Genomic DNA, 57,377 nt, shown 5'->3' on the forward strand with positions numbered 1-57,377 from the left:
TTAATAGTAAATAATCAGCGAAATACCGTCCGACAGCGATCCGGAAAAATCGGCGTGGGGCGCTCACAAAGGAGACTCAACAGATGTCAGATCAACTGAACCAGGTAACGACACAGATCGGCGCCGACCCGGACATGCAGGAAACCAAGGAGTGGCTGGACGCGCTCGAAGCCGTTCTGGAGAATGAAGGTCCGGAACGCGCGCATTACCTGATGGAACGCCTGGTCGACCTGGCCCGCCGCCGCGGCGCCCAGATTCCTTTCTCCAGCACCACCGCCTACGTCAACACCATCCCCACCAAACAAGAAGCACACTGCCCCGGCAACCTGGAATACGAAGAGCGCCTGCGTTCGTGGATGCGCTGGAACGCCATGGCCATGGTGGTCAAGGCCAACCGCGCCGACGGTGACCTGGGCGGCCACCTGTCGTCCTTCGCTTCGCTGGCGAACATGCTGGGTATTGGTTTTAATCACTTCTGGCACGCGCCGACCGCCGACCATGGCGGCGACCTGCTGTACATCCAGGGCCACTCCTCGCCGGGCGTCTACGCGCGCGCTTTCCTGGAAGGCCGTCTGAGCGAAGAACAGATGCTGAACTTCCGCAAGGAAGTCGACGGCAAGGGCCTGTCCTCGTACCCGCACCCGAAACTGATGCCGGACTTCTGGCAGTTCCCGACCGTGTCGATGGGCTTGGGCCCGCACATGGCGATCTACCAGGCGCGCTTCCTGAAATACCTGCACGCACGCGGCATCGCCAAGACCGACAATCGCAAGGTCTGGGCTTTCTGCGGCGACGGCGAGATGGACGAGCCGGAGTCCTTGGGCGCGATCGGCCTGGCCGCACGCGATATGCTGGACAACCTGGTCATCGTGGTCAACTGCAACCTGCAGCGCCTGGACGGCCCGGTACGCGGCAACACCAAGATCATCCAGGAACTGGAAGGCGAATTCCGTGGCGCCGGCTGGAACGTGGTCAAGGTCATCTGGGGTCCGGGCTGGGACGCCCTGCTGGCGCAGGACAAGGAAGGCATCCTGCAGCGCGTGATGATGGAAACCGTCGACGGCGAATACCAGAACTACAAGGCAAAAGACGGCGCCTACGTGCGCAAGCACTTCTTCGGCAAGCATCCGAAGCTGCTGGAAATGGTTGCCAACATGACCGACGACGACATCTGGCGCCTGACCCGCGGCGGCCACGATCCGCACAAGATCTATGCAGCCTTCAAGATCGCCCAGGAACACAAGGGCCAGCCTACCGTCCTGCTGGTGAAAACCATCAAGGGCTACGGCATGGGCAAGTCCGGCGAAGCGCGCAATACGGCGCACCAGACCAAGAAACTGGACGACGAAGCGATCAAGGAAATGCGCGACCGTTTCTCGCTGCCGATCCCCGACGACCAACTGGCCGACATTCCATTCTTCAAGCCGGCCGACGATGCGCCGGAAATGGTCTACCTGCACGAGCGCCGCAAGGCCCTGGGTGGCTATCTGCCGCAGCGCCGCCAGAAAGCGGAAGAAACCCTGCCGGTGCCGGCACTGGACGCGTTCAAGAACGTGCTCGACGCCACCCCTGAAGGCCGTGAAATCTCGACCACGCAAGCGTTCGTGCGCGTCATTTCCACCCTGCTGAAAGACCCGACCCTGGGCCAGCGCGTGGTGCCTATCCTGGTCGATGAATCGCGTACCTTCGGCATGGAAGGCCTGTTCCGCCAGATCGGCATCTACAATCCGAAAGGCCAGTTGTACGAGCCGGTCGACAAGGACCAGGTGATGTACTACCGCGAAGACAAGGCCGGCCAGATCCTGCAAGAGGGCATCAACGAAGCGGGCGGCATGAGCTCGTGGATCGCCGCGGCGACGTCGTACTCGACCAACGACCGCATCATGATCCCGTTCTACACCTTCTACTCGATGTTCGGCTTCCAGCGCATCGGCGACCAGGTGTGGGCATCGGCCGACATGCGCGCCCGCGGCTTCCTGATGGGCGGCACCGCCGGCCGCACGACGCTGAACGGCGAAGGCCTGCAGCACGAAGATGGTCACAGCCATATTTTTGCCGCCACCATCCCGACCTGCATGCCGTACGATCCGACCTTCAGCCATGAAGTCGCCGTCATCATCCAGGACGGCCTGCGCCGCATGATCGCCAACCAGGAAGATGTGTTCTACTACATCACGATCATGAACGAGAACTACGCCCAGCCAGGCCTGAAAGCCGGCCAGGAAGAAGGCATCCTGAAAGGCATGTACAAGCTGCAGGAAGGCTCGGCCGATTCCAAACTGCGCGTGCAGCTGATCGGTTGCGGCACCATCCTGCGCGAATCGATCTTCGCCGCCGAATTGCTCCAGAACGACTGGGGCGTGGCCGCGGACGTGTGGTCGGCGCCGTCGCTGACCCTGGTGGCCCGCGATGGCCAGGATGCAGAACGCTGGAACATGGTCAACCCGTCGAAAGAGCAGCGCGTGCCGTACGTGACGTCGCTGTTGAAAGATACCGACGGCCCGATCGTCGCCACCACCGACTACATGCGCGCGTTTGCAGAACAGATCCGCGCCTTCATGCCGAAAGACCGCACCTACAAAGTGCTGGGCACCGACGGCTTTGGCCGCTCGGACAGCCGCGCCAAGCTGCGCGAGTTCTTCGAAGTGAACCGTTATTATGTCACCGTGGCCGCGCTCAAATCGCTGGCTGACGAAGGCAAGATCGACGTGTCGCTAGTGGAGCAGGCGATCGCCAAGTACGGCATCGACGCCAACAAACCGAATCCGGTGACCCAGTAATCGTTAAAGGGATCCGATCACGCCAGGGCAGTGCGCAAGCGCCGCCCTGGCGTGTCTGCGGGTCCATCTGACACATAAAATAACGGAGCAAGCTATGAGCATTGTGGAAGTCAAAGTCCCGGATATCGGCGATTTCAAGGAAGTCGAGATTATCGAATTGATGGTCAAGCCAGGTGACACGGTCAAGGTCGACCAGTCCCTGATCACGGTCGAATCGGACAAGGCCAGCATGGAAATTCCATCGAGCCACGCCGGTGTCGTCAAGGAATTGAAGGTCAATGTCGGCGACAAGATCGCCGAAGGTTCGCTGGTACTGCTGCTGGAAGTGGCCGATGATGCATCCGCACCGGCACCGGCACCTGCCGCTGCTGCACCGGCTGCTGCGCCTGCCGCTGAAGCCGCACCTGCTGCCGCCCCGGCACCAGCTGCTGCCGCGCCAGCCGCCGCCGGTGGCCTGGTCGAAGTGACCGTGCCCGATATCGGCGACTTCAAGGAAGTCGAAGTCATCGAGCTGATGGTCAAGGTCGGCGACACCATCGCCGTCGAGCAATCCTTGCTGACGGTCGAATCGGACAAGGCCAGCATGGAAATCCCGTCGAGCCACGCCGGCGTCGTGAAAGAATTGAAAGTCAAGGTTGGCGACAAGGTGGCCAAGGGTTCGCTGGTATTGGTCGTTGAAACCACCGGTGGCGCTGCCGCGCCTGCACCTGCTGCTGCACCGGCACAAGCCGCTGCCGCACCGGCCGCTGCCACCGCTTCGGCGCCGGCCGCTGCCGCCGCTCCAGCCGCTGCAGTTCCTGCTGCTGCACCTGCAGTGAACGGCAAACTGGCCCACGCTTCGCCATCGATCCGCAAGTTCGCGCGCGAACTGGGTGTGGAACTGGCCCGCGTCGGCGGTTCCGGTCCGAAAGGCCGCATCACCCAGGAAGACGTGCAGAACTTCGTCAAGGGCGTGATGTCGGGCGCGGTTGCCGCACCAAACGCTCCTGTGGCAGCCGCCAAGGGCGGTTCCGGCGTCGGCCTGGACCTGCTGCCATGGCCGTCGCTGGACTTTGCCAAGTTCGGCGCCACAGAATTGCTGCCGCTGTCGCGCATCAAGAAAATCTCGGGTCCGAACCTGCACCGCAACTGGGTCATGATCCCGCACGTCACGCAGTTCGACGAAGCGGACGTCACCGACCTGGAAGCGTTCCGCGTCGACACCAACGCGGCCAACGCGAAGAACAAGGATGCGGCCAAGCTGACCATGCTGGCCTTCGTCATCAAGGCCTGCGTCGCGGCGCTGAAGAAATTCCCGGCGTTTAACTCGTCGCTGGACGCCAAGGGCGAAAACCTGATCCTCAAGCAGTACTACAACATCGGCTTCGCGGCCGACACGCCGAATGGCCTGGTGGTACCGGTGATCAAGAACGCCGACCAGAAATCGGTCTCGCAGATCGCCAAGGAGATGACGGACCTGTCGCTGCAGGCACGCGAAGGCAAGCTGAAACCGGCCGACATGCAGGGCGCCAGCTTCACCATTTCGTCGCTGGGCGGCATCGGCGGCACGCATTTCACGCCTATCGTCAATGCGCCTGAAGTGGCGATCCTGGGCCTGTCGAAAGCCTCGATCAAGCCGGTATGGGATGGCAAGGCCTTCCAGCCGCGCCTGATGATGGGCACCTCGCTGTCGTACGACCACCGCGTGGTCGACGGCGCGATGGGCGCGCGATTCTCGGTGTACCTCGGCGAAGTGCTGGCCGACATGCGCAAAATTCTGCTGTAAGGAGCGACTATGAGCACAGTAGAGGTAAAAGTACCGAATATCGGCGACTTCAAGGAAGTCGAAGTGATCGAGCTGATGGTCAAGGTCGGCGACACCATCAAGGTGGACCAGTCTTTGATCACCGTGGAATCGGACAAGGCCAGCATGGAAATTCCGTCGACCCACGCCGGCGTGGTCAAGGAAGTCAAGGTCAAGGTCGGCGACAAGATCGCCGAAGGCAGCGCGTTGCTGGTGGTGGAAGCGTCCGAAGGCGCGGCTGCTGCTGCACCGGCGGCTGCGGCTCCTGCCCCGGCGGCCGCACCTGCCGCCGCTCCGGCTCCGGCGGCCGCACCTGCGCCAGCCGCTGCCGCCATCCCGGCCGGCAGCTACTCGGGCCAGGTCGACATCACCGTCGACATGATGGTGCTGGGCGGCGGTCCTGGCGGCTATTCGGCGGCCTTCCGCGCGGCCGACCTGGGCCTCAGCACGGCCATCGTCGAGCGTTATGCGACCCTGGGCGGCGTGTGCCTGAACGTCGGCTGCATCCCGTCGAAAGCGCTGCTGCATGTCGCTTCCGTGATCGACGAGACGGCGCACATGGGCAATACCGGCGTGACGTTTGCCAAGCCGACCATCGACATCGACCAGGTGCGCGCATACAAGGAAGGCGTGATCAAGAACATGACGGGCGGCCTGGCCGGCATGGCCAAGGCACGCAAGACGCAGGTCGTCACCGGCGTGGGCCAGTTCCTGTCCGCGAATCACATTGAAGTCACGGCCGCTGACGGCTCGAAAAAAGTCGTGCAGTTCAAGCAGGCCATCATCGCCGCCGGTTCGTCGGTGGTCAAACTGCCGTTCGTGCCGGAAGATCCGCGCATCGTCGATTCGACCGGCGCGCTGGAACTGCGCCAGATCCCGAAACGCATGCTGGTCATCGGCGGCGGCATTATCGGCCTGGAAATGGCGACCGTGTATTCGACTTTCGGTGCGCGCATCGACGTGGTCGAAATGATGGACGGCCTGATGCAGGGCGCCGACCGCGACGCCGTCAAGGTGTGGCAGAAGTTCAACGAGAAGCGCTTCGATAACATCATGACCAAGACCAAGACGGTTGCCGTCGAGGCGCTGCCGGAAGGCATCAAGGTCACGTTCGAAGCGGCCGAAGCGGGTGCCACCGCGCCGGCGCCGCAAGTCTACGACCTGGTGCTGGTGGCCGTCGGCCGCAGCCCGAACGGCAAGAAGATCGCCGCCGACAAGGCCGGCGTGAACGTCACCGACCGCGGCTTCATCGAAGTCGACAGCCAGATGCGCACCAACGTGCCGAACATTTTCGCCATCGGCGACCTGGTGGGCCAGCCGATGCTGGCGCACAAGGCCGTGCACGAAGCCCATGTGGCGGCGGAAGCGGCGGCAGGCCAGAAGTCGCACTTCGATGTCAAGGTGATTCCATCGGTCGCCTACACGGATCCGGAAGTGGCATGGGCCGGCATCACCGAAGACGAAGCGAAAGCCAAGGGCATCAAGGTCGAGAAGGGCCACTTCCCGTGGGCCGCCTCGGGCCGCGCCGTGGCCAACGGCCGCGCCGAAGGTTTTACCAAGCTGCTGTTCGACGCTGAAACCCACCGCATTATCGGCGGCACCATCGTCGGCACACATGCGGGCGACATGATCGGCGAAATCGCGCTGGCGATCGAAATGGGTTGCGACGGCACCGACATCGGCAAGACCATCCATCCTCACCCGACCCTGGGCGAATCGATCGGCATGGCAGCCGAAGTGTACGAAGGCGTGTGCACGGATTTGCCGCCACCGCGCAAGCGTTGATTTCAAGGCTGTGAATGCAAAAAACCCGCAGCGATGCGGGTTTTTTTATTGCCGTTCAGATTTATTCGCGTGTCCTGGTCTCGCGCAGCGACGCCGACGCCGAGCCGACCAACAGAACGATATACGCGTTCATTTCCAGCAGTTCTTCCATGAAGCCGGAATCCTGTTCCGAGATCGATTCGAATTTCTTCTTGTCGAAGGGCCAGCCGGACGCCATCAGCACGGCCGCGCACAGGGCGGTGATGATGGCGGGGGTGGCCAGCAGTTGCCAGCGCAGGGCCCAGATGCGGCGGATGCGCGAGGCGAAGGCCACCAGGTAGATTACCCAGCAGCTCCAGCCGATGCCGCGCAAGATATGCTCGGTCCAGGCCCAGAAATGGCTGCCCGGGGCGTCGAATTCGCGGATTTCCAGTTCGCGCAGCAGGAAGGAATACATCAGCAGCGACAGGCCGGCGTGCAGGATGAAGCCCACGCTTTTCTTGTCGAGCTTGCTGGCGCGCCAGCCATGCACCAGGCAGGCCAGCAGCAGGGCCACCGACTGGATGTTTTCCATCAGGTGGTTTTCATCGGCCAGGTGAGGGTCGGCGCCATAGCCCACCCAGCAGGCGAGCGACAGGGTAGCCAGAAAGGCCAGCAGGGCGGCCACATGTCGTGCGGGGCGGCTGGCGGGAATGCCGATGGTATTGAGGAACATTATTTTGTGTTTGCAATATTGGGGAGTCGGCAACTATACACGCGATCTTGCCTGCGCATGGTTCATCGGTGAAAATTGGAGAGTATTGCTCCAAGGAAAAATGGCACAATAGAGGTCCAAAGCGATGTTTCGCTCTGCCTGGCCAGATAGTGTGATTTTCCTTGTGCGTCTCCGGTCAAGCCAGGCTGTGCCGAGAAAGAAGTGCAACGATGAAAAAATTTACTGCCCTCCATCTCGCCGACGTGCGCCTGCGCCGTGGCGATGAACAAGCCCACGCACCGGTGCTGCATGCCCTGTTCCAGGACATGGCTGCCCTGCGCGATGCCGGCACGCAGATCGATGCGATCTTCTTTACGGGCGAGCTGGTGGCGCCCGACGCCTGCGCCGGCACCACGCCCGCCTATGTCTATGAATACCTGCTGCGGCCCTTGCTGCAGGCGGCCAGCTTGCCGGGCGCGCGCTTTTACCTGGTGCCGGGCAGCCGCGCGCAGGGCGGCACGGCGGTCGCCGCCGGGCGCGCCGGTTTCAGCTTTTTTTCGGCCGGTGAACACGCCACGGCCGAGCAGCGCGGACTGTACAAGAATATCCATGCCGTCTTCCATGGCAACAGTCATACGGGCGACAGCAGTTCCTTGATGAAGTCGCTGGGCATCCTGTTCAAGAGCAGTCCCGCCAGCCTGTATGGTGGCCCGGAACAGCGCGCCGCTTATGCCTTGATGGAATATGATGCCGAGGCCGTCCCTGTGCAGTGGACGGTGGCCCTGCGCGAATTCGACGAGGCCGGCAAGGCTTTCGGCCTGTCCGTGCTGTACACGCCGAATGGCCAGGAATCGGCCGAACGCGATGCCGAATATGTGTTTTCCACTTTGCTGCCGCGGCTGGCCGTGGATGGCGCCTACCTCGACGGCTTGCTGGGCAAGCGTGCGCTGTCGCGGCTGGCCCTGCCGGACGAGCCGCTGGCGGTGCGCGAGTTCCTGATCGAGCTGGCCTTTGTGTTATTCGACGCCAAGACCCTGTTCCTGCAGCAGGATGAGCTGGAACGCTTTGCCGGCGACTATTGCGCCGTCAAGGGCTGGGACATGCCGGCGCGGCAATGGCTGGCGCCCTTGTATGCGAAGGGCCTGCTGCTGCAGGCCGACGGCCAGGTGGTGTTTGCCTACGATTATTTCCGCACCTATTTCCTGGCGCAGCGCTTTGAAACCTCGTTCGGCCTGATGCCCTATGGTCCCGAGCGGCGCGATGGCACGGCGCCAGCACTGCAGCTGGACGGCATATCGGCGGCCCGACCTTTTCTCAGTGCTTTGGGGGTGGCTGGCGAGCGCAGCGCGCCAGCGGAAGAAGCTTGCGGTCGCGCCTGATCAGGCTGTCGGGTGCTGCAGGGTGGCGCGCAGGAACAGGTCCAGCCTGACCTCCACCAGCTTGCGCAGCTGCGCCACGTCGGGCTGGGTCTGCGGCAGGAACAGCAGGCGCGACATCTGGTCGCCCAGCAGGCAGTTCAGCAGATGCATGGACAGCAGTTCCGGCGTCAGGTCGGCGCGGAACAGCGGCGCGATATCGGGCCGGCTGAAAAAACGGCTCAGCATCTCGCGCGTCTGGCCCGGTCCCACCTTGTAGAACGTTTCCGCCAGCTCCGGGTGGCTGGCCGCCTCGGCGATCACCATGCGGTTCAAACGGATTGCCGCCGGCATCGTGATCAGCTGCATGAACAGCAGGCCGAACTCGGCCAGTATGATCGGCAGCGGACGCATGTCGGTCTGCAGCGCCGGCATGGTGGAAAAATACGCGGCGCGCTTCTGTTCCACCACCGCATTGAACAAACCTGACTTGCCGCCAAACTTCACATAGATGGTGCGCACGGCCACGTGGGCCTCGCGCGCGATCATTTCCAGGCTGACCTTGCCATATCCCTTGTCCAGAAACAGGCGGCCCGCCGTGTGCAGCAGGTTTTCCGCGCGCGCCTCCATGTCGGCGGCGCGTGGCCGGCCGGCCGGCTTGCCGCAGCAGCCAAGTTCCATGGTGTCGGTGTCGGCGGGGTCGATGGGAGGGGTGTCGCTGAGGCCTGGCTCGGACATGGTCTGGGTCTCGTGGAGGGTAAGTAATGACTGACACTGTAGTGCAAATTAAAATGAAATGCAATCGTTTCATTTCTTGACAAGCGGATTTGTTTGTCCAATAATGAACCTATATCATTTCATTTTGGAGCGCAGCATGCCCACCCCGTCCAGTTCCGCCGAGCAAACCGGCGCCGTCCCGCCAGCAGGCCCCGTGGCCGCCCGTATTGCGCCCGCGCCAGCTGCCGCTCCCGCCGCGCCGAATCACCGCGTGAAAATCATTGCCGGCCTGATCGTGCTGGTCGCCCTGGGTGCCGGCGCCCGCATGTGGTACCGCAGCCACTATTTTGTCGAGACGGAAAACGCCTATGTGGCTGGCCACGTGCACCCGGTCTCGGCGCGCATTTCCGGCGTGGTCACCAAGGTCTTTATCGATGACAACCAGATCGTCAAGGAAGGCGACGTGATCGCCGAACTCGACCCGTTCGACCAGCGCGTGAAAACCGAACAGATCGCCGCCCAGATCGCCAGCGCCGAGCAGCAAGTGCTGCAGGCCGACGCGCAGATCGCGCAAGTGCAGGCACAGGCCAGCGCAGCCCAGGCCCAGGTGGCCCAGGCCGACGCCCAGCTGCTGCGCACCAAACAGGACGCCGAGCGTTTCGGCCAGCTGTACACCAGCCAGATGAAAGCCGTGTCGAAAGCGGAACTGGACGCGGCCAATGCGGCCCGTTCCGGCGCCGTGGCCGACCTGGCCGCCCGCAAGGACAGCGCCGTGGCCGCCAAGGCGCAGATCGGTGCGGCGCAAGCGGCGCGCGATGTCGCCAAGGCGCAGGTCGCCGTGCTGCGCGTGCAACTGAAGGACGCCGAGCAGCAGCTGCAATACAACCAGATCCTGGCCCCGGTCGCCGGCCGCATCGGCAAACGCAACGTGGAAACCGGCATGCGCGTGCAGCCCGGCCAGCAACTGACGGCCATCGTGCAGGATAATGTGTGGGTCACCGCCAACTTCAAGGAAACCCAGCTGGCCGACCTGCGCCCCGGCCAGAGCGTGCATGTGTCGGTCGACGCCATGCCGGGCAAGAAACTGGTGGGTACGGTGGACAGCTTTGCGCCAGCCTCGGGCGCGCAGTTCGCCCTGCTGCCGGCCGATAACGCCACCGGCAACTTCACCAAGATCGTGCAGCGCGTGCCGGTCAAGATCGTGTTCCAGCCGCAGGACATCAAGGCCATGAACGGCCGCCTGGTGCCGGGCATGTCGGTGATCGCCGAAGTGGAAATTAACCAGCCAGATGCCCAGCCGGCGCGCCACGCCGCCGCACCGGCCAACGCACCCGCCGCCAACGCCGCCCGCTAAGTTCCCATGAGCAGCCCCACAACCACGCTGGCGAAACCGCCGGCCTTTTCCGTGCCCGACGAGAAAGTCTCGGCGCGCACCTGGCTGGCGGTCGCCGCCGGCATGCTGGGCGCCTTCATGGCGGTGCTCGACATCCAGATCACCAACTCTTCGCTCAAGGATATCCTGGGCTCGCTGTCGGCCACCCAGGAAGAAGGTTCGTGGATTTCCACCGCCTACCTGGTGGCCGAGATCATCGTCATTCCGCTCACCGCGCTGCTGGCACGCGTGTTCAGCCTGCGCGGCTACATGATCGGCACGACCTCGTTCTTCCTGCTGTTCTCCACCCTGTGCGGCACGGCCTGGAACCTGGAAAGCATGATCGTCTTCCGCATGTTGCAGGGCTTTACGGGCGGCGCCCTGATCCCGATGGCGTTCACGCTGGTGATGCTCAAGCTGCCACCGTCGAAGCGCGCCACCGGCATGGCGATTTTCGGCCTGACGGCCACCCTGGCGCCGGCCATGGGCCCGACCCTCGGCGGTTACCTGTCCGAGCTGTATGGCTGGCCGTCGATCTTCTATATCAACTGGGTGCCGGGCGTGCTGCTGATCGTCGGCATGATCTACGGCCTGGACCGCGAACCGAGCAACCTGAAACTGTTCTGGAAGGCCGACTGGCTCGGCATCTTCTTCATGGCGCTGGGCCTCGGCTGCCTGACGATTTTCCTGGAAGAGGGTAACTCGAAGGACTGGTTCGATTCCGGCTTCATCATCACTTTTGCCGCGCTGGCGTTGACAGGCCTGCTGGGCTGGGTGGTCACCAGCGCCACGCGCGCCGAACCGTTCGTCAACCTGGGGCTGTACAGCCAGCGCAATTTCCTGGTCGCCACCCTGCTGTCGGCGGTCACGGGCATGGGCCTGTACGGCTCGGCCTTTCTGCTGCCGCTGTTCCTGGGCCAGATCGCCGGCTATTCGCCGATGCAGATCGGTGAAGTCATCATGTGGGTGGGCCTGCCGCAGCTGTTCATCATGCCCTTCGTCGCCAAGCTGTCGTCCGTGGTCGACAACCGCATCCTGTGCTCGTTCGGCCTCTTGCTGTTTGGCGGCTCCTGCCTGATGAACGCCTATATGGATGCCAGCACCGGCTACGACCAGCTGCTGTGGTCGCAGGTGGTGCGTGCGCTGGGCCAGCCCTTCGTGATGCTGACCCTGTCGAACTTCGCCATGAAGGGCATCGCCCCAAAAGACATGGCGTCGGCCTCCAGCCTGTTCAACATGACGCGCAACCTGGGCGGCTCGATCGGTATCGCGCTGCTGGCCACGGCATTGAGCACCCGCGAGCATTTTCACTCGCAGCGCCTGGGCGAAGCGATCAACGCCTATTCCAGCGCCACGCAATTGCGCATCGACCAGCTGACGTCGTCGTTCATGGCCAAGGGTTTTGATGCGGTCACGGCTGGCAAGCAGGCCCTGCAGGCGATCGACGGCATCGTGCGCCGCGAGGCCTATGTGATGGCCTATAACGACGGCTTCTTCCTGGTCGGCATGATTCTGATCGCCTGCATCGTGCCGCTATGGCTGGCCGACAAACTCAAAGCCCCCGGTGGCGGTGGCGGCGGTCACTGATCGCCTGTTGCGACGACCGCGCCCACTCAAGAACAAGAAGGTACACATCATGAATACAGTTATGACCAAAATCGCCGCCGCTGCCTCGCTGGCCGTGCTGCTTGCCGCCTGCGGCACCGTGGGCCAGGACTTCAAGGCGCCCGCCAACGTGGCCGGCATCGATACGGCCACTTTCCGCCATGGCGGTGGCAGCGCCGATGCAGCCCGGCTGCCGTCCGAGTGGTGGAGCGTGTTCGGCGACGACACCCTGAACCGCCTGGAACAAGCCGCGTTGCGCGACAACCCCAGCGTGAAAGCGGCCGGCGAGCGATTGCTGCAGGCGCTGGCGCAAAGCGGCACGGCGCGCGCCAACCAGGGCCCGAGCGTGAACCTCAGCACCGGCATCTCGAACTCGCGCACCTCGGCCAATACCTCGCAGGGCCTGGCGCTGGGCAACCGCTCCATCAGCGGCAACAATTTCTCGGTCGGCGGCTCGCTGTCGTATGAAATCGATTTGCTGGGGCGTGTGAAACGCATGGTCGAAGCGGCCGACGCCCAGGTGCTCGCTTCCCAGGCCGACCGCGACGGCGTGCTGCAGATGCTGTCGGCGCAAGTGGCCAGCAATTACTGGCAACTGCGCGGCCTGGACGCGGAAATGACCATCCTCAATGGCGCGCTCGACACCCGCCGCGAATCGCTGCAACTGGTCGACGCGCGCTTCAATGCGGGCCTGACCAATGAGCTGGACCTGGCGCGCGCGAAAGTCGAACTGCAGAATGCGCAGGCCGACCTGCACGAGGTCAAACGCCAGCGCAACCAGCTGGAAAACAGCCTGGCCACCCTGACCGGCAAGCCGCCATCGGCGATGCAGCTGCCACTGGCCAGCGACCCGGCCGCCTTGCCGCAGCCGCCGATGATCCCCGTCGGCCTGCCGGCCAGCCTGCTGGCGCACCGTCCGGACCTGGTCTCCAGCGTGGCCGGCCTGCGCGCTTTCAATGCGCAGGTGGGCGTGGCCGAAGGCGCGTTCTATCCGTCGCTGCAACTGACGGGCAACTTCGGCTTTGCCTCGGAAAAGCTGCGCGACCTGGCGCAGGGCGGTTCGCGCCAGTTCAGCGTGGGGCCGCTGGCCCTGTCGCTGCCGATCTTCGACGGTGGCCGCAACCAGGCCAACCTCGATCTGTCGAAGGCGCGCTACAACGAAGCGCTGGCCAACCATGAAACGAAGCTGCTGACAGCGCTGCGCGAAGTGGAAGACGCCTTGTCGGACGTCGAGCAGCGCCAGTTGCAGGGCGACGCCCAGGCCCTGTCGCAGCAGGCGGCGGCGCGCGCCTATCTGGTGGCGCGCACGCGCTACGAGCGCGGCGTGTCGAACTACCTCGACGTCACCGACGCCCAGCGCAGCTCGCTGGCCGCCGACCGCGCCGCCGTGCAGATCAAGACCCAGCGCCTGCTGGCGACCGTGGCCGTGGCCCGCTCGCTGGGCGCCGGCTGGCAAGCGCAGGGCGACCTGGCCAAGGTCGCCGCGGCGCAGTAAGTTCCTCGCGCAGTTATCCTCGATTACGTGAGCGTGGCCGGCGGCGGTGCCGCCGCCGGCCCGTAGCGTTGCAGGATGAATTCAATCAAGGTCGTCAGCTTCGGCGTCGGCTGGCGGTCGCGCGCATACAGCAAATGCATCGGGCGCGCCGGCGGCACGTGGTCTGTCAGGATCGGCAGCAGCCGTCCGGCCGCGATATCGCCGGCCATCAGAATCTCCGCCTGCATCACGATGCCGAAACCGTGCAGGGCCGCCACGCGCAGCGCCTGGCCGTTGTTCGAGCGAAAGCGGCTTTCCTCCCTGGCGCCTTCTTTTCCATTCAGGCGCCAGCGCAGATGGCGCGCCCACTGCATGAAGTCCAGGCATTCATGCCGCGCCAGTTCGTCGGGCGTGTGCGGCACGCCGTGTTTTTCCAGGTAGGCAGGCGCCGCGCAGATCACCATCGCATAGGGCTGCAAGGGGCGCGCCACCATGCCTGAATCATCGAGCTTGCCAATGCGAATCGCCGCATCGAAGCCTTCTTCCACCAGGTCCACCAGCCGGTCGTTCAGGTTCAGCTCCAGGCTGACCTCGGGATAGGCATCCAGGTAGTCCGCCATCAGCGGCGCCAGGCATTCGCTGCCAAAGGACACTGGCGCGGTGATCTTCAGCTTGCCGCGCGGCGTGGCGCGCATGGCTTCGGCCCCCGTTTCGGCGGCTTGCACCTGCGCCAAAATCTGCCGGCATTGCGCCAGGTATTGCGCGCCGATTTCCGTCAGGTGCTGGCGCCGCGTGGTGCGCGCCAGCAGCCGTGCGCCCAGCCGCTCTTCCAGGTACTTGATATGCTTGCCCACCATCACGGGCGAAATGCGGAAGGTGTCGGCCGCCGCGCTCAGGCTGCCCGCATCGACGACGGCGACAAATACTTCCATGCTGCGCAGTTTATCCATTTGTTTGATTGCAAACCCTGAGTTCATGATCTTGTCAATGCTAGCGTATTTATCGTCGGGCGAGGGCGGCGCATACTGGCTGCATTCCAACCAGACCAGGACTCCATCATGAACATCGTCATTATCGGCGCCAGCGGCACCATCGGCTCGGCCGTCACCAATGAACTGGCGCAGCGCCACGAGATCATCGAAGTGGGCAGCCGCAGCGGCGCACACCAGGCCGACATGGGCGATATCGCCCAGGTACGCGCGCTGTTTGCGCGCATCGGCAAGGTCGACGCAGTGGTGGTGACGGCCGGCAAGCTGCACTTCGGTCCGCTGGCCGAGTTTACGCCCGAACAGTTTCAAGTGGGTCTGGGCAGCAAGCTGATGGGGCAGGTCAATGTGGCGCTGGTGGCGCAGCAATATTTGAACGACGGCGGCTCGATCACGCTCACCAGCGGCATCGTGGCCGAGCAGCCCATCCGCAACGGCGCTGCCGCCAGCATGACCAATGCCGCTGTGGAAGGCTTCGTGCGCGGCGCGGCCATCGAACTGGCGCGCGGCATCCGCATCAACGTGGTCAGCCCGACCGTGCTGGAGGAATCGCTGGACGCTTACGGTCCGTTTTTCCCGGGCTTCGAGCCGGCTGCCGCCAGCCGCGTGGCGTTGGCTTACCGGCGCAGCGTGGAAGGCGCGCAGACGGGACAGGTCTACCGCGTCTGGTAGCGTTGTCGGGGTAAAGCGGCGGCTTTTGACCGGCCTCAGGCAGGCTGCTCCCATTCATGATAAATTAACTTTTATTTCCAAATGTCAACATCATGGTGATGATGAGTTTGGACACTTTCATGGATGAATGGATATGCAAAGCACCAAAATCAGCACACGGCTTTATACGGGATTCGGCCTGGTCCTGCTGCTGCTGATCATCGTTACCGCACTCGGCATCAACCGGGTGCAAAAGATCGACGCCATCCTCACCAATATCAGCGATGTCAACAACGTCAAGCAGCGCCATGCGATCAATTTCCGCGGCAGCGTGCATGACCGCGCAATCGCCTTGCGCGACGTGGTGCTGGCGGCCGATGCCGCCGCCGCCAAGCAGGAAGTGGCGCGCATCGAATCGCTGGCCGCCAATTACGCCCAGGCCGCCACGCCGCTGGAGCAGATCATCGGCAGCGGCAAGGGCGTCACCGAAGCGGAGCGCACGGCCCTGGCCGGCATCAAGGCCAGCGAAGCCAAGGCCCAGCCGATTATCGCCAAGGTGATTCAATTGCGCCTGGCCGACGACGTGCCTGGCGCCACCGCCTTGCTGCAGCAGCAGGGGGCGGCCGCTTTTACTGGCTGGCTCGCTTCCGTCAACCAGCTGATCGACCTGGAAGAAAAGATGAGCCGTGAACAGGCCGACAGCGCCACCAGCGTCGCGCGCAGCTTCTTCTTCTTCATGGTGCTGCTGTGCCTGGGCGCGATCGCCATCGGCACGGTCGCGGCCTGGCGCATCAGCCATGGCTTGCTGCGCCAGCTCGGTGGCGAGCCTGAATACGCGGCCGCCATCGCCGGTGAAATCGCCGCCGGCAACCTGGCGGTGAATATCGCCACCCAGCCGAATGACCGCGCCAGCCTGCTGTACGCCATGCGCGGCATGCGCGACAGCCTGGTGGCCATCGTCAGCCAGGTGCGCGCCGGCACGCAGACCATCGCCACCAATTCGCGCGAGATCGCGGCCGGCAACCTGGACCTGTCGAACCGCACCGAGCAGCAAGCCGGTTCGATCGAGGAAACCGCCACCTCGATGGAGCAACTGACGGGCACCGTCAAGCAGAACGCCGAGCACGCGATCGAAGCGAACCAGCTGGCCATGTCGGCATCAAGCGTGGCCGTCAAGGGCGGCGCCGTGGTGGCGCAGGTGGTGCAGACCATGGCCGCCATCAACGAGTCGTCGAAAAAGATCGTCGACATTATCGGCGTGATCGACGGCATCGCCTTCCAGACCAATATCCTGGCGCTGAACGCGGCGGTGGAAGCGGCGCGCGCGGGCGAGCAGGGCCGCGGCTTTGCCGTCGTCGCCACCGAAGTGCGCAGCCTGGCCCAGCGTTCCAGCCAGGCCGCCAAGGAAATCAAGTCGCTGATCGACGACTCCGTCGAGCGGGTCGACACGGGCGCGCGCCTGGTCGATGAAGCGGGCGCCACCATGCAGGACATCGTCGACAGCGTCAAGCGCGTGACCGACATCATGGGCGAGATCAGCGTGGCCACGCGCGAACAGTCGTCGGGCATCGAGCAGGTGAACCAGGCGATCGGCCTGATGGACCAGGTGGTGCAGCAGAATGCGGCGCTGGTGGAAGAATCGGCCTCGGCCGCCGCCTCGCTGGAAGAGCAGGCGGGCAGCCTGTCGCAAGTGGTCAGCATCTTCAAGCTCGATGACTCGCAAGTGCAGGTGCAGGCACAGGCGCCGGTGCGTGCGCGTCCGGCCGTCGTGGCTGCTGCCAGGCCCGTCGTCAAGGCAGCGTCCAGGCCCGCACCGAAAAAGCTGGCTCCCAAGGCGCCGGCCGATGAGGCCTGGGAAGAGTTTTAAGCGCCGCTCGCATACAATACGGACCTCACAATAGTCTTGCCGAGGTCCCCATGAAACATATCCTGTTCCCGCTGCTGATGGCCGTTGCCGTCGGCAGCGCCTGCGCCGCTCCCACCAATACCCCCGCCACCGTCACGCAACTGTCCGCCATGAGCGCGCGCTACGCGCCGGTCGAGCTGACGGCCGATATTACGCACCTGTCGGCCGGCGACCGCCAGGCCATCGCCAAGCTGGTCGACGCGGCCAGGCTGGTCGACGTGCTGCAACTGCGCCAGCGCTGGTCCGGCAATGAAGCGCTGTGGGCGGCGCTGAAGAAAGACAAATCCGCCCTGGGCCAGGCCCGCCTGAATTATTTCTGGATCAACAAGGGACCCTGGTCGGTGCTCGACGGCCATGCCTCGTTCATGCCGCCATCCTACGCGGGCATCGCGATTCCCGCGCACAAACCCGAAGCGGGCAATTTCTATCCGCAGGGCGCGACCAAGGCCTCGCTGGAAAGCTGGATGAACGGCTTGTCGCCTGAAGATAAACAGCAGGCGCAGTGGTTCTTCACGACGATTCGTGCAGGCAAGGATGGCAAGTACGCCACCGTCAAGTATGCGGACGAATACAAGGTCGAGCTGACTCAGCTGGCCAAGCTGCTGGACGAAGCGGCGGCCGCCACCGACAACGCCTCGTTGAAAAAATTCCTCACCTTGCGCGCCAGGGCCTTCCTCGACAACGACTACCTGCCGTCCGACTTCGCCTGGATGGACCTCGATTCGCCGGTCGACATCACCATCGGCCCGTATGAGACGTATAACGATGAATTGTTCGGCTACAAGGCCGCCTTCGAAGCGTATGTGAATATTCGCGACCAGGCCGAAACGCAGAAGCTGAATTTTTTTGCCCAGCACATGCAGGAGCTGGAAGACAACCTGCCGCTCGATGCGCAATACCGCAATCCGAAGGTGGGCGCGCTGGCGCCGATGGTGGTGGTGAACCAGGTGTATGGCGCCGGCGACGGCAATATGGCGGTGCAGACGGCCGCCTACAACCTGCCGAATGACGAGCGCATCATCAGCGCGCGCGGCTCCAAGCGCGTGATGCTGAAAAACGTGCAGGAAGCCAAGTTCAAGGCCACCTTGACGCCGATCTCGAAGCTGGTGCTGACGCCCGAGGCGCAGCAGGACGTCGACTTCAATTCCTTCTTCACGCATATCCTCGCGCATGAAATCATGCATGGCCTGGGACCGCATGCAACCCAAGTCGACGGCAAGGCCTCCACGCCGCGCCAGGACCTGAAGGAAACCTATTCCACCATCGAGGAAGCCAAGGCCGATATCACCGGCCTGTTTGCGCTGCGCTACATGATGGACAAGGGACAGTTGAACGATACGCTGGGGCAGGGCGAACTGGCCGAGCGCAAGCTGTACAACACTTTCCTGGCCTCGGGTTTCCGCACCCTGCATTTCGGCCTGACCGATTCGCATGCGCGCGGCATGGCGATCCAGATGAACTACATCCTCGACAAGGGCGGTTTTGTGTCCCTGGGCGACGGCAGGTTCGGCGTGGATTTCGGCAAGATCAAGCAGGCCGTGATCGACCTGGACCGTGAATTTTTGACCATCGAAGCCACCGGCGACTATGCGCGCGCAAAAGCCCTGATGACCAAATACGTGGTGATCCGCCCGGAAGTGCAGCTCGCGTTGGACAAGATGAAAACCGTGCCCAACGATATCCGCCCGGCATTCGTGACGGCGCGTGCGCTCGACCAGGCCGCCAAAGCCACAAAATAAACAGTTGAAGCGGTAACTGTAGTCATTATCCGAAGCCGGCCGAAACGCCGGCTTTTTTTGCGGTTTTTTTTCAGGAAAGTTGACACTTTTTCCTTGTGGAAATATTTTTCCGACTTACTCTGCAGATTCACCTCCCGCCCTTGATGACTGTGCCGTCCATGCTGAAACTGTTGCCGCTGTTGAGTCTGCTCTTCCTGTCTGCCCCCGCGTTTGCCGCATCCGCCTTGAGTCCGCTGGAAACGCGCTGGCTGAAAGCGGCCGCGCCCGTGGTCAGCTATGCGCGCGAGCAAGGCTTGCCGCTCGATATCGTGGTCCAGCCGCAGGACACGCCCGACAGCGTGCCGCTGGCGCTCGGTTTCGAAGGCGGGCGCTGCAAGCTGGTGCTGTCGATGCGCGGCAATGCCCAGGCCGAAGCGGTGCTGCGGGAGGTGGCAGCCGAGCGCCAGAGCCTCATGATCGAAACGATGGCGGCGCACGAGATCGGCCACTGCCAGCGCTATGCGCAAGGCGACTGGCACGCCTTGCCGCGCGGTTTTGTCGAGCGCGGCAGTGTACGCGGCGATGTGCGGGAGCAGCGCGAGACGCGCCGCGAGGAGGGGTATGCGGACCTGGTGGCGCTGGCCTGGGTGCATGCGCGCCACCGTGGCGATTACCAGGAAGTGCTGGCCTGGATGCGTTCGGTGCGCCAGGCGGGCGGTTCGCACGACACCCAGGCCTGGCTGGCGCTGGCGGCTGGCAGCGCCGTGTTTGACACTGCGCAGACACCGTTCGAACAGGCCGATCTGCTGTGGCGCCAAGGGCTGAACGGTCGTTAGTTGCTCATCGGGAAGACCGAACTGGGTGCGTTGTCGCACAGAGGTTTGCACGCGACAGGGGTTTAATCGGTGCATCAACCAAACCGAGAGGTCCCATCATGAACAAAATGCTCTCCTTCGTGCTGGCCGCCAGCGCCAGTGCCCTGCTGGCCGCCGCACCCGCGTATGCACAAGATACCTCCTATAAATCGCTGACCGACCAGGCGGCCGCCAACTACAAGCAGGCCAAGGCCGCCTGCGATGCCCAGTCCGGCAATGCAAAAAAAGTATGCGTGGAAGAAGCCAAGGTGGCTCGCGCCAAGGCGGAATCGGACGCCGTGGCCCAGCACCGCAACACCCCGCGCGAACTGGGCAAGGCCCGCAAGGACGTGGCCAATGCCGAATATGACCTGGCCAAGGCCCAGTGCGGCGACCGCTCGGGCGCCGATAAAACCAGCTGCATGACCGACGCCAAGGCCAAACAGAAGGCCGCCCTGGCCGACGCCAACACGGGCGCGGCGGCCGGCACCAACGTGGCGCAAAATTCCGCCCCGGCCAGCCGTGAAAACTGCGATAACCTGGACGCCGGCGACAAGACCGCCTGCATGGCCCGCAACGCGGCCGGCAGCACCAAGAACGTGGTGGCCGACACGGTGATCACCACCAAGATCAAGGCGGACCTGGTCAAGGATGACGACCTGAAAGCGATGGACGTGCATGTGGAAACCGTCAACGGCGTCGTCATGCTGAGCGGCTTCGTGCCGTCGCAGGCGCAAGTGCAAAAGGCCGCCGACCTGGCGCGCAGCGTGGAAGGCGTGACGGATGTGAAGAATAGCCTGAAAGTGAAATAAGCAGCGACATGCCGGGGGCGGACGGGACCAGCTCGTTCGACCCCATTTTTTTGATTGTATAAATTATGATCATCATATATCATGAAATCCACCCGCCATCCGGCGCCCTGAATTTCATGAGGTTCACATGCTTTCCCTTCCAGTATCGCAATGGCTGGCGCGGCGCGGCATCCACTTTGCGTGGGTCATCGTCGCCATCACTTTCCTCACCGCCTTGACCTCGTCCGCCGCGCTGGGCCTGCCCGGCGCGCTGCTGCAGCCTTTGAGCCGCGAGTTCGGCTGGGACGTGGAGCAGATATCGTCGGCGCTGGCCGTGCGCTTCGTGCTGTTCGGCCTGATGGGGCCGTTTGCCGCCATCCTGATGGAGCGCTTTGGCTTGCGCAATATCATCTGCGTGGCGCTGGGCCTGATCGCTGCCGGCATGCTGCTGGCCACGCGCATGACGCAGTTCTGGCACCTGGTGGCGCTGTGGGGCATCTTGCTGGGCCTGGGCTCCGGCATGACGGCGCTGGTGCTGAGCGCCGTGGTGGCCAACCGCTGGTTCGATACGCACCGCGGCCTGGTGGTGGGCGTGCTGACGGCCAGTTCGGCCACCGGGCAACTGCTGTTCCTGCCCGTCGGCGCCTGGCTGATCGAACACGTGGGCTGGCGCATGGCGGTGATCCCCGTGTTTGCCAGCTGCGCGGTGGTGGCCGTGCTGGCGTTTTTCTGCATGCGCAACCGGCCGCAGGATGTGGGCCTGCGCGCGTATGGCGCCGACCCGGCTGCTCCTTTGAACGTTGCGCCCGCCGCCAAAATGACCTTTGCCACGCCTTTCCTGATCCTGCGCAGCGTGGCCGGCCACCGCACCTTCTGGATACTGTTTGCCACCTTCTTTATCTGCGGCCTCAGCACCAACGGCCTGATCCAGACCCATTTCATTTCGCTGTGCGGCGACTCGGGCCTGTCGGCCGTGCCGGCCGCGTCCGTGCTGGCCATGATGGGCGCGTTCGACCTGTTCGGCACGATCTTGTCGGGCTGGCTGTCGGACCGCTATGACAACCGCAAACTGCTGTTCTGGTATTACGGCTTGCGCGGCCTGTCGCTGTTCTGGCTGCCGTATTCGGAATTCACCCTGTACGGCCTGTCGCTGTTCGCCATGTTCTATGGCCTGGACTGGATCGCCACCGTGCCGCCGACCGTCAAGCTGGTGGGCGCCACTTTCGGCAAGGAAAGGGCCGGCATGGTGTTCGGCTGGATCTTCGCCGGCCACCAGCTGGGCGCCGCCGTGGCCGCCTATGGCGCTGGCCGCATCCGCACCCTGATGCTGACCTACAATCCTGCCCTGTTCGCGGCCGGTGCCGCCTGCCTGGTGGCGGCGCTGATGGTGCTGGCGATCGCGCGCCAGCGCACTGCCGTGGACATGAAAAAAGCCAGTCCTGCATAAGCGACTGGCTTGCGATGAAACAGATGGATATCAGTTGAGGTACTTGGCCAGCCAGCCTTCCACTTCGCTATAGAAGAAGCGGCTGTTTTCGCCTTTCATGATCCAGTGATTTTCGTCCGGGAACACCAGCAGCTTGGCCGGCACGTTCAGGCGCTGTTGCACGGCAAAGTTCATCAGGGCATTATTGGCCGGCACGCGGTAGTCGAGTTCGCCCACGGTGATCAGGATAGGCGTCTTGAAGCCCGTGCCTTTGTCGTGATTGCCGGCTTGCATGATCGGACTTTGATCGCGCCACACGGGCAGGTCGGACCAGACCGGGCCGCCCGCGTTGACTTCACGCCCGAAGCCGCCGTCGCTGGTGCCCCACTGCATAATCAAGTCCATTTCGCCCGCGTGCGAGACGATGGCCTTGTAGCGCGTGGTGGTGGCCTGCAGCCAGTTGGCCAGGTGGCCGCCATAGCTGGCGCCGCCGGCCGCCAGCCTGGTGCTGTCGATAAACGGATATTTCTTGATCGCTTCATCGACGCCCTGGTTCAGCTCGTCGGCCGGTCCTTTCAATGGGTCGAACTGTATCGAACGGGCAAACTCCTCGCCGTAGCCGGTGGAACCCTTGTAGTCGGTCAGCAGCACGATATAGCCGGGCTTGGCCAGCAAGTGATAGTTCCAGCGCAGCACGAACTGGTCGCGCCACATGCTGGCCGCGCCGCCGTGGATCACCGTAAACAGCGGGTATTTCTTGGCCGGATCGAAATTGGCGGGCTTGACGATCATATTGTGGATCTGGCGGCCGTCGGCCGTCTTGAACCAGAAATGTTCGGGCGCCTGCCAGTCGATCTTGCCGGCTTTTTCGGTATTGAAGGCGGTCAGCCGTTTTGGCTGCTTGCCGTTGAAGGCATAGATTTCCGGCGGATTGATGCTGGACTCCCACACGCCGACCAGGGCCTTGCCGCCGCTGCTCAGCGAACTGATGCTGCCGGTCGCCAGGGACGGCTCTTCGCGCACTTCGCCGCCTTTGACATCCATCGAATACAGCTTTTCCAGGCCCGCGTGTTCATAGCTGAAGATGACGCGCTTGCCGCCGTCCGGCAGCACGAAACGCGAGATCGAACGGTCCAGCTTGTCCGTCAAAATGGTGGGGGTAGGCGTGACCAGCGGCCAGGCAAAGCTGGCCAGGCGTTTCACGTCATACACCTTGCCCGGCGTTTCCGCATCGCTCAGGGTAAACAGGGTCTTGCCGTCGCTGGAGAATTTCAGGGCACCATAGCTGCGCTGGTCCTGCGTCAGCTTCTGTGGCTCGCCGCCGGCCACCGGCACCAGGTACAGCTGGGAATAGGTGGCGGCGCGCTGGGCCGCATCGCGGTTGGTGGCGGCGTTGAACACGACACCCTTGCCGTCCGGCGTCCAGATGGCGTCCAGCGACTGGCCTTCGTCACCCTGGCCACCGCCAAAGCCGGGCAGGGCCACCAGTTGCGTACCGGACAGGATATCGCGCGGGGTGGTGGCCGCCTCGGTATCGATCACGAACAGGCGCACCTGCTTGTCGGTCAGCCATTTGTCGAAATAGCGCGGCGCCGTGGTTTCATACGAGCGGGCGCTGTACTTGCGTTCCTTGCGTTCCTTCGCGCTCTGTTTGACCTCGGCTTCGGTCTTGTTTCCCGGATAGATATCGCTGATAAACAGCAACTGCTTGCCGTCCGGACTCCATTTCGGCATGCGTGCGCCCATGGTCAAGCTCGTCAGGCGCTGCGCTTCGCCGCCGGCCACCACGTCGAGGCGGTAGATCTGGCCGGCCTCGTCGCCATCGCGGCGCGCCACAAACACGAGCTGGCGGCTGTCCGGCGACCAGGCCACGGCGCTTTCGCCGCCCCTGGAAAAGGTCAGGCGGCGCGGTTCGCTGTCGTCGGTCAGCGACTTGATCCACAGATCCGACCATTGTTCCTTGCTGTCGTAGGCGGCATCGACCACGGCAAACACGGCCCACTTGCCGTCAGGGCTGGCGACCGGCGCGCCGACCCGTTTCATCAGCCACACGTCTTCATGCGTGATGGCGTGCCTGGCAGGCTGTGTATCGGCGGCGGGCGTGGCTGCCGTGGGGGCGGCGGCATGGGCAAGTGAGGTGCACGCCGCCGCGATCAGCAGCGAGGCGAGGGAACGGCGAAGACGGGGTGATGTCATGAGCGGGATCCTGGATTGAATATAGACGACGAGCAACATTATTGCCCATCACTTTGCCGTATGCCAAGCCGATGGACCGTTACTTACCACGGCTGGGGTGCGCGACCATGGCAGGCGATGGGCTAAACTTGTCGCTTTACTGATGCTTGCATTGCCAGCCCATGAAAATTTATCTTTCCTTATTGAAAACGGTCCTGTTTGCTTCCGGCGCGCTGCTGGCCAGCCAGTCCGGCGCCGCGGATGCCGTACCGTATCCGAATACCAGCGCCATGGGCGTTGGCCAGGCGGAAACCACGGCCTGGCATGCCGCCTGCATGAAAGTGGCCAAGGCCGCGCCGCCGCCGGCGGACCTGCCCGCGCCCAGCGCCGTGTCATCCTTGCAGCAATGCAAGGCCAGCGACCTGTATTACGATACCAAGAGTATGGCCGCGCCCAAGCCGGATGACTGGCGCCAGGTGCGCCATTGCGCCGTGGCCACCAATAACAGCGAAGTGCTGATGATGTTGTACCAGAACGGGCAGGGCGTGACGAAGGCGCCTCCGCTGGCCATGAAATATGCGTGCAGCATTGCCGCCGCGCCGGCCGAAATGGCGGGGCGGGTCGAGCACCTGCAAAAACTGGCCGCCAGTGGCCAGGGCAATATCGACCTGTGCGACGACATTACCAGCGGCTACATGATGGGCGTGTGCAGCGCCATCGACGCGCGCCAGAAAAACCGCGTGCGCGGCCAGGCCAGTGGAAAAGCCTCCCAGGCATGGCCTGCCGCAGCGCAGGCGTCGTTCAAGAAACTGGAAGCGGCGACGGCCAACTTTGCCGACGCCCGCGCCGGCAAGGAAACCGACCTGAGCGGCACGGCGCGCGCCGCCATGAGCATCGCCGCGCGCACGGCCGAGCTGGAATTGCTGGCGCAGGACGTGAAACAATATGAGGCCGGCAAATTGCCGGCGGCCATGACCCAAGCTCAGGCCCAAGCGCTCGACAAGCAATTGAATGTGATCTACGGCAAGCTGATGAAGCAGCCCAAGCCAGACTATGCGGGCGCCGTCGAGAAAGATGGCATCCGCGACACCCAGCGCCTGTGGCTCAAGTATCGCGACGCCTGGATGGCGTTTGGCGCCGTACATTATCCGTCCGTCACCAGCCACACCTGGGCCGCCATGCTGACGGCGCGCCGCAATGCGCAGCTGGAAGCGTTGCTGGAGCCATGATGCGCGAGGCTTATTTTCACGAAGACGACGAAGGCCAGGTCCAGCTGCTGCCGCTCGACAACCTGCAACACTGCCAGGCGCAGATGGGCGAGCAGCAGGCCTTTGCCGACGCCCATCAGAGCGGCGCCGGCTGGAGCGAGATGTATGTGCGCGACGCTCCCCCGTCGAAGCTCGTCGCGCTGGGCATCACGGGCCAGCAGTTGCGGCAGGCAGTGATGGACGTGCTGCCGCCCTACGACGCCGTCTTTACCGGCTACGGCAGCTATCGCGTGGAATGCAGGAAGGTGCTGGCGTTTGGCGGTGACCATACCGAAACCCTGTTTGCCGGTCTCGACGAGCACGGCATCGTGGTGGACTTGTGGTGCAGCGACGGCATGCCGGAACTGCTGCGCTTGCCGCTGCAGGAACAATTGCTGCTGGCCGACTGGAATGCGGGCCTGGCGTGTCCGTTGTCGGACCGCGAACTGTTTGTGCGCTATTTGCAGGAATACGAGCTGGGCTGAAAGCGGTGCCGGAAATGCAAAAAGCCTATCTCGGAAGATAGGCTTTTTGGTACTGCGCATTCGTGGTAGGCCGTGCGGGATTCGAACCTGCGACCAACGGATTAAAAGTCCGCTGCTCTACCAGCTGAGCTAACGACCCGAAAGAGGCCGCATTATATATGGGTTTTGAAAGAATGCAAAACCTTTTTGCGGCACGGTCGAACTCAATGCAGGGCCGCCGTGATCTTCAGCACTTCCTCGATGGTGGTCAACCCGGCGATGATCTGCTGCGCGCCGGCCAGGCGCAGCGGGGTCATGCCGTCCAGTAAGCTCTGGCGCCGCAGGGCATGCAGGTCGGCGCCTTCGCGGATCAGCTGGCCAAAGCGCTCCGTGACGCTCAACAGTTCATAGATGCCGGTGCGGCCCCGGTAGCCGCCTTGGCGGCAACTTGAGCAGCCCACCGGGCGATAGCAGTTTTCGGGGCATGCCAGCTGGCCGCCGGCCAGGCTGTTCCATTGCGCAGTACCGGGTGCTGGCGCCTGCTGCTTGCACTCGGCACACAGGCAGCGCAGCAGGCGCTGGGCCAGCACGCCGATCAGGCTCGCCTCCAGCAGGTAGCTTGGCACGCCCAGCTCCAGCAAGCGCGTCACGGCCGAGGGCGCGTCGTTGGTGTGCAGGGTCGACAGCACCAGGTGCCCAGTCAGCGCCGCCTGGATCGCCATCTCGGCCGTGGCCAGGTCGCGGATTTCGCCGACCATGATGATGTCCGGGTCTTGCCGCAGCAGCGCGCGCACGCCGTCGGCAAACGACAGTTCGGGTTGCACCTGAACCTGGTTGAATGCGGGCTCGACCATTTCGATCGGGTCTTCCACCGTGCACACATTGACTTCGCTGCGTGCCAGCGCTTTCAGGGTGCTATATAACGTGCTGGTCTTGCCCGAACCGGTCGGACCCGTCACCAGCACGATGCCGTGGGTGCGCGCCGTCAGGTCGCGCCAGCGCTGTGCGTCGGCCGGTGGAAAACCCAGCTGGTCCAGGCTTTTCATCACCACCTCGGGGTCGAAAATGCGCATCACCAGTTTTTCGCCAAACGCGGTTGGCAAGGTCGACAGGCGCAGTTCGATTTCCTGGCCCTCGGCGTTGCGCGTCTTGATGCGGCCATCCTGGGGCCGGCGCTTTTCCACCACGTCCATGCGGCCCAGCAATTTGATGCGCGCCGTCATGGCCAGCATCACCACCGGCGGTACCTGGTAAGCCTGGTGCAGCAGGCCGTCGATGCGCAGGCGCACCAGGCCCACATCGCGTTTCGGTTCCAGATGAATGTCCGAGGCGCGCTGGGCAAACGCGTATTGCCACAGCCAGTCGACAATGCGCACCACGTGCTGGTCGTTGGCGTCCAGGCTGCTCTTGCCACGGCCCAGCTCCACCAGCTGTTCGAAGTTATGGCGCAGCGACAGATCCTGCGACGACGATTGCCGCGCCACCTTGACCGAGCCTGCCAGGCTGAAGAACTGCGCGATGTAATCGGCGATCAGGACAGGATTGGCGATCACCAGGCTCAGTTTGCGCGGCGCCAGCCGGCCCAGTTCCGCCTGCCAACCCAGCGCGTACGGTTGCGCGGTGGCGATAACGATGCGTTCAGCACTGCTTTCCACCGGCAGGATATTGAAGCGTGCCGCATAGCTGGCCGTCATCACGTCGGCTACCTGGCTGAAGTCGATGGTCAGGGGATCGATGCGCAGATAGGGCAGCCTGGCGCGGCCCGCCAGCCAGGCGCACAAGGTATCGAGGGTGAGCGGCGCATGCGGCGCCAGCGCCGAGCGCAGCTGGCAGTCGGCCAGCGCGCACAGCGGGTGGATGGCCTTGCTGTGCTGCAAGTGGCTTTGCGCGCGGCTACGAATCTCGGCGATATCGGGCGCAGCCAGATGGCCATCGGCCAGCAGCCAGGAAATGATTTCCTGCAGATCGAGCGGAGCGGAAACGATGGACATGGCCAGCGCCTTTCATGGCCGCCGGCAAAGTACGCGCAGGACGGCTTACAGCGTGCTCTGGATGCCCTTGAGCCAGGTCTTGGCGGGCAGCTTGGTGTCGGCAACGATCTGTTTGGCGCGTTCGAGCAGGGAGGCTTGCGCATCGGCATCGAGCGCTACCCTGGTCTTGAAGGCGATCGCCACCACGTTCCCATCATGGACTTCAGGCAGGCAGATCACCTGTTCGAACGCAAATTTCATCGCCTTGATGTTCTTGGCGTAGCTGGGATGGTCGCCGAACAGATTGACCGTCATGATGCCCTGCGGCGTCAGGCAGGCGCAGCAGGCGCTGTAGAATTCCGCGCTGTCGAGCACGGGGCCGCGCGCGGTGGCGTCGTACAGATCGACCTGCAAGGCGTCCAGGGTGCCATGGTGGGCCTCGTCGTTGACGTAGTCGAGCGCATCCATTTCGCGCACATGCAGGCGTTCGTCGTTCGGCGGCAGCTTGAACATGGACTCGCAGATGGTGATCACGGACGGATTGAGCTCAATCGCGTCGACTTGCGTTTGCGGAAACTGGCGGTAGCAGAACTTGGTCAACGCCGCCGTGCCCAGGCCCAGCTGGGCCACGCGTTGCGGCTGCGCGATCCACAGCATCCACGCCATCATCTGCTGCGCGTATTCCAGCTCCGGCCAGTCCGGCTTGCGGATGCGCATCGCGCCCTGCACCCATTCCGTACCAAAATGCAGATAGCGCACGCCATCCATTTCAGACAGGGTGACGGGCGCGTAGCGCGGCTTGCGCGCGGGACGCGAGGATTCGACTTGTTCGATGGATTTTCGTTTGATAAGCATAAGGCGGGCCTGGAAGTGTGCCGCATTATAACTTGCCATAAAAAATGCCGGCCCCTCGGGACCGGCACTATATGGATGGGCTACTGAGTTACTGTTGAGCTGGTTCGATCGATACTCGCAGGCGGATGCGTTCGCCCGGATCGTACGACATGATGCTGGTGTAGTTGCGGCCGCGGTAGTCATACGTGACCTGGTAGCCATTGTTGCGCGACTCCCAGTGGTCGACCTGGCGGCATTGCTTGATCGCCTGTTCCTGCGTGCCACCCTGGTAATTGTTCTGGTTGTCGACCCGGTCGCCGACCACGGCGCCGGCAATCGCGCCGGCGGCGGCGGCGGCCGTGCGGCCATTGCCGCTACCGACTTGGCTGCCCAGCAGGGCGCCGGCGATACCGCCGACGATGGAGCCGCCCGCGCTGCGCTGTTGCGGCGGCGCCTGAACCTGCACGTATTCCGTACGGCATTCCTGGCGTGGACGGTTGATCTGTTCCACTTGCGGCACAACGCGCACGACCTTGCCGAAATCTTCAAAGTCGGTAGCCTGGGCGAGTGGCAAAGCACCGATACAAAGGACTGACAAGAACAATTTGGCTTGCAGGTTCATTTCTTACCTCGTTATGTAGAGTATCTTCAGGGTCTGGCATCTGGATGTTGTTTTGATTGTGTTTTACAACATGAATCCAGTGTAATCCGCCTGCGCCCGCGAGTGTCATACCGCTGGCAACAAAATGTAACAGCAGAAGCACCTTGCCCCTCAGTCTGTAACATGCACTTTCAATCGATACAAAAGATTGAAACTCGGTTGAAACTCGTGGTTTGTAACAAATCTTGCGTTTGATATCATATTCGGGTTGATTCACAGAGGACAACACGTTACCCTAATACGCGTATGGCTTTAAAAACGCAGTCCGTCGCGGCTTCATCAAGGCGACCGATATGCCGCATGCGTATTGACCCGCAGGCGGCAAATGCAACAAGCACAACAGATCCATACATAACAGGTCGATTTGAGGGAAAAATGAGTTTGTTAATAACCGTGCCGCCCAACCTTGTCCAGTCCATCCGCGCCTTCCGCGTGACCGAGTTACAAGACGAGGCGGCTCGTCTCGGGCAGCACTTTTTATATGCCTATTGCAACACCGGCCTGACCAAGCAGCAAGTCATCGGCCTGATCGCGGAAGCGTTCCTGTTTCCCAAGAGCCTGGCCAAGAATTTCGACGCCTTGCGCCTGTGCCTGACCGATACCATGTTCAAGGCCGGCCCCCAGGCAGGTTTCCTGGTGGTGCTCGAGCAACTGCCCAATACCCAGAAATTCGACAAGGAAGCGCGCGAAACCCTGCTCGACGTGTTTCGCGATGCGGCCGAGTACTGGGCCGAGAAAAAAGTCCCGTTCCGCGTCTTTTACTCCTTCGAATAGCCGTCGTTCCTGGCCATCGCAGCCGGTGCCGGCGCATGTTGCGCCGCAACAATAATGCCGGCCTTTCTAGATTCACGTCGCCATAGCGGGTACAATGCGCGCTATGAAAAATATCGTTATCCTTATTTCCGGACGCGGCAGCAATATGGAAGCGGTCGTGCGCGCGGCAAAAGCCGAGCAATGGCCGGCCCGTATCGCCGCCGTCATCAGCAACCGGGCCGATGCCCAAGGCCTGGTATTTGCCGCGGAACATGGGATAGCGACCGCAGTCGTTGCCAACAAGGATTACGCCAGCCGCGCCGAATTTGACGCGGCCCTGCAGCTAGTCATCGACGGTTTTTCGCCCGACCTGGTGGTACTGGCCGGTTTCATGCGCATCCTGACCGAGCCGTTTGTCGAACATTATGCGGGGCGCATGCTCAATATCCACCCCTCGCTGCTGCCGCTGTTCCCGGGCATGGCGACGCACCGGCAGGCGCTCGACGCGGGCGTGACGGAGCATGGCGCGACCGTGCATTTCGTCACCGCCGAACTCGATCATGGCCCGGCCGTGGCCAGCGCCACCGTGCCCGTCTTGCCGGGCGACACAGAAGACAGCTTATCGGCGCGCGTGCTGGTACAGGAACATCTGCTTTACCCGCGCGCCATCCGCCTGTTCATTGACGATAAACTGTCGGTAGAGCATGGCCAGGTCCGCGTGGACCCTCAATAAAATATTACAGGAAGAATAACAATGAGATTGCCACCAGCGATACTTGCCAATGCTGAAGAAGTATTGCGCGAAATTTTACGTTTCACGGCGCCTGCCGACACCACCCTGTCGCGCTATTTCCGCGACCATCCGCGCCTCGGTTCGCGCGAACGCGGCGCCATCGCCGAAGGCATCTACGCCGTGCTGCGCAACAAATCGTTCTTTACCGACTTCGCCGAAGCGGGCAATGGCCCGACCATGCGCCGTTTGACCATTCTCGGCCTGGCCGAAGCGATGGGCGCCGATTCGCTGGGCGGCCTGACGGAAGAAGAAGTGGAATGGCTGGAACGCATCAAGCAGATCGACCGCAACCTGATGCCGGCCAATATGCGTTCGAACATGCCGAAATGGCTGTTTGACAAGCTGATCGCCCAGTTCGGCGAAGCCGAAACCATGCAGCTGGCCGATGCCCTGAACGCACCGGCGCCGCTGGACCTGCGCGTCAACTCGCTCAAGTCCACGCGCGAGGACGTGATGCTGGCGCTGGCCGAAGCACCGATCCTGAGCACGCCGACGCCGTTCGCGCCGCTGGGCCTGCGCGTGCTGAAAAAGCCATCGCTGCAAAACATGCCGCTGTTCCAGAGCGGCGCCATCGAAGTGCAGGACGAAGGCAGCCAGATCCTGTCGCAGATCGTCGGCGCCAAGCGCGGCGAAATGGTGGTGGACTTTTGCGCCGGCGCCGGCGGCAAAACGCTCGCGCTGGGCGCGCTGATGCGCAACACCGGCCGCTTGTACGCGTTCGACGTGTCGGAAAAGCGTCTGGCCAAGCTGAAACCGCGCATGGCCCGCAGCGGCCTGTCGAACGTGCATCCGGTGCAGATCGCGCATGAGCGCGACGCCAAGATCAAGCGCCTGGCCGGCAAGATCGACCGCGTTCTGGTCGACGCGCCATGTAGCGGCCTGGGCACCCTGCGCCGCAATCCGGACGTCAAATGGCGCCAGCAGCCGAACTCCATCGTCGAGTTGCAAGCGAAACAAGCGGCGATCCTGGCCGGCGCCGCACGCCTGGTCAAGGGCGGCGGCCGCCTGGTGTACGCCACCTGCAGTTTCCTGAGCGAAGAAAACGATGCGATCGCCGAGCAGTTCCTGGCCGCCCATCCCGACTTCACCTTGGTGCCGATGAACAAGGTGCTGGCCGAGCAGAAGATCGAGCTGGAAATGGGCGACTACCTGAAACTGCTGCCGCATTTGCACCAGACCGATGGCTTCTTTGCCGCCGTGTTCGAGCGCAAGATCATGCCGAAGAAAGTCTATGCGGACGAAAAACCGGCCGACGAGGCTGACGCCGACGCTGCCGAGTAATAGCATTGCTGGCGGCCGCTGCACTCGCAGCGGCCGCTGTTGTCACCAGCCAGCCCGCCTGGCGTGAGCACTCGCTCATCCCGTAACACCTTCCACTGCATCCGCCATGAACCAGACTCCGCTGCTTAATCTGATCACCGACTTTGTCGATGATTTTCGTCAACCCGCCATCTTGTGGCAGGCACTCGTCATCATCGCCTGCCTGGCCCTGAGCTGGGTCTTCGTGCGCCAGCTGCGCGCCGTGTTGGCCAGGCGCGCCGATGCTGCCGTGCCACCCGTCAGCGCCGAAGTGCGTGCTCGCACCGAAAGTTTCATCCGCATCCTGACGCCGGTGCTGACGGCGCTGCTGCTGGGCGTGTCCCAGCATTTCCTGGCCAAGTTCCAGAGCGTCAACCTGCTCAGCATTGCCGTGCCCCTGTGTACCTCGATGGCGCTGGTGCGTTTCGGCTTTTATGTGCTGCGCCGCATCTTTGCCCGCCATGGCGAGATCAGTCCCACCATGCTGCTGCTGGAAAAAGTCTTCACGGTGGTGGTCTGGCTGGGCATGGCCCTGTATATCACGGGCTTGTGGCCGGAATTGCATGAATTTTTGGAAAGCATCGTCGTGCCGCTGGGGCGCAACAAGGTGTCGGTGGCTGCCATCTTGCAAGCCGCTATTTCCGTCGCCGTGCTGATGGTGCTGGCGATGTGGGCCGGCACCGCGCTCGACGACCGCCTGATGAAAATGCAGGGCTTGCATTCCTCGCTGAAGGTGGTGGTGTCACGCATGGGGCGCGCCGTGCTGATCCTCGTTTCCGTCCTGGTCAGCCTGTCGCTGGTGGGCATCGACCTGACGGTCTTGTCGGTATTCGGTGGCGCCTTCGGTGTGGCGCTCGGTTTCGGCCTGCAAAAGATCGCCGCCAATTTTGTCTCCGGCTTTATCATCCTGCTCGACCGCAGCCTCACCATCGGCGACATGATCACGGTAGGCCAGTTCAGCGGCAAAGTCACCCAGATCAATACGCGCTATACTGTGTTATTGGGCGGCGATGGAGTTGAGTCCATCGTGCCGAACGAAATGCTGATCTCGGGCGGCGTGCAGAACATGTCGCTCACGAATCGCATGGTGTGGCTGTCGGCCACCGTATCGGTTGGCTATGAAACCGATATCGACGTCATCTTCCCGCTACTGGAAGAAGCGACCGCCAGCGTGCCGCGTGTATCGAAGAGCAAACCGCCGTCGGCCACCCTGGTGCGCTTCGGCGCCGATGGCCTGGACCTGCAGATCGGCTTCTGGATCTCGGACCCGGAAAACGGCACCGGCGGGGTCAAGTCGAACGTGAACCGCGCGATTTGGCGGACGTTGCAGCAACATAAGGTATCCGTACCATTCCCGCAACGCGAATTGCGGATTATTGGCACACCGCCCGCTACACTGGCCGGCGAAACAGAAGGGGCGCCCACGCCCCCAAGCACGCAGCCCTGACCTCGCTGCTGCTTTCAAAATTGCCTGATCGCACCCGTTAGGGCGTACAATCACGCCTAAAATCGACGATGCCGGACCGCCAGCGCCTTGCTGGCGCGACCGTGAACAAGCCCCATCCACCTGGAGTAGTAATGACATTGAGTTCCGTTTTACACGACGTTCTGCAGTTCATGGCAACCGGTATGACCGATCTGTCCGCATGGCAGGTCTTTGCCTATACCATGGTGGTGACCCATATCACCATTGCCAGCGTCACGATTTACCTGCATCGCCACCAGGCGCACCGCGCGCTGGAATTGCACGCCATCCCCAGTCATTTCTTCCGCTTCTGGCTGTGGCTGACCACCGGCCAGGTGACCAAGGAGTGGGCGGCGATCCACCGCAAGCATCACGCCAAGTGCGATACGGAAGAAGATCCGCACAGCCCGGTCACGCGCGGCATCAAGAAAGTGTTCTGGGAGGGCGCCGAGCTGTACCGCGCCGAATCGAAAAACCTGGAAACCATGGCCAAATACGGCCATGGCACGCCAACGGACTGGATCGAACGCCATCTGTACACCAAATACAGCTGGCTGGGCGTGGTCTCGCTGTTCTTCATCAACTTCGCGCTGTTCGGCGTGATCGGCATTTCCGTGTGGGCCGTGCAGATGATGTGGATCCCGGTGACGGCGGCCGGCATCATCAACGGCATCGGTCATTACTGGGGCTACCGCAACTACGACTGCGCCGACGCGGCCACCAACATCATTCCTTTCGGCATCCTGATCGGCGGTGAAGAACTCCATAACAACCACCATACGTATGCAACGTCGGCCAAGCTGTCGTCAAAATGGTATGAGTTCGATATCGGCTGGGCGTATATCCGCTGCCTGGAAATACTGGGCCTGGCGAAAGTGAAAAAGCTGGCGCCGGAACCGAAGTTTTCCCACGGTAAGCTGGAAGCCGATTTCGACACCTTGCAGTCGGTTATCGCCAACCGCTATGACGTGATGGCCAAGTATGCCAAATCGATCAAGTCGGCCTGGAAGGAAGAGCTGGAACACCTGAAGGACAAGGCCGAGCTGGAAAAGCGTTTCCTGAAATCGTCGCGCAAGCTGATGCAGCGCGAGCCGGGCAAGCTGGCCGATGCGCACCATGAGCAGTTGTCCGAGTTGTTCCAGCATAGCAAGTCGCTGGAAACCATGCATCATATGCGCGTGGAGCTGGGCGCCATCTGGGAGCGTTCGCATTTTACGCGCGAGCAATTGCTGCACAAGCTGCAAGACTGGTGCGTGCGCGCCGAAGCGTCGGGCATCAAGTCGCTGCAGGAATTTTCCTTGCGCCTGCGCAGCTACGCGTAAGCAGGACAGTCTGCCATCGAAGGCTCCGCGGTGCGGGGCCTTTTTTTCATCCAGCCGAACCATCAAGAAAAGAAGGACGAAAAAAAACCGCTCGGAAGCGGCTTTTTCAAGGAACTCGGATCGATTACTTGATCTTGGTTTCTTTGTACGTCACGTGCTTGCGTGCTTTAGGATCAAATTTCATGATCTCCATTTTCGCAGGCGTCGTACGCTTGTTTTTGGTGGTCGTGTAGAAGTGACCCGTACCGGCGGTCGATTCTAACTTGATTTTGTCGCGGCCTGATTTTGCCATGATAGCTCCCTTGTTCTGCTAATTAGACTTTTTCGCCACGAGCGCGCATGTCGACCAATACGGCGTCGATGCCGACTTTATCGATGACGCGCAGACCGGCGTTGGACAAACGCAGGGAGACCCAGCGGTTTTCAGATTCAACAAAAATACGACGATTTTGCAAGTTAGGCAAAAAACGACGTTTGGTTTTGTTGTTTGCATGGGAAACATTGTTGCCGACCATCGGCTTCTTCCCAGTGACTTGGCAAACACGTGCCATGGCGCACTCCTTAAAGACATTCCAAATTGGAAAAACGAGAGTATATCCAAAAAAATCAGATTTATCAATGACTTGCGAAAAACAATTGTGTCTCGTTGTATTAAATAATTTAACAATTTGAGGCGCTGGTGTTGCTTGTCATGAAAAACCTTGTAAACTGACTTGTTTACTGCTAGGCAAGCAGCCCGGCTGGCGCGCGTATGTCCTTGTTTACACAGGTTAACTGCCGCAAACGCGCATGGACGCTAGAGTTGCCCGTGTTCGGCGAAGGAATGGACTTGCCGGCCTGCCACCACAAAATGGTCGAGCACGCGCACATCGACCAGCGACAGGGCCTGCACCAGCGAACGCGTCAGCAACAGGTCCGATTCGCTGGGCTCCGGCGTGCCAGAAGGGTGGTTGTGCGCCAGGATCACGCTGGCCGCGTTGTGCTGCAGCGCCTGTTTCACCACTTCGCGCGGATACACGCTGGTATGAGTCTTCTGGTACTATCTTCGGAATATGAAAACTACTCAGATAAGTAAGCCTCGCGTCATTTCTTACAAGCGCTACTCAAGTCTGCGGCAGGGCCGCGGGCACAGTGTGGAACGGCAGGAGGATGCGGCTCAAAAGTGGTGTGTCAGAAAGGGATTGGCTCTCGATACAAGTCTCACACTCTTAGATAAAGGAAAGAGCGGTTTCACAGGCGCCAATCGGCATAAAGGGGCGCTCAAAACGCTTCTTGATAAAATTGACAATGGCGAGATCAAGCCAGGTACATACTTGCTTATTGAAGCACTTGATCGTCTAACCCGAGAAGAGCTCACAGAGTCTGTTCCGCTTTTTCTTATGCTGCTGTCGGCTGGTTTGGTAATTGTGACACTTGTTGATGACAAGGAGTGGACGAAAGAAGGAATGAACAAGGATCAGAGCGATTTCTTTTACTCAATAATGCTTCTCGGCCGTGGACACGAAGAATCCCTTCGGAAAGCATCAATGATTCGAGCTAAGTTTGAAGCGGCTAGAAGAGAGCATAAAAACATATTTGGATCCGCTCCAGGTTGGCTAAGGCGAGAGGACAAGAACTCGCAGTGGACAATTGTGGAGGATCGAGCCAATTCGGTACGGAAAGTATTTGAACTTGCAGCTCAGGGGTATGGAAGTAAAGCGATTTCAAAAATTGCTAATGCGGAAAAATGGCCGTTGCCAACGCGTGATACGAAGACAAAAACCACTACATGGCACGGCACAATGCCCGGGCGATTATTGCGTCTGAGATCGGTTTTAGGAGAGTATGAATATTTTCTTCAGGATTATAAAACAAAACAAAAAACCGGTTCCTGGCGAGGAGAGCGATCAAATATAATCGTTCAAGATTACTATCCTGCTATCTTAGATGAGGCGCAATGGTATAAGGCACGCGCCGCAATTGACCGTAAGGCAAAGACTCCTCGCAGACGAGACACGCATTATTTTAATATATGGTCAGGATTGCTGAGGTGTGGAGAATGCGGTGCAATGATTCAACGGAAGACTGAAGCGCGAGGTGGCAGTAAGGCCCAGCTTACGTGTTCTAATAAGATTTCTGGTGTTACAGATTGTCGAACTGGCGCGGCCTCTAAGACGGATGAGCCCTTACTTCTGGATATATGTTCATACGCAGGCGCGCAACTGGGACTTGGCTATGACAAGCAGGCTGTAGTCGAGGAGATAGATTTGGCGATTTCTAAGCTTAGTGATAATGAGGCAGCTTCTATTGCTATGGCAGAAGCAATAGTTTTGGCGAAGGGCAGGGTTCCAGCTTTCCAAGATAGAATTGGAAAGCTGGCTGACGAGAGGGATGATTTAATGGAAAGAATATCGAAGAATAAAGAAATGTTATCTCTTGAGCCAAATAATCTTTTTGATGATGCCTATGCCAGGGATGTTTTAAAAATACTTTATGAAAAAAGTGAAAGTGCTAGGAATTTAAGGGCTGAATGCAATACTAGACTGACTCGTGCAATCGATGCAATTTGGCATTTTGCTTATGATGTTGCAATTGTGAAATATAGAGATAGCAATATAGTTCAAACTATTGTTTTGCAGGGAAAATTATCCGGGGATTTGCATCCGAAGAATTTGGCTTGGATGCAAGGAGATATAACGTTACCTGGATTAAATGAAATTCTCTTAAGCGATAAAAGGAGTCATCAAAATATGAAGTCAGGAATCGCCTAGGGAAGCGCTGATTAATTCAATCTATAAAATTTCGCCACCTTAAAAATCAAAGACTTACATGCCAGGCATGGTAAAAAAGTCGAATTAATCAGTGGCTCCCTAGAGTTCTGCTATGGATTTTTAATAGGTTGGTTATATGGTGAGAGGGTAATATGATCGATCCTGATGGACCCAACCCCAACGCCTTTTAGACTCATCCAGCATCGAATTAGGGTTACGGGCGCTTTCACCCCCCCAAGCGCCTGAAGCTTTCTCTCAAAACGTCCCCAGTGATCGAGGTTGTAGCCTCGTTCGTCGCGAGCGCCTACTAGAATCGCGATTATGCCTACCTTCACTGGAGTATCTTGAACCTCATCAAAATAGGCCAGTGGCTTTCCCCGGCTTGCGCCGATTACAGCGCGAACAAGTTGATCTAAGTTTTTTCCGGTTTTACGAGAGGATTCAACTTCTAGCCAAGCGGAAAACCCCTTATCGCGGCAAACTAGCAGAGCATCTGGATACTTTACTTCAGACGGAGCGGTTTGCCGCAAATATGAATCGGGTAGTACCTCGTGGCCTAGCTGCTCTGCTAGAAGACTTGCCACTCCGATAGCCCAAAGATCGTGTTGCCAGCTGTTAGGCGGATACCACACCCCGTTCTGGTATGCCCCCCAATCTTTTCCTGACTTATACCCTTTGTGAACGTCTGCCCATGTGTCCAGCTTTGTGGCGCCTCGAGTGGAGACCACATAGGCTGTACCCGCGCTGCGGCCTGGTAGTTTTCGTTCAATGACAAGCCGCAAAGCTGTTAGCTTACGCAGGAGCTTCTCCGCGTATTTCCTGGCGTGCTTGTTGCGCGGATAAAGAAGGCGTCCCAGTTCAGTCGGACGAAGCCAGGAGAAACGATGGATAAGGCGCAGCGCGGTGGCAGCGTGTTCGTTTGCATCAATACGAAGTGGGTGTTTGCTCATACCCAGTATAGCGCCGTTGAATGTGCCTACGAGTATTCCTTTGTACTTTATGTAGGTATATTAAGTATCGGCGCCGGTGGCGCCGCTTCACCCCCTCCGGCACCAAGGTGCGGATTGTCGGGGGTTGCGCGCCCTGGGTCGTCTTGCTGCGCAAAACTCCTTGCCGGGCTTGCGCTTCGCGTGCGGCACGTTGTGCCTCACTCCAGCGATCCGTTACACGGACCTTGGGGCGCTTCCCGCAGCCTCCGGCTTCTCAGTACCTGAGACCGCTTCGCGGGCGGGCATCCACCTTCTGGGACTCGCGCTAACGCGCTCACCTCCTCGCTATGCGTGGCTCTCTCCTGGGTCGAGACAGAACGCGGATGCCCGCCCCCAATTCGGGCCGGGAAGCGGGGCTTTGCCCCCATTTGACCCGCGTCCGCCAGTCGCCTTTGGCTCCAGCTTGCGACCGCAATTCAGATGGCTCCCCCACCAGGCTGCGTCCTGGACCGGGGGCTGCGCCCCCCACATAAATGAAAGTCGGCCGCCTGTCACCTTTGGCTCCGGCTTGCGTCCGTCTTTCATTTTTGCGGCGCCCCTCTGCCGACTGTATTTGCTTCGCAAATACAGTCGGCAGAGGCCCTGAAGCGAGCGGCGAGGATTTCTGTAAGAAAGTTGGAGACTAAGCCGATGGGCTGCAACGTAGTCGGTACGTGTCAAGATAGTTGTCGCATAATTCCGGTTTTAGAATGCGTCGATTTTGTTCTTTCCTCAGCGCGTCACGCGGCGCGACGCTGGTCAAGTTTGGACGGCGGGTTAAGCCAAACCTCATCAGCTATCTGCCATGCGCGTGGTGGTCGTTTCCAGCGCAACGGATGGCGCTCCCGCGCCTGCGCGTAGACCTCCCGCCGCTGCCGCAGGACGTCGTCCGCGAGGCCGCTGTGGCGCTGTTCCGGTGTGACGAAGGATAGGCCGCTATGCAAATGCTCGCCGTTGTACCAGGTGACGAATTTCAGCACCCATTGCCGCGCCAGCTCGATGTCCTCGAATCCATTCGGCGGGTAGCCTGGCGCGTACTTGCAGGTGCGGAACCAGGATTCGATATGGGCGTTGTCGTCCGAGACGCCGGGGCGGCTGTGCGACGGTGTGATGCCCAGCGTCTCCAGCTTGGACTTGAGCGTATGCGCCTTTTGCGCCGCGCCATTGTCGGCGTGCAGCACCAGCGGCTTGTTGTGGGGACGGTGTTCGCGCCAGCAAGCCCGCTCCATCAACGCGGCCGCCTCGTCGCCACCCTCGCGCGCATGCACCTCCCATGCGACCAGCTTGCGGCTGAACAGGTCGATGACGGCGTACAGATAAAAGAACATGCCGCGCACCTGGCTGGGCAAATAGGTCACGTCCCAGCTCCACACCTCGTTGGGGCCGTGGGCCACATGGCGCTGCGGCTCGGTGGCCTGCGGCGCCTTGGCGCGGCCGCGATGCTGCTGCTCTTGCGCCGCGCGCAGTATGCGATAGAACGACGATTCGGATGCCAGATAGGTTCCCTCGTCGGCCAGACGCGGCACGATTTGCGCCGGTGGCAAGTCGGCGAAGCGCGCCTCGTGGCAGACGTCGAGCACGCGCTGGCGTTCTTGCTCGCTCAGCTTGTGCGCCGGCGCCGGACGGGCCGCCATCGGTCTCGCATCGGCTCGGACCTTGCCCGTGCGACGCCAGCGCTCGACGGTGCGCGCACTCAAGCCCAGTTCGGCACAAGCCAAACCAAGAGGGGCGCCATCCTGGCAGGCTTGCTCAATATCGGCGACCAACTCCTGGCGCTGCGGCAACGCAATCATGCGTCCTCGCCGTCGGTCCACAGCGCTTCGTACTTTCGGGACAACACCAGCAGTGCCGCCGTCTCGGCCAATGCCTTCTCCTTGCGGCGCAAATCCCTTTCCAGCTCCCGGATGCGCTTCTTGTCCGTCGCGCGTTCGGTGGCGCCAGCTCGGTTCTGTCCAGCCGTCAAGGCCGTGTGGACTTCAGTGCGCCAGCGTTCCAGCTGTTCCACCAGCAATCCCTTGCGACGGCAGTACGCCGCCAATTCAGCCGCGTTCAGCGGGGCCGCCTCCAGCACCACCGCAAACTTGTCGGCGGAGCTCCATTGCTCGGGATTTTGTCCATCGCCGGGCACCGCGCGGCCTTGTTCGCGTGCCTGCTTGCGCCACAGGTACAGCGTGGCTTCCGGCACGCCGGTGAGCTGCGCCACTGCGGCCACAGGCTTGTTATGCGGCGCGCTCATTTGGCTGAGCGCGTGCTCTTTCTTCTCGTTGGTGTATTTCGTCATCGTAAAATCCATCGCCCCAGGGCAGATTAGAACTCCAATTGTTGGAGGCGACAACTATTTTGACAGAGGGGGTAGTCGTGTAGCTAGGTCACTGGGGCCGGTGAGCGGGGAGTGGCGTCCCCCGACGCGGTGCAAAAATGCCGCTGCCGATTACGGGTCTTCTACATGTGAAGTAGTCAGTAGCACCTCTGCTTCCATGACTAACTCTGCGGCTGAACAATTTAATGCTGCCGAGAGTTTCAACATCGTTTGGAATGTCGGCTGCTTGCGGCCCGTTTCCATCCAGCTGACGAAAACTCGCGCCACCCCGGCTTCGAGCGCCAGCTTTTCCTGGCTCCAGCCAGCATTTACTCTTCTTCGTCGCAAGGCTCGACCAAATGCTAGTGCTGGGTCCACATCAATCCTTCACTCATCTGAGAATGAAGGCTAAAGAATTTCAACTATCAAGTCTTTATACTATGGTATACAATTAGATCATTTCCATAAGGAAATAAATTTCATTGCATAAAAAGCCATGAGTTGCTATCGTGTAGGGAATTATTAAACCAGATTGAGTGAGAAAATAATGAAAAGTAAAACGGTAGCTATCGCAGCAATTTTATTGATGTTAACATCTTTGTCTTATGCGCAAGATAAAATTGACTGTGGTAAAAATGCAGAATATATTGATAATAAAAATGGCACAATCAGCGATCCCAGAACAAATCTAATTTGGCAGATGTGTGTGGCAGGGCAAGAATGGAATGGGGAATCTTGTGGTGGAACACCAACATGGTTGGATATGAAGGAGGCCACCATATTTGCCGTTAGTAATAAATTTTTGAAATTTAATGACTGGCGAATTCCAGAGTATGAGGAATTTTTAAGTATTTTGGATGTGAGTGTTAATTCCGAATCTAAAGCAACTCTAAAGAATATACCTCCTCTACCTGGGTGTAATGCTTATCCGTATTCTAAAATTCTTCCTCCATTAATGAAGGTTTCAAATAGTAATTTAAAATTTTGGACTTCTACAATAATAGAAGGGTCGGAAAATTACTATGGATTCACATTCTCAACCCTGTACGATAAATTCTTAGGTGTGAGAGTTGAGAAGATACTCCCATCGAACGAATATCTCGGAAATGGTTTTGTTAAGCTTGTTAGAGGTGGCACGCCCAGGGGTGACTTTAAAAGCGGGAATTTTTCAAAAATAGCTGATTCATACATTCGTGAAAGTGAAGAAATTCTAAAACAACAGCAGCGAGAAGCCGCAAATATTAAAAAATGGCGAGAAGGAAAGTTTTCGATTGGGGATGATACATTTTGCGGTCCAATAATAGAAATACGGCGTCCACTGATAAAAATAGCTCTTAATGCGCAACTTCAAGGGTTTGGGAATGAAGCATGGGTAAAAATTTCTGATGCATTTCCGCCAGAGTACGGATGTAAAAATTTGAACGGTAGAATTTCCCCGTTGAAATAACGACCGTTATTTGGATGCCTTTCAAAACGATGAAAAAGACAATTTTTGCTATACATATTAGTATGGATTGCTGTCCATTAATCAATGTTTTAGAAAGGTGTCATTATGGCTCTTGTTGGATATGCCCGGGTTAGTACTCACGAGCAAAACTTGGATTTGCAAGTTGATGCACTTAAAGGTGCTGGGTGCAATTTGATTTACACCGAACAAGCGAGTGGGAAGTCCGCTAGGAAAAGCGACCGGCCGGAACTGGATCATTGTCTACGAGCTCTGCGTCCAGGCGATACCCTCGTGGTCTGGCGGTTGGACCGCCTTGGCCGTAACCTTCACGACTTGATCTCTATTATCAACGCAATGGAAGCTCAGGTAATTGGATTTCGCTCGCTGACAGAGGCAATTGACGCAACTGGCCCCACCGGGAAATTGATTTTGCACATGTTCGCGGCACTTGCCGAATTTGAGCGAGCCCTGATCCGAGAGCGTACTTTGGCTGGCCTTGCTGCCGCTAGGAGTCGTGGCCGATTGGGCGGACGCCGTCGAGCACTGTCCGAAGTAGATGCCCGGGCAGCAGTGGCCCTACTGACGCAACCAGGAATTCAAGTAAACGATATTTGCAAGCGTTTTAATGTGTCGCGTTCGACACTGTATAACTATGCGAGCGCGCTCAAGCCAAGCCCGAAGTAAAGTTAATTTTCGGCGGGCATGCTCCCTTGACCCCTACTACGGTTTTGGTTTCCCCGGTCAAGGTCAGCCAGCCAGGAGGGATCGAAGAATAGCCGGCATAAAGGGCCGCGAGCATAATCGCTGTGGTCAAGGCTTCCCGTTCCTTCACCTGAGCGACCGCCTCACGCTGATGGGATAGCACTACTGCTCTCCAGCCATCCGGGGAAATTGCTCCCAGTCGTTCTCCCGGAGCAGGCGGCGTTGTTGCGCCGTCTTCTATTGCTGTTTTGGCGGCCCTGGCTGTGCCATAGAACGAAAGAACGTGCTTCCCTTTGATGTCGGTGGCATACTCAGAAAAATGACGCTTCGCAGCTGCAATTACAGCAGGATCGGAGACTTGAGCAATGATGCGCAGGAGGTCAATCGGGGTCAAACTGTCTTGCTTTTCTGAAAAACCCATGTTTTTTACGCTGTATGCCACCGCCTTGGCAGCATCGACGGCCGAAACTAGAGCTACAGCCGACTGTGCAGCCATGCAGACTTTTATACCTGCTTTTTTACCAGCCTCCGACCAGCGACCAGCAACTAGCGCGTATGCATCGTCGAGAACTGAAAGCCGATTACGTCCTTTGATCTCCTTAGTTACTGCCCAGTCGCACAGAAACGATACGTGAAAATGAGGATGCCAGCCGTTAGCTGAAAAGGTCACCTCAAGACGTCGGATGCAACCCACGATTCCGAGGTCATTAGAAAGGTTTTTCCAGATTGACTTGCTGCGAAGTGCTCTCCATGTATTGTTCAGACGTTCAAGCACAACGACAAGGGGCTCACCAAAGTAGTGTGGAACAGTAAATACTGCATCTACCATAAAGCCGCCTTGAGCGTAATGTGCTGCGACTACTTCGGCGACCGTGCGCTTATCCCGGGCCATCTTGTTGTGATGACACACGGGACAAACATGGTGAGCATCGCAAATCATCAGACCCCCCAAGCGGGTTTTACCGTCTTTGGTTGCCGTAACAGTGACGGGCGAACTACCCAAGCGATGGCGTAAACAAGCACTGGCCCGGTGTGTAGGTAAGGCGATACGGACGGCATTTTGAAGAGCAAGGCGTTCGTTCTTGTTCCATTCCCGGTTGCGCAGCGGGGTAGTGAAAACAAGCGAAGTAAAAGAAGAAGACATGGACGCACTCCGTAGTGCGTCGCGTCCCAGCATACTAAATAGCTGGCCTCAATAACCCCTTTCGGAGCCTCTAAATTTTTCCTCTCGTGCCAGTTGCGACGAGGTTCATAAGGTAGCTTTTTTGCTAAACCAATTTTGATGATCAGTAGCAATTATGCCAACTCCAACGTTTGTTGGAGACGTAAGATAATGCCATAAAGCTGTATGGATGTACAGTCCCTGGGGTTTTCTCATATTGGCGGAACCCGTTTGCAAATTACACACAGAAAGTTGAAGTCTCGCACTATACTTAATGGAAGAGGAAACAATGCACCGCCGGAGTGTCAAGTTCATCAGCATTAAAGTGGACTGGGGAGGTCATTAACGTGCCAGGCCATAGGTCTGGCTATTCTCGCGGGGGGAGGGCAGGCGCCCTTGGTTCTTCCCCCGCACCCCAGTATCGTACTTAACGGTTTTTTTGTATAGATAGGCCGGGAGCGATTACGACTTAGGAGTGCCTAGAATTGTTGTAGCGACTCAGCTACTACACCGTGCGCGTCCAACACTATCATGGGATCGGTAGTTACGTAGGCGCTTAATTTAAATGGAATTTGTGCTTCAAACGTCGAGTCAATGCAACAAGAAGCAGCGCTAGACCGGTACGCCTTCCGGATTCACACTGCTAAATCGGACCTGCGCTTAAATTTACTTCATTGCTTTAAACCCAAATTCCTCAGCAGCTTCAAGAGAGCGGGCGCGCGCCTCAATTAGCAGTTTAAAAAGTTGATCTTCAATTAGAGTTGCGCCGTGTTGCTCAAAAATGGCGCTCAGCCTTTCGATTGCGGTGAGATAAATCAAGCGTTTGGACAATTCCAAACCATCGTTGTAGTTTGGTTGGTTCATTTCTTGAATGTTGCTATTTTTTACCATTATGTTTCCTTTCGGGTTAGTTTGTTTCCAAGGATCGTTCCTCAGGGTTGAGTGCAGAACGTCCTTGAAGAGCCAAGCTAACTGCCGGGGAAATGAGGCATATTAAGTGTAACTGATCACTTGGTAATGAATCAAGATATTTTTCCTTGAAGATTTAACTCGGCTCGGCCATTGCATACGTCCACGTCACTTTTTCGTTGAGTGTTTTTACATGAGCAATCCACTGTTTGGCTTGAAATGCCAGCAGGAGACCGGACTCAAACGCCACTGCATGTCCGGTTTGAAATGAGAACAAGTGTCGAAGTTTAGGAGGGTACTCCACACTATGCTTGCGTAGGCCGGTTGCTAATCCCGTGTACTTACCTTGATACGTATCATTATCACAACCCCTCTCTGGAGGTCGATGGGCAAGGGTGGAAGTTAAATATATTTTCGCTGTTAGTGCCCGGAGGGCTGGGTCAGGGTGCCCCGGAACATTTCGCGTGTCGTGATCAGGCGGTTCTTGACGTCCATGAACAGTACATGGAACGATTCATGCCCGAGGTTGCCCATGGTGATGCGCAGATAGTCCTTGACCGCATGCGGTGAGCTCAGCACCTGGCCCGATTGCAGGTCTTCGACAATCGCGCGCCGCGCCAGTTCCATCACCGCCTGCAGCTGGGCGAACTTGGCGCTGCCCATGCCGTGCACGGCCGAGAAATTGACCAGGCTGGCGCCGAACAGGCCGCGCAGCGAACCGAAGTGCTCGACCGTGTCGCGCGCCAGCTGCACCGCGCTCTTGCCACGCACGCCAGTACGCAGGAAGACAGCCAGCAATTCCGCATCCGACAGCGTGTGCGCGCCATCCTCGATCAGCCGTTCCCGGGGCCGCTCGCGGGCGGGCCAGTCCTTGATTGCCATATTGCTCTCCCGTGTAGTGCGGCAGGGACATCCTTTGACGACGCAATGGGGCGGGCGCGGCCAGTGTGGCTTACAATATCGTTTTGCATCAGTTATCTGAAAACATCACTATGTCCAACCAGCAACCAGCAGTCGTCACCAAAGCGGCCTACCTCACTCTGCATTATCGTCTTGCTACTGTGGACGGTACTGATATTGTCACTACCTTCAACGGAAATCCCGCGACCCTGATGCTGGGGCAGAACCAGCTGGCGCCGTTCCTGGAAGAGCGTTTGCTGGGCTTGCCGGAAGGCACGCACACCACTTTCGAGCTGGCCGCCAGCGAAGGCTTCGGCGAGCGCCACCCTGACCTGGTGCAATCGGTCACGCGCGCCACCCTGGACGAAAACTCGGTGCCGGGCGCCGACTACAAGATCGGCGACCTGGTCGACTTTGCCGCCCCCGGTGGCGGCCGTTTTGCCGGCGTCCTGCGCGAGCTGCGCGACGACTCCGCCCTGTTCGACTTCAATCACCCGCTGGCCGGACAGCCGCTGCGTTTTGAAGTCAAACTGATATCCGTGCTGTAAGGAGATGTCCATGGACAAGGAACTGTTACTGGCCCAGCCGCGCGGTTTTTGCGCCGGGGTCGACCGGGCGATCGAGATCGTCGAGCGCGCGCTGCAACAATTTGGTGCGCCTATCTATGTGCGCCATGAAATCGTCCACAACGCCTATGTGGTGGCCGATTTGCGCAACAAGGGCGCGATCTTCATCGACGACCTCGATGATGTGCCTTCTGGCAATACGCTGGTGTTTTCCGCCCATGGCGTCTCGAAAGCCGTGCGCGCCGAGGCCGAATCGCGCGGCTTGAGCATCTTTGACGCCACTTGCCCGCTGGTCACCAAGGTGCACATGGAAGTGGCCAAGATGCGCCGCGAGGGCCGCGAGATCATCATGATCGGCCACGACGGCCATCCGGAAGTGGAAGGCACGATGGGGCAGGCCGAGCAGGGCATGCATCTGGTGGAAACGCTCCAGGATGTGGCAGCCTTGCAGGTGGCCAATCCGGACAGCCTGGCCTATGTTTCGCAAACAACGTTGTCAGTTGACGACACCATCGACATTATTGCGGCCCTGAAACAAAAATATCCGAATATTTCCGAGCCTAAAAAAGGCGACATTTGCTACGCCACCACCAACCGCCAGGAAGCCGTGAAATTCATGGCGCCGCAGGTGGAACTGGTGATCGTGGTCGGCAGCCCGAACAGCTCGAATTCGAACCGCCTGCGCGAAGTGGCCGACAAGATGGGCACGCCTGCCTACATGGTCGATAACGCCTCGCAGATCGACCCGGCATGGCTGGACGGCAAGCTGCGCGTGGGTGTCACGGCCGGCGCCTCGGCGCCCGAGGTGCTGGTGCAAGCCGTGATCGACCGCCTGAAAGAGTGTGGCGTGAAGAGCGTGCGGCCGCTGGACGGCGTGCAGGAAGCCGTGACCTTCCCGATGCCGAAGGGTCTCGATGGGGTGAAAAGGGTGGTGGAGCAAGTGAGCTTTGGAGAGACGTCGACGTAAAAACTGAATTTAATTTGTTGGTTTCGACATTATTCCAAGCTAAGTTTTTGCAAAAGATCGTTATGATGGTCGCAAGCTTGAGTATGTTGTCGTTATGACTAAGCAGGGGCGCGCACGTTTTCAGTGCATGCACCAGGCTGGTGAGAACGGTCCAAGGATGGCACTGCAGGATTTTTTCCTTCGGTGCCGTTTTTTTATCGGCGGCGGCATGGCGAGCGGACGGTGTTCCCGAAAAATGCAACGATAGGGCAATCTGACATGGATACATTCATCCAGCAAATCATTAACGGCTTGGTGCTGGGCAGCATGTATGCCTTGGTCGCCCTCGGTTATACGATGGTGTACGGCGTCCTGAACCTGATTAACTTCGCCCATGGCGACGTGCTCATGATAGGCGCCATGGTGGGCCTCTCCATCCTGAAGCTGCTGGGCATCTACGTGCCGGACTGGCCCGGCTATTTGAAACTGGCCACCGCCATCCTCGGCGCGATTCCCGCCTGCATCCTTATCAATATCATCATCGAGCGGGTCGCCTACCGCCGCCTGCGCAACGCCCCCCGCCTCGCTCCCCTGATCACCGCCATTGGCGTGTCGATATTGCTGCAAACCTTTGCCATGATGATCTGGACCCGCAATCCCTTGCCCTTCCCGCAATTGCTGTCGACCGACCCCATCCATATCGGCGGCGCGGTGATTTCGCAAACGCAGGTACTGCTGCTGGCCCTGGCCGCCATTTCCATGGGCTCGCTGGTGATCCTGGTGGAAAAAACGAAAATGGGCCGCGCCATGCGGGCCACGGCTGAAAATCCGCGCGTGGCCGGCCTGATGGGGGTCGACTCCGACAAGGTCATCGTCGCCACCTTCGCCATCGGCGCCGCGCTCGCTGCCGTGGCCGGCGTGATGTGGGGCGCCAATTATGCTTCCATTCAATTTTCCATGGGCGCGATTCCGGGCCTGAAGGCGTTTTGCGCCGCCGTGCTGGGCGGCATCGGCAATATCTACGGCGCCATGATAGGCGGCATCCTGCTGGGCATAATCGAAAGCCTGGGCGCCGGCTATATCGGCGACCTCACCGGCGGTTTCCTCGGCAGCCACTACCAGGACATCTTCGCCTTTATCGTGCTGATCATCGTGCTGACCCTGCGTCCGTCCGGCATCATGGGCGAACGCGTGGCCGACCGCGCCTGACGTTACCGGGAGATTAAAACATGGCACTACTCGATTTCGACGTCAAGAAGAACCCCACCAAAGCCTATGCCGGCATGGTGGGCCTGGCCGCGCTGCTGATGATCTTCCCATTCTTTGCCGCCCAGTTCGGCAACTCGTGGGTGCGCATCATCGACATGGCGCTGCTGTACATCATGCTGGCCCTGGGCCTGAATATCGTGGTGGGTTTTGCCGGCCTGCTGGACCTCGGCTATATCGCCTTTTATGCGGTGGGCGCCTACCTGACGGCGCTGCTCGCTTCGCCCCAGTTCGCCATCCTGCTCGAATCGGTGATCAACCAGTATCCCGTGTTCGGCGAGTCGCTGGTGCAACTGATGGGGCCGGAGATCCGCGAGAACGGCATCCATCTGTCGGTGTGGGTGATCGTGCCGCTGGCGGCAGCTGTCGCCGGCTTGTTCGGCGCGCTGCTGGGGGCGCCGACCCTGAAACTGCGCGGCGACTACCTGGCCATCGTGACCCTGGGCTTTGGCGAGATCATCCGTATTTTCATGAACAACCTGAACGACCCGATCAATTTCACCAACGGGCCGCAGGGCATCAACCTGATCGATCCGATCCGCGTGTTCGGCGTCAACCTGGCCGGCGAGGCGGGCACCAACAGCACCGTGGTGGTGGGCGGCTTTTCGATGCCGTCCGTAAATGCCTATTACTTCCTGTTCCTGTTCCTGTGCATCGCCGTGGTGTTCATCACCAAGCGCTTGCAGCATTCGCGCCTGGGCCGCGCCTGGGTCGCCATCCGCGAAGACGAGATTGCCGCGAAAGCCATGGGCATCAACACGCGCAATGTCAAACTGCTGGCGTTCTCCATGGGGGCCTCGTTTGGCGGCGTGGCCGGCGCCATGTTTGCGTCGTTCCAGGGCTTTGTGTCGCCGGAATCGTTTTCGCTGACCGAATCGATCGCCGTGCTGGCGATGGTGGTGCTGGGCGGCATCGGCCATATTCCGGGCGTGATCCTGGGCGGCGTGATCCTGGCCTCGATTCCCGAACTGCTGCGCCATGTGGTCGAGCCGGCCCAGCAGGCGCTGTTCGGCAAGGTGGTGATCGAAGCCGAAGTACTGCGCCAGTTGCTGTACGGCCTGGCCATGGTGCTGATCATGCTCAATCGCCCGGCCGGCCTGTGGCCGTCGCCGAAGAGCGAAGACCGGCCCGACCACGACGTCGACCAGCCCAACAAATCGACCGATGTCGTGTCGGCTTAAGGAGAACGGCTTGAGCGAACAGATCATTCTCAATATCGCCGGCGTCAACAAACGCTTTGGCGGCCTGCAGGCGCTGACCGATGTCGGCATTACCATCAAGCAAGGCCAGATCTACGGCCTGATCGGCCCCAACGGCGCCGGCAAGACGACGTTTTTCAATGTCATCACCGGCCTGTACCAGCCCGATACGGGCACCTTCGAGCTGGCCGGCAAGCCGTACTCGCCGTCGGCGCCGCACAAGGTGGCCAAGGCCGGGATTGCCCGCACCTTCCAGAATATCCGCCTGTTCGGCGACATGACGGCGCTGGAAAACGTGATGGTGGGGCGCCACGTGCGTTCGCACCAGGGCGTGTTCGGCGCCATCTTCCGCCACAAGGCGGCGCGCGAGGAAGAGGCGTCTATACGCCGGCGTTCGCTGGAGCTGCTGGAGTTCGTCGGCATTGCCCAGTTCGCCAACCGCACGGCCCGCTTTTTGTCCTACGGCGACCAGCGGCGCCTGGAAATCGCCCGCGCGCTGGCCACCGACCCGCAGCTGCTGGCCTTGGACGAACCGGCGGCCGGCATGAATGCCACCGAAAAGCTGGCCCTGCGCGAGCTGCTGGTGAAAATCAAGGCCGAAGGCAAGACCGTGCTCCTGATCGAACACGACGTGAAACTGATGATGGGGCTGTGCGACCGCATCACGGTACTCGAATACGGCAAGCGCATCGCCGAAGGCTTGCCAGCCGACATACAAAAAAACCAGGCCGTCATCGAGGCTTACCTGGGAGGATCGCACGCATGAGTAATGTTTTAAAAGTGGCGGGCCTGAGCGTGGCCTATGGCGGCATCAAGGCCGTCAAGGGCATCGACCTGGAAGTCAACCAGGGCGAACTGATCGCGCTCATCGGCGCGAATGGCGCCGGCAAGACGACGACCCTGAAAGCCATCACGGGAACTTTGCCGGCGTGCAAGGTCGAAGGCACGATCAGCTATATGGGCGAGTCGCTCAAGGGCAGCAAGTCGTTTCACCTGGTGGAAAAGAAGCTGGCGATGGTGCCCGAAGGGCGCGGTGTGTTTACCCGCATGTCAATCCGCGAAAACCTGATGATGGGCGCTTACACGCGCACGGACGTGGCCGGCATCGAGGCCGATATCGGCCGGTGGTTCGACGTGTTTCCGCGCCTGAAAGAGCGTGCCGCGCAGATGGCCGGTACCTTGTCGGGCGGTGAACAGCAGATGCTGGCGATGGCGCGCGCGCTGATGAGCCACCCGAAACTGCTGCTGCTCGACGAGCCGTCGATGGGCCTGTCGCCGATCATGGTCGAGAAGATCTTCGAGGTCATCCGCAAGGTATCGGGCGAAGGCATCACGATTCTGCTGGTCGAACAGAATGCGCGCCTGGCGCTGCAGGCGGCGCACCGCGGCTATGTGATGGATTCGGGCCTGATGACGATGAGCGGCAATGCGGCCGACATGCTCGACGATCCGCGCGTCAAGGCCGCCTACTTGGGCGAATAGTCTTTGCCCATAAAAAATGCCCCGGGTTGACCGGGGCATAATGGCATCCGTGGGGAAGTACGGGGTGGATGCCTGGAGGAGCTGGTTCAGCTGGGCCGCCGTGGCGGCCCCGAGTCAAACGTCGCTGATTAGTTGCTGGCAGCGTGCGGTGCGGCTTTTGCAGCGGCTTGCGTGAACTGGCTGACGGCCGATGCCAGGTTCGCTTCGATGGTTTCCACGGCTTGCTTGCTGCTTTTCGTGAACTGCTCGTAACCTGCATTGGCGTTGCCGATGGCACTTTTGAAGATGGCGACCGCGTTTTCCGAGCCGGCTGGCGCGTTCTTGGTGACTTCTTCGACCAGCGAGATGACCTTGCGGTTGGTTTCGGCGATTTGCGATTCAGCAGCTTTGCTGAATTCGGCTTGGGCGCCGGACGTGATCGCAGCCAGATGACGGCCGTAGGCGATGGCTTTTTCAGCGGTCGGCTGGGCTTGGGCAGCGGTCAGCGAGAAGAATTCTTGTGGATCCTTGGCAGCCAGCAATTGCTTGGTGGTCGCGGTCGACTCTTCCAGGGTGGCTTTGGCGGCGGTCAGGTTCAGTTCGACGATTTTTTCGATGCTCTCAAATGCCTTGCCCGTCAGCGACGAGAACAGGGCGAATTGGGCTTCCAGGTTGGATTTGGTGGCGGACGAGAATTGCTCAGGGATTGAAAACATTGTGAATCTCCAAAATATTAAAATCTGGTTAATTTGATGCTGCGTTTGCCATAAAGGGGGAAGCAGTTGACTCTGTTTTATCTAGCTGAACAAGCAATTGTGCAACGCAACAAACCCTATTCTACGGTGAAAAAAAGTTAAGTCAAGCGAATTTTGTGCGTTGCAACAATTGAATAGATTTGGGTCAAAAGTCATTGTTTCTAAAGATTAATTTTTGATTCTTCCAGTTAATTATTTCCTGGAAACTGGCCTCTTCGGCCGCCTGCGGCACGCCGGGCGGCGCAGCATGCTAGACTTGATCTTCCGCACTGGCGCCAGCCCACGGTGCCGCCACGTTTCCGAGCCTGTCCATGTCCAATCTTCCCGCCGCGCCAGGCGCCAGCAATAAGCCCGTTTTTCCCGCCAGCCTGGCGCCGATGGCCTTGCCCGCTTTCTTCGTCCTGTTATGGAGCACCGGTTTTATCGTCGCCAAGTTCGGCCTGCCGTATGCGCCGCCGCTGACGTTTTTGCTGCTGCGCTTCCTGGGCGTGCTGGTGATCCTGCTGCCGCTGGTGCTGGTCTTGCGCGCGCCGTGGCCGGTGGGGCAGTTCCGCCAGATCGCCGTGGCCGGCATCCTGATGCAGGCCGGCTACCTGGCCGGCGTGTGGTGCGCGATCAAGCTGGGCATGCCGGCTGGCCTGTCCGCCCTGATCGTCGGCATGCAGCCCGTGCTGACAGCCTGCGCCGCGCCGCTGATCGGCGAATCGGTGCGCCCGCGCCAGTGGCTGGGCCTGTTTTTCGGCCTGCTGGGCGTGGCGCTGGTGGTCTACGCCAAGATCAACCTGGTGGGGCTGACCGTGGAAAGCGTGCTGCTGTGCGTGTTCGCGCTGCTGTCGATGACGGCCGGCACCATGTACCAGAAACGCCATTGTCCGCAGTTCGACCTGCGCACCGGCACCGTCGTGCAATTTGCCGCCTCGATCGTGGTGGTGCTGCCGTTTGCCTTGTATTACGAAGGCCTGGATTTTGCTTTCAGTAGCGTGCAATGGACTGGCAACTTTATCGGCGCCTTGCTGTGGTCGGTATTGGTGCTGTCGATCGGCGCCATCTTCCTGTTGTTCGCACTGATACGGCGCAGCGACGCCACCAAGGTGACGGGCTTGCTGTATCTGACGCCGCCGACCACGGCCGTGATGGCCTGGCTGATGTTTGGCGAAGCATTTAACATGTTGGGCATCGCCGGCATGCTGGTGGCCGTGATCGGCGTGGTGTTTGTCGTCAAGAAATGACACCCATCACGGTTCAGGCAAGGAAACGCATAATGAAAAGGAAATTCATTTGCTCATCAATAATGCTTTGTGTTTCATTGCCGCAATAAATACTGTCTCAACTGTTAAATAGGCTTGCGATTACTCTGCATTTCGCTACACTGCAATAATGCAACAGCTTCACGGGGAAATATTGAATGGCTAAGTTTAAACTCGCGCTGGGCTTGCTGGCTTCCCTGCTGTTTGCGCTGGCACCGGCTGCTGCCGTGCACGCCAAGGAAGCAGCCAGCAAATCGTCAGCTGCCAAGAAACAGAATAACAAGAAAGTCAAAGTCGTCGTGCGCAAGGGCGCCCGCGCCACGGGTACGCGCGCGATTGCTGCGCCGCGCGAGAAAGCCGTGCGCCGCGTGGTGACCGTGCGCGGCAAGCGCAAGGTCATCTATCAAAGAGTGACCAGCGCCGCCGTGCCGATGGCCGCGCCGATGCCGACCATGGGCGACCTGGCCGGCCTGAACCTGACACGCGATCCGCTCGACCTGAAGTCCAGCGTGGCGCTGGTGCTCGACCAGAGCAATGCGGAAGTCCTGTTCGAGAAAAATTCCAATGTGGCCCTGCCGATCGCCTCGATTACCAAGATGATGACGGGCCTGGTGGTGGTCGAAGCGGGGCAGGACATGGAAGAAGTGCTGACGATCACGGACGACGATGTCGACCGCGCCAAGTTCAGCAGCTCGCGCCTGAAAGTCGGTTCACAATTGACGCGCGGCAATATGTTGCATATCGCGCTGATGAGTTCGGAAAACCGCGCCGCGTCCGCCCTGGGCCGCAACTATCCGGGTGGCCTGCCGGCCTTCGTGAACGCCATGAACGCCAAGGCGCGCAAGCTGGGCATGAACGACACCCGCTATGTCGATTCGAGCGGCTTGTCGAAAATGAACGTGGCCAGCGCGCATGACCTGGCCAAGCTGGCCATGGCCGCCTTCCAGCAACCGCTGCTGCGCCAGTTCTCGACCGATCCGAAAGCCATTGTCGAAGCGAGCGGCCACCCCATGCAATTCGGTAACACGAATCACCTGGTGGCCAATCCGGGCTGGGACATCGGCTTGCAAAAGACCGGATTCATCAACGAAGCGGGGCGCTGCCTGCTGATGCAGGCCGTGATCGAAGGGCGTTCCGTGATCATGGTGTTCCTCGACTCCAAGGGCAAGCAGTCGCGTACGGCCGATGCCGGACGGATGAGGAAGTGGCTCGAAGCGCTGAAACCAGGCAACTTGGTTCTTCCAGGCGGTTGATTACAAAGGCAGTTTTCATTGTAATGCCGTAAGTTAATCTGTCCGATGTATTAAAAGCAAGGCGTAAAAATGGCGGGCCGGAGACGCAGGCCCGAGAAAATGCCGATGGCGGCGTTGCAGCTCCTCGCCGACCATGCGTACTGTCTTCGTCGCTGCGCCTTGCCCTCGACATTTTTCAGGCCCGCTTGGCCCAAGATGCCTATGCGGACGACTGGGGTTTTAATCAGTTTGGTGGTGTGCTTGTGGGGCGGGGACGTTAATTTTAATTCTGCGGCATAAAGCCCAGCGTCACCGAAATCTGGTTCGCCGTTTCCACCAGATCCTCCAACCACTCGTCCTGCAGCCGGTCGGCCGGCGCCGAGATCGACAGGCCGGCGATCAGCTTGCCCGAATCATCGCGGATGCCGGCCGCCATGCAGCGCACGCCCAGTTCCAGCTCTTCATTGTCGCGCGCATAGCCGTTCTCGCGCACCTGGCTCAGCTCGCGTTCCAGTTTCAGCAAATCCGTGATGGAATTCTTGTTGTGCCCGGCCAGGCCGGTGCGCGTGGCATAGGCGCGGATCGCTTTCGGTTCATCGACCGATAAGAACAGCTTGCCGGTCGAGGTCAGGTGCAGCGGGCCGCGCCCGCCGATGGCGCGCACCACTTGCATGCCGGAACGCTCCGAGAACGCCCGGTCGATATACACGATCTCGTCGCCCTGGCGTACCGACAGATTGATGGTTTGCTGGGTTTTCTTGTGCAGCTGGCGCATGAAGTCGAGCGCCGCTTCGCGCACGCTGAGGCGGCTTTTCACCACATTGCCCAGCTCCAGCAGGCGCATGCCCAGCCGGTAGGTGCCCGGCTCGATGCGGTCGACAAAGCGCGTCAGTACCATGTCGTTCAGGATGCGGTGGGCGGTGGACGGGTGCAGGCCCGAGACCTTCGACAATTCCTTCAGGCTGACCGGGTCGCTATATTTGGCCAGGGCGTCGAGCAGGGCGACCATGCGCTCGATCACCTGTATCGTCGTCTTCGGCGCTGCGACGGGTTCAATTTTCATGATGGATTTGGTGCGATGCAGTATTCATGCCGTACTTTATACCATGATGTGAAAGAGGGGAATGCCCGCTGTGGCTTTGCAGGAAAAATTGTCACAATTCCTATTGTGCCAAGGCATAATCAAACTCCCTTATCGGCCGGAACACGAAAATCCATGCAACCAGTAAATGAATTCAAAAGCAAGAGCGGCTTGAAACGCATCTTTTCCGCCTTTTTCTATTCCATCGACGGCTTGAAAGCGGCCTGGCGCGGCGAGCATGCGTTCCGCCAGGAACTGGGCCTGTTCGTGGCCGGCACCATTATCGCCTTGCTGCTGAGGGTGTCCGCGTTTGAAAAACTGGTGCTGATCGGCGTGCTGCTGCTGGTGCTGATCGTCGAACTGATCAATTCCGCGCTGGAAGCGGTGGTCGACCGGATTTCGCTGGAGCGCCATGAACTGTCGAAGAACGCCAAGGATTTCGGCAGCGCCGCCGTGCTGCTGACCTGCCTGCTGGCATTCGCCACCTGGGCGGTGGTGCTGTTCAACCGCTTTTATTGATGGCGCATCTCCGTTGAGTGCCATCCATATACGAAAATCGCATATCAAATGGTGAAACGCTTCGTTCTCTTTATGATCGCAGGGCCGTAATCTGGTGGCTCTGAAAGCTTAACCACACGGGGATCATCGATGTTGTCGAAAAAATTAATCATTGCCGCCGCCATCAGCGCCTTTGCCATCCTGCAAACCGCGCAAGCTGCCGATATCACTTTGCTCAACGTGTCGTATGACCCGACCCGCGAGCTGTACCAGGACGTGAATACGGCGTTTGCCAAGGAATGGAAAGGCAAGACGGGCGACAACGTCAAGATCAAGCAATCGCATGGCGGTTCCGGCAAGCAGGCGCGTGCCGTGCTCGACGGCCTGGAAGCGGACGTGGTGACCCTGGCGCTGGCCTACGACATCGACGCCCTGGCCGAACGCAAGCTGCTGGCGGCCGACTGGCAGAAGCGCCTGGAGCACAACAGCTCGCCTTATACCTCGACCATCGTGTTCCTGGTACGCAAGGGCAACCCGAAAGGCATCAAGGACTGGAACGACCTGATCAAGCCGGGCGTGTCCGTGATTACCCCGAATCCGAAAACCTCGGGCGGCGCCCGCTGGAATCACCTGGCAGCCTGGGGCTATGCGCTGCGCCAGCCGGGCGGCAACGAAGCCAAGGCCAAGGAATTCCTCGGCAAGCTGTATAAAAACGTGCCGGTGCTCGACTCCGGCGCCCGCGGCGCCACCACCACCTTCGTCGAGCGCGGCATCGGCGACGTGCTGATCGCCTGGGAAAACGAAGCCTACCTGGCCGTCAAGGAACTGGGTCCGACCAAGTTCGACATCATCACGCCGTCGATCAGCATCCTGGCCGAGCCGCCGGTGGCCGTGGTCGACAAGGTGGTCGACAAGCGCGGCACCCGCAAGGTGGCGGAAGCCTATCTGCAATACCTGTACACGGATGAGGCGCAAGACATCATCGCGAAAAACTACTACCGTCCTGCTTCGCCGAAAGCGGCGCAGAAATACGCCAGCCAGTTTGCCAAGGTCAATCTGTTCACCATCGAGCAGGTCGGTGGCTGGACCGCGGCGCAAAAGGCGCACTTTGCCGACGGCGGCATCTTCGA

49 protein-coding genes, 1 tRNA gene and 2 pseudogenes (1 of these 52 cut by a window edge) are annotated in these 57,377 nt (G+C 60.0%); 33 read left to right on the forward strand and 19 right to left on the reverse strand.

All coding sequences use genetic code 11. The annotated features are described in order from the left end of the window. Positions 1-83: 83 nt before the first annotated feature. From aceE to lpdA, 3 genes are all read left to right on the forward strand, one after another. On the forward strand, positions 84-2,780 hold the full coding sequence (gene aceE / locus Q8L25_RS10615) for a pyruvate dehydrogenase (acetyl-transferring), homodimeric type (RefSeq protein ID WP_308924787.1): 2,697 nt from the start codon (positions 84-86) through the stop codon (positions 2,778-2,780). 94 nt (positions 2,781-2,874) lie between these two features. Then, entirely contained in the window at positions 2,875-4,545 is a 1,671-nt protein-coding gene (aceF, locus tag Q8L25_RS10620) for a dihydrolipoyllysine-residue acetyltransferase (RefSeq protein WP_308924788.1), read from the forward strand. A 9-nt stretch (positions 4,546-4,554) separates the two neighbouring features. Beyond that, positions 4,555-6,348 carry a dihydrolipoyl dehydrogenase gene (gene lpdA, locus Q8L25_RS10625; protein ID WP_308924789.1) on the forward strand — a complete coding sequence of 598 codons (1,794 nt, stop codon included), beginning with the start codon at positions 4,555-4,557 and terminating at the stop codon, positions 6,346-6,348. A 61-nt stretch (positions 6,349-6,409) separates the two neighbouring features. Here the strand turns inward: lpdA and Q8L25_RS10630 are convergent, their stop codons facing one another. After that, positions 6,410-7,042, reverse strand: a complete 633-nt coding sequence (locus Q8L25_RS10630; RefSeq protein WP_308924790.1) for a hypothetical protein — start codon at positions 7,040-7,042, stop codon at positions 6,410-6,412. Positions 7,043-7,251: 209 nt separating this feature from the next. On the opposite strand from Q8L25_RS10630, the gene Q8L25_RS10635 reads away from it, so the two are divergent. Further along, entirely contained in the window at positions 7,252-8,400 is a 1,149-nt protein-coding gene (locus tag Q8L25_RS10635) for a hypothetical protein (RefSeq protein WP_308924791.1), read from the forward strand. On the opposite strand, the gene Q8L25_RS10640 is transcribed toward Q8L25_RS10635, so the two are convergent. Continuing rightward, complete coding sequence (locus Q8L25_RS10640) at positions 8,401-9,114, reverse strand: TetR/AcrR family transcriptional regulator (RefSeq protein WP_308924792.1); 714 nt, start codon at positions 9,112-9,114, stop codon at positions 8,401-8,403. Between the two features lie 136 nt (positions 9,115-9,250). Here Q8L25_RS10640 and Q8L25_RS10645 point away from each other — a divergent pair, with 136 nt between their 5' ends. From Q8L25_RS10645 to Q8L25_RS10655, 3 genes are read left to right on the forward strand one after another with little or no spacing between them, the layout of a single operon-like run. After that, positions 9,251-10,447 carry an HlyD family secretion protein gene (locus tag Q8L25_RS10645; protein ID WP_308924793.1) on the forward strand — a complete coding sequence of 399 codons (1,197 nt, stop codon included), beginning with the start codon at positions 9,251-9,253 and terminating at the stop codon, positions 10,445-10,447. Between the two features lie 6 nt (positions 10,448-10,453). Then, positions 10,454-12,052 carry a DHA2 family efflux MFS transporter permease subunit gene (locus Q8L25_RS10650; RefSeq protein WP_308924794.1) on the forward strand — a complete coding sequence of 533 codons (1,599 nt, stop codon included), beginning with the start codon at positions 10,454-10,456 and terminating at the stop codon, positions 12,050-12,052. A gap of 49 nt (positions 12,053-12,101) precedes the next feature. After that, positions 12,102-13,565, forward strand: a complete 1,464-nt coding sequence (locus Q8L25_RS10655) for an efflux transporter outer membrane subunit (protein WP_308924795.1) — start codon at positions 12,102-12,104, stop codon at positions 13,563-13,565. Between the two features lie 23 nt (positions 13,566-13,588). Here the strand turns inward: Q8L25_RS10655 and Q8L25_RS10660 are convergent, their stop codons facing one another. Next, complete coding sequence (locus tag Q8L25_RS10660) at positions 13,589-14,494, reverse strand: LysR family transcriptional regulator (RefSeq protein ID WP_308924796.1); 906 nt, start codon at positions 14,492-14,494, stop codon at positions 13,589-13,591. A gap of 108 nt (positions 14,495-14,602) precedes the next feature. Here Q8L25_RS10660 and Q8L25_RS10665 point away from each other — a divergent pair, with 108 nt between their 5' ends. The 6 genes from Q8L25_RS10665 (at position 14,603) to Q8L25_RS10690 (ending at position 21,897) form a co-directional block, all read left to right on the forward strand. Beyond that, positions 14,603-15,202: a short chain dehydrogenase gene (locus Q8L25_RS10665; RefSeq protein ID WP_308924797.1), complete on the forward strand. Its 600-nt coding sequence runs from the start codon at positions 14,603-14,605 to the stop codon at positions 15,200-15,202. 133 nt (positions 15,203-15,335) lie between these two features. Then, positions 15,336-17,048, forward strand: coding sequence for a methyl-accepting chemotaxis protein (locus tag Q8L25_RS10670; RefSeq protein WP_308924798.1), 1,713 nt, complete (start codon positions 15,336-15,338; stop codon positions 17,046-17,048). Between the two features lie 50 nt (positions 17,049-17,098). After that, positions 17,099-18,826: a hypothetical protein gene (locus Q8L25_RS10675; protein ID WP_308924799.1), complete on the forward strand. Its 1,728-nt coding sequence runs from the start codon at positions 17,099-17,101 to the stop codon at positions 18,824-18,826. Positions 18,827-18,984: 158 nt separating this feature from the next. Next, the gene (locus tag Q8L25_RS10680; RefSeq protein ID WP_308924800.1) at positions 18,985-19,641 is read left to right on the forward strand and encodes a hypothetical protein; all 657 of its coding nucleotides are present in this window, start codon (positions 18,985-18,987) and stop codon (positions 19,639-19,641) included. Positions 19,642-19,739: 98 nt separating this feature from the next. Next, on the forward strand, positions 19,740-20,471 hold the full coding sequence (locus Q8L25_RS10685) for a BON domain-containing protein (protein ID WP_308924801.1): 732 nt from the start codon (positions 19,740-19,742) through the stop codon (positions 20,469-20,471). A gap of 127 nt (positions 20,472-20,598) precedes the next feature. After that, positions 20,599-21,897, forward strand: a complete 1,299-nt coding sequence (locus tag Q8L25_RS10690; protein ID WP_308924802.1) for an MFS transporter — start codon at positions 20,599-20,601, stop codon at positions 21,895-21,897. A gap of 30 nt (positions 21,898-21,927) precedes the next feature. On the opposite strand, the gene Q8L25_RS10695 is transcribed toward Q8L25_RS10690, so the two are convergent. Then, complete coding sequence (locus Q8L25_RS10695) at positions 21,928-24,072, reverse strand: S9 family peptidase (protein WP_308924803.1); 2,145 nt, start codon at positions 24,070-24,072, stop codon at positions 21,928-21,930. Positions 24,073-24,233: 161 nt separating this feature from the next. Here Q8L25_RS10695 and Q8L25_RS10700 point away from each other — a divergent pair, with 161 nt between their 5' ends. After that, positions 24,234-25,280, forward strand: coding sequence for a lysozyme inhibitor LprI family protein (locus Q8L25_RS10700; protein ID WP_308924804.1), 1,047 nt, complete (start codon positions 24,234-24,236; stop codon positions 25,278-25,280). Continuing rightward, complete coding sequence (locus Q8L25_RS10705) at positions 25,277-25,783, forward strand: hypothetical protein (RefSeq protein WP_308924805.1); 507 nt, start codon at positions 25,277-25,279, stop codon at positions 25,781-25,783. Before Q8L25_RS10700 ends, Q8L25_RS10705 begins: the two co-directional genes overlap by 4 nt. Positions 25,784-25,846: 63 nt before the next feature. Here Q8L25_RS10705 and Q8L25_RS10710 read toward each other — a convergent pair. From Q8L25_RS10710 to Q8L25_RS10725, 4 genes are all read right to left on the reverse strand, one after another. Beyond that, positions 25,847-25,922: transfer RNA gene (locus Q8L25_RS10710), tRNA-Lys, on the reverse strand. A 64-nt stretch (positions 25,923-25,986) separates the two neighbouring features. Next, complete coding sequence (locus tag Q8L25_RS10715) at positions 25,987-27,753, reverse strand: GspE/PulE family protein (RefSeq protein WP_308924806.1); 1,767 nt, start codon at positions 27,751-27,753, stop codon at positions 25,987-25,989. A gap of 45 nt (positions 27,754-27,798) precedes the next feature. Further along, positions 27,799-28,587 carry a spermidine synthase gene (locus Q8L25_RS10720; protein WP_308924807.1) on the reverse strand — a complete coding sequence of 263 codons (789 nt, stop codon included), beginning with the start codon at positions 28,585-28,587 and terminating at the stop codon, positions 27,799-27,801. An 88-nt stretch (positions 28,588-28,675) separates the two neighbouring features. Beyond that, positions 28,676-29,188, reverse strand: coding sequence for a glycine zipper 2TM domain-containing protein (locus tag Q8L25_RS10725; protein WP_308924808.1), 513 nt, complete (start codon positions 29,186-29,188; stop codon positions 28,676-28,678). 285 nt (positions 29,189-29,473) lie between these two features. On the opposite strand from Q8L25_RS10725, the gene Q8L25_RS10730 reads away from it, so the two are divergent. From Q8L25_RS10730 to Q8L25_RS10750, 5 genes are all read left to right on the forward strand, one after another. Then, positions 29,474-30,001 (forward strand): barstar family protein, encoded by a 528-nt coding sequence (locus Q8L25_RS10730; protein WP_308924809.1) that lies wholly within the window; start codon positions 29,474-29,476, stop codon positions 29,999-30,001. Positions 30,002-30,104: 103 nt separating this feature from the next. After that, the gene (gene purN / locus Q8L25_RS10735; RefSeq protein ID WP_308924810.1) at positions 30,105-30,713 is read left to right on the forward strand and encodes a phosphoribosylglycinamide formyltransferase; all 609 of its coding nucleotides are present in this window, start codon (positions 30,105-30,107) and stop codon (positions 30,711-30,713) included. Between the two features lie 21 nt (positions 30,714-30,734). Then, on the forward strand, positions 30,735-32,054 hold the full coding sequence (locus Q8L25_RS10740) for an RsmB/NOP family class I SAM-dependent RNA methyltransferase (RefSeq protein WP_308924811.1): 1,320 nt from the start codon (positions 30,735-30,737) through the stop codon (positions 32,052-32,054). Between the two features lie 106 nt (positions 32,055-32,160). Next, positions 32,161-33,519 carry a mechanosensitive ion channel domain-containing protein gene (locus Q8L25_RS10745; RefSeq protein ID WP_308924812.1) on the forward strand — a complete coding sequence of 453 codons (1,359 nt, stop codon included), beginning with the start codon at positions 32,161-32,163 and terminating at the stop codon, positions 33,517-33,519. A 182-nt stretch (positions 33,520-33,701) separates the two neighbouring features. After that, a complete protein-coding gene (locus Q8L25_RS10750; protein ID WP_374694258.1) occupies positions 33,702-34,859 on the forward strand; it encodes a fatty acid desaturase in 1,158 nt (385 codons plus the stop codon). Between the two features lie 124 nt (positions 34,860-34,983). Here the strand turns inward: Q8L25_RS10750 and rpmG are convergent, their stop codons facing one another. The 3 genes and pseudogenes from rpmG to Q8L25_RS10765 form a co-directional block, all read right to left on the reverse strand. Then, positions 34,984-35,151: a 50S ribosomal protein L33 gene (gene rpmG / locus Q8L25_RS10755; RefSeq protein WP_010400929.1), complete on the reverse strand. Its 168-nt coding sequence runs from the start codon at positions 35,149-35,151 to the stop codon at positions 34,984-34,986. A 22-nt stretch (positions 35,152-35,173) separates the two neighbouring features. Then, entirely contained in the window at positions 35,174-35,410 is a 237-nt protein-coding gene (gene rpmB, locus Q8L25_RS10760) for a 50S ribosomal protein L28 (protein ID WP_010400928.1), read from the reverse strand. A gap of 245 nt (positions 35,411-35,655) precedes the next feature. Continuing rightward, positions 35,656-35,889, reverse strand: a pseudogene (locus tag Q8L25_RS10765) (JAB domain-containing protein); the annotation flags it as partial. 22 nt (positions 35,890-35,911) lie between these two features. Between Q8L25_RS10765 and Q8L25_RS10770 the strand changes: the two are divergent. Beyond that, on the forward strand, positions 35,912-37,609 hold the full coding sequence (locus Q8L25_RS10770; protein WP_308924814.1) for a recombinase family protein: 1,698 nt from the start codon (positions 35,912-35,914) through the stop codon (positions 37,607-37,609). A 110-nt stretch (positions 37,610-37,719) separates the two neighbouring features. Here the strand turns inward: Q8L25_RS10770 and Q8L25_RS10775 are convergent, their stop codons facing one another. From Q8L25_RS10775 to Q8L25_RS10785, 3 genes are all read right to left on the reverse strand, one after another. Then, positions 37,720-38,559, reverse strand: coding sequence for a hypothetical protein (locus tag Q8L25_RS10775; protein ID WP_308924815.1), 840 nt, complete (start codon positions 38,557-38,559; stop codon positions 37,720-37,722). 758 nt (positions 38,560-39,317) lie between these two features. Then, positions 39,318-40,858, reverse strand: a protein-coding gene (locus tag Q8L25_RS10780; RefSeq protein WP_374694259.1) for an IS3 family transposase whose coding sequence is annotated in 2 segments (ribosomal slippage) — positions 39,318-40,402 and positions 40,402-40,858 — 1,542 coding nt in all. Because the reading frame shifts where the segments join, the coding sequence is not laid out codon by codon here. Positions 40,859-41,008: 150 nt separating this feature from the next. After that, on the reverse strand, positions 41,009-41,254 hold the full coding sequence (locus tag Q8L25_RS10785) for a helix-turn-helix transcriptional regulator (protein WP_308924816.1): 246 nt from the start codon (positions 41,252-41,254) through the stop codon (positions 41,009-41,011). Between the two features lie 169 nt (positions 41,255-41,423). Here Q8L25_RS10785 and Q8L25_RS10790 point away from each other — a divergent pair, with 169 nt between their 5' ends. Continuing rightward, positions 41,424-42,323, forward strand: coding sequence for a DUF1566 domain-containing protein (locus Q8L25_RS10790; protein WP_308924817.1), 900 nt, complete (start codon positions 41,424-41,426; stop codon positions 42,321-42,323). Positions 42,324-42,428: 105 nt separating this feature from the next. Then, on the forward strand, positions 42,429-43,007 hold the full coding sequence (locus Q8L25_RS10795; RefSeq protein WP_308924818.1) for a recombinase family protein: 579 nt from the start codon (positions 42,429-42,431) through the stop codon (positions 43,005-43,007). Here the strand turns inward: Q8L25_RS10795 and Q8L25_RS10800 are convergent. The 3 genes and pseudogenes from Q8L25_RS10800 to Q8L25_RS10810 all read right to left on the reverse strand — a co-directional run. Continuing rightward, complete coding sequence (locus Q8L25_RS10800) at positions 42,988-44,169, reverse strand: hypothetical protein (RefSeq protein ID WP_308924819.1); 1,182 nt, start codon at positions 44,167-44,169, stop codon at positions 42,988-42,990. The genes Q8L25_RS10795 and Q8L25_RS10800 overlap by 20 nt on opposite strands. Positions 44,170-44,853: 684 nt before the next feature. Further along, positions 44,854-45,078, reverse strand: a complete 225-nt coding sequence (locus tag Q8L25_RS10805) for a hypothetical protein (RefSeq protein ID WP_308924820.1) — start codon at positions 45,076-45,078, stop codon at positions 44,854-44,856. Between the two features lie 447 nt (positions 45,079-45,525). Beyond that, a pseudogene (locus tag Q8L25_RS10810) lies at positions 45,526-45,978 on the reverse strand (UPF0758 domain-containing protein); the annotation flags it as partial. A 110-nt stretch (positions 45,979-46,088) separates the two neighbouring features. Here Q8L25_RS10810 and Q8L25_RS10815 point away from each other — a divergent pair. From Q8L25_RS10815 to Q8L25_RS10840, 6 genes are all read left to right on the forward strand, one after another. Continuing rightward, positions 46,089-46,544, forward strand: coding sequence for an FKBP-type peptidyl-prolyl cis-trans isomerase (locus Q8L25_RS10815; RefSeq protein WP_308924821.1), 456 nt, complete (start codon positions 46,089-46,091; stop codon positions 46,542-46,544). Positions 46,545-46,554: 10 nt separating this feature from the next. Next, positions 46,555-47,529, forward strand: a complete 975-nt coding sequence (gene ispH, locus Q8L25_RS10820) for a 4-hydroxy-3-methylbut-2-enyl diphosphate reductase (RefSeq protein ID WP_308924822.1) — start codon at positions 46,555-46,557, stop codon at positions 47,527-47,529. Positions 47,530-47,787: 258 nt separating this feature from the next. Then, positions 47,788-48,717 carry a branched-chain amino acid ABC transporter permease gene (locus tag Q8L25_RS10825; RefSeq protein ID WP_308924823.1) on the forward strand — a complete coding sequence of 310 codons (930 nt, stop codon included), beginning with the start codon at positions 47,788-47,790 and terminating at the stop codon, positions 48,715-48,717. A gap of 20 nt (positions 48,718-48,737) precedes the next feature. Beyond that, the gene (locus Q8L25_RS10830) at positions 48,738-49,955 is read left to right on the forward strand and encodes an ABC transporter ATP-binding protein (protein WP_308924824.1); all 1,218 of its coding nucleotides are present in this window, start codon (positions 48,738-48,740) and stop codon (positions 49,953-49,955) included. A gap of 10 nt (positions 49,956-49,965) precedes the next feature. Continuing rightward, a complete protein-coding gene (locus Q8L25_RS10835) occupies positions 49,966-50,739 on the forward strand; it encodes an ABC transporter ATP-binding protein (RefSeq protein ID WP_308924825.1) in 774 nt (257 codons plus the stop codon). After that, the gene (locus tag Q8L25_RS10840) at positions 50,736-51,455 is read left to right on the forward strand and encodes an ABC transporter ATP-binding protein (RefSeq protein ID WP_308924826.1); all 720 of its coding nucleotides are present in this window, start codon (positions 50,736-50,738) and stop codon (positions 51,453-51,455) included. The genes Q8L25_RS10835 and Q8L25_RS10840 overlap by 4 nt, the downstream gene beginning before the upstream one ends. Positions 51,456-51,583: 128 nt before the next feature. Here the strand turns inward: Q8L25_RS10840 and Q8L25_RS10845 are convergent, their stop codons facing one another. Then, positions 51,584-52,150, reverse strand: coding sequence for a phasin family protein (locus Q8L25_RS10845; protein WP_308924827.1), 567 nt, complete (start codon positions 52,148-52,150; stop codon positions 51,584-51,586). Between the two features lie 350 nt (positions 52,151-52,500). On the opposite strand from Q8L25_RS10845, the gene Q8L25_RS10850 reads away from it, so the two are divergent. After that, entirely contained in the window at positions 52,501-53,418 is a 918-nt protein-coding gene (locus Q8L25_RS10850; RefSeq protein ID WP_308924828.1) for a DMT family transporter, read from the forward strand. A 176-nt stretch (positions 53,419-53,594) separates the two neighbouring features. Then, the gene (gene pbpG / locus Q8L25_RS10855) at positions 53,595-54,689 is read left to right on the forward strand and encodes a D-alanyl-D-alanine endopeptidase (protein ID WP_308924829.1); all 1,095 of its coding nucleotides are present in this window, start codon (positions 53,595-53,597) and stop codon (positions 54,687-54,689) included. 262 nt (positions 54,690-54,951) lie between these two features. On the opposite strand, the gene Q8L25_RS10860 is transcribed toward pbpG, so the two are convergent. Beyond that, on the reverse strand, positions 54,952-55,731 hold the full coding sequence (locus Q8L25_RS10860; protein WP_308924830.1) for an IclR family transcriptional regulator: 780 nt from the start codon (positions 55,729-55,731) through the stop codon (positions 54,952-54,954). Positions 55,732-55,884: 153 nt separating this feature from the next. On the opposite strand from Q8L25_RS10860, the gene Q8L25_RS10865 reads away from it, so the two are divergent. Together Q8L25_RS10865 and Q8L25_RS10870 are read left to right on the forward strand one after the other, a co-directional pair. After that, positions 55,885-56,268: a diacylglycerol kinase gene (locus Q8L25_RS10865; protein ID WP_308924831.1), complete on the forward strand. Its 384-nt coding sequence runs from the start codon at positions 55,885-55,887 to the stop codon at positions 56,266-56,268. Between the two features lie 129 nt (positions 56,269-56,397). Then, positions 56,398-57,377, forward strand: partial view of a sulfate ABC transporter substrate-binding protein gene (locus Q8L25_RS10870; protein WP_308924832.1) — the 5' portion only. The gene runs 22 nt beyond the window's last position; the window shows 980 of its 1,002 coding nt (coding positions 1-980); the start codon lies at positions 56,398-56,400; its stop codon lies beyond the right edge, outside the window.

Source organism: Janthinobacterium sp. J1-1, assembly GCF_030944405.1.
Taxonomy (GTDB): domain Bacteria; phylum Pseudomonadota; class Gammaproteobacteria; order Burkholderiales; family Burkholderiaceae_D; genus Janthinobacterium.

Bases quoted from the DNA above. Each gene is read 5' to 3' on its own strand.
- lpdA (WP_308924789.1), top strand. From the start codon at position 4,555: ATGAGCACAGTAGAGGTAAAAGTACCGAATATCGGCGACTTCAAGGAA.
- Q8L25_RS10690 (WP_308924802.1), top strand. From the start codon at position 20,599: ATGCTTTCCCTTCCAGTATCGCAATGGCTGGCGCGGCGCGGCATCCAC.
- Q8L25_RS10850 (WP_308924828.1), top strand. From the start codon at position 52,501: ATGTCCAATCTTCCCGCCGCGCCAGGCGCCAGCAATAAGCCCGTTTTT.
- Q8L25_RS10705 (WP_308924805.1), top strand. From the start codon at position 25,277: ATGATGCGCGAGGCTTATTTTCACGAAGACGACGAAGGCCAGGTCCAG.
- Q8L25_RS10830 (WP_308924824.1), top strand. From the start codon at position 48,738: ATGGCACTACTCGATTTCGACGTCAAGAAGAACCCCACCAAAGCCTAT.
- Q8L25_RS10725 (WP_308924808.1), bottom strand. From the start codon at position 29,188: ATGAACCTGCAAGCCAAATTGTTCTTGTCAGTCCTTTGTATCGGTGCT.
- Q8L25_RS10750 (WP_374694258.1), top strand. From the start codon at position 33,702: ATGACCGATCTGTCCGCATGGCAGGTCTTTGCCTATACCATGGTGGTG.
- Q8L25_RS10675 (WP_308924799.1), top strand. From the start codon at position 17,099: ATGAAACATATCCTGTTCCCGCTGCTGATGGCCGTTGCCGTCGGCAGC.
- Q8L25_RS10815 (WP_308924821.1), top strand. From the start codon at position 46,089: ATGTCCAACCAGCAACCAGCAGTCGTCACCAAAGCGGCCTACCTCACT.
- Q8L25_RS10825 (WP_308924823.1), top strand. From the start codon at position 47,788: ATGGATACATTCATCCAGCAAATCATTAACGGCTTGGTGCTGGGCAGC.
- Q8L25_RS10685 (WP_308924801.1), top strand. From the start codon at position 19,740: ATGAACAAAATGCTCTCCTTCGTGCTGGCCGCCAGCGCCAGTGCCCTG.
- Q8L25_RS10865 (WP_308924831.1), top strand. From the start codon at position 55,885: ATGCAACCAGTAAATGAATTCAAAAGCAAGAGCGGCTTGAAACGCATC.
- aceF (WP_308924788.1), top strand. From the start codon at position 2,875: ATGAGCATTGTGGAAGTCAAAGTCCCGGATATCGGCGATTTCAAGGAA.
- Q8L25_RS10655 (WP_308924795.1), top strand. From the start codon at position 12,102: ATGAATACAGTTATGACCAAAATCGCCGCCGCTGCCTCGCTGGCCGTG.
- Q8L25_RS10680 (WP_308924800.1), top strand. From the start codon at position 18,985: ATGCTGAAACTGTTGCCGCTGTTGAGTCTGCTCTTCCTGTCTGCCCCC.
- Q8L25_RS10775 (WP_308924815.1), bottom strand. From the start codon at position 38,559: ATGAGCAAACACCCACTTCGTATTGATGCAAACGAACACGCTGCCACC.
- Q8L25_RS10640 (WP_308924792.1), bottom strand. From the start codon at position 9,114: ATGTCCGAGCCAGGCCTCAGCGACACCCCTCCCATCGACCCCGCCGAC.
- Q8L25_RS10770 (WP_308924814.1), top strand. From the start codon at position 35,912: ATGAAAACTACTCAGATAAGTAAGCCTCGCGTCATTTCTTACAAGCGC.
- Q8L25_RS10700 (WP_308924804.1), top strand. From the start codon at position 24,234: ATGAAAATTTATCTTTCCTTATTGAAAACGGTCCTGTTTGCTTCCGGC.
- Q8L25_RS10670 (WP_308924798.1), top strand. From the start codon at position 15,336: ATGCAAAGCACCAAAATCAGCACACGGCTTTATACGGGATTCGGCCTG.
- Q8L25_RS10715 (WP_308924806.1), bottom strand. From the start codon at position 27,753: ATGTCCATCGTTTCCGCTCCGCTCGATCTGCAGGAAATCATTTCCTGG.
- rpmB (WP_010400928.1), bottom strand. From the start codon at position 35,410: ATGGCACGTGTTTGCCAAGTCACTGGGAAGAAGCCGATGGTCGGCAAC.
- Q8L25_RS10665 (WP_308924797.1), top strand. From the start codon at position 14,603: ATGAACATCGTCATTATCGGCGCCAGCGGCACCATCGGCTCGGCCGTC.
- Q8L25_RS10660 (WP_308924796.1), bottom strand. From the start codon at position 14,494: ATGGATAAACTGCGCAGCATGGAAGTATTTGTCGCCGTCGTCGATGCG.
- rpmG (WP_010400929.1), bottom strand. From the start codon at position 35,151: ATGGCAAAATCAGGCCGCGACAAAATCAAGTTAGAATCGACCGCCGGT.
- Q8L25_RS10745 (WP_308924812.1), top strand. From the start codon at position 32,161: ATGAACCAGACTCCGCTGCTTAATCTGATCACCGACTTTGTCGATGAT.
- Q8L25_RS10740 (WP_308924811.1), top strand. From the start codon at position 30,735: ATGAGATTGCCACCAGCGATACTTGCCAATGCTGAAGAAGTATTGCGC.
- Q8L25_RS10645 (WP_308924793.1), top strand. From the start codon at position 9,251: ATGCCCACCCCGTCCAGTTCCGCCGAGCAAACCGGCGCCGTCCCGCCA.
- Q8L25_RS10650 (WP_308924794.1), top strand. From the start codon at position 10,454: ATGAGCAGCCCCACAACCACGCTGGCGAAACCGCCGGCCTTTTCCGTG.
- Q8L25_RS10695 (WP_308924803.1), bottom strand. From the start codon at position 24,072: ATGACATCACCCCGTCTTCGCCGTTCCCTCGCCTCGCTGCTGATCGCG.
- Q8L25_RS10800 (WP_308924819.1), bottom strand. From the start codon at position 44,169: ATGTCTTCTTCTTTTACTTCGCTTGTTTTCACTACCCCGCTGCGCAAC.
- Q8L25_RS10795 (WP_308924818.1), top strand. From the start codon at position 42,429: ATGGCTCTTGTTGGATATGCCCGGGTTAGTACTCACGAGCAAAACTTG.
- Q8L25_RS10630 (WP_308924790.1), bottom strand. From the start codon at position 7,042: ATGTTCCTCAATACCATCGGCATTCCCGCCAGCCGCCCCGCACGACAT.
- Q8L25_RS10840 (WP_308924826.1), top strand. From the start codon at position 50,736: ATGAGTAATGTTTTAAAAGTGGCGGGCCTGAGCGTGGCCTATGGCGGC.
- Q8L25_RS10730 (WP_308924809.1), top strand. From the start codon at position 29,474: ATGGCTTTAAAAACGCAGTCCGTCGCGGCTTCATCAAGGCGACCGATA.
- aceE (WP_308924787.1), top strand. From the start codon at position 84: ATGTCAGATCAACTGAACCAGGTAACGACACAGATCGGCGCCGACCCG.
- pbpG (WP_308924829.1), top strand. From the start codon at position 53,595: ATGGCTAAGTTTAAACTCGCGCTGGGCTTGCTGGCTTCCCTGCTGTTT.
- purN (WP_308924810.1), top strand. From the start codon at position 30,105: ATGAAAAATATCGTTATCCTTATTTCCGGACGCGGCAGCAATATGGAA.
- ispH (WP_308924822.1), top strand. From the start codon at position 46,555: ATGGACAAGGAACTGTTACTGGCCCAGCCGCGCGGTTTTTGCGCCGGG.
- Q8L25_RS10790 (WP_308924817.1), top strand. From the start codon at position 41,424: ATGAAAAGTAAAACGGTAGCTATCGCAGCAATTTTATTGATGTTAACA.
- Q8L25_RS10635 (WP_308924791.1), top strand. From the start codon at position 7,252: ATGAAAAAATTTACTGCCCTCCATCTCGCCGACGTGCGCCTGCGCCGT.
- Q8L25_RS10805 (WP_308924820.1), bottom strand. From the start codon at position 45,078: ATGGTAAAAAATAGCAACATTCAAGAAATGAACCAACCAAACTACAAC.
- Q8L25_RS10720 (WP_308924807.1), bottom strand. From the start codon at position 28,587: ATGCTTATCAAACGAAAATCCATCGAACAAGTCGAATCCTCGCGTCCC.
- Q8L25_RS10845 (WP_308924827.1), bottom strand. From the start codon at position 52,150: ATGTTTTCAATCCCTGAGCAATTCTCGTCCGCCACCAAATCCAACCTG.
- Q8L25_RS10860 (WP_308924830.1), bottom strand. From the start codon at position 55,731: ATGAAAATTGAACCCGTCGCAGCGCCGAAGACGACGATACAGGTGATC.